Source organism: Cyanobium sp. PCC 7001, from assembly GCF_000155635.1.
Lineage (GTDB): Bacteria > Cyanobacteriota > Cyanobacteriia > PCC-6307 > Cyanobiaceae > NIES-981.
This window is the reverse complement of sequence record NZ_DS990556.1, coordinates 374518-429809: the sequence shown is the minus strand read 5'-3', so window position 1 is coordinate 429809 and position 55292 is coordinate 374518. Positions and strand designations below refer to the sequence as shown.

Annotated in this window: 56 protein-coding genes, 1 tRNA gene and 1 other RNA gene (1 of these 58 running past the window's edge); 33 read left to right on the top strand and 25 right to left on the bottom strand. The window is 68.8% G+C overall.

Translation table 11 applies throughout. The features are described from left to right. The 3 genes from pstC to pstB form a co-directional block, all read left to right on the top strand. Window positions 1-207 carry the final stretch of a phosphate ABC transporter permease subunit PstC gene (gene pstC, locus CPCC7001_RS02120; protein ID WP_006910347.1) on the top strand. The gene continues 783 nt to the left of window position 1, outside the view, so 207 of the gene's 990 nt are visible here — the last part of the coding sequence; its start codon lies off the left edge, out of view; it ends in the stop codon at window positions 205-207. A gap of 25 nt (window positions 208-232) precedes the next feature. Then, the gene (pstA, locus tag CPCC7001_RS02115; protein ID WP_006909801.1) at window positions 233-1159 is read left to right on the top strand and encodes a phosphate ABC transporter permease PstA; all 927 of its coding nucleotides are present in this window, start codon (window positions 233-235) and stop codon (window positions 1157-1159) included. 110 nt (window positions 1160-1269) lie between these two features. After that, complete coding sequence (gene pstB / locus CPCC7001_RS02110) at window positions 1270-2037, top strand: phosphate ABC transporter ATP-binding protein PstB (protein ID WP_369699355.1); 768 nt, start codon at window positions 1270-1272, stop codon at window positions 2035-2037. A 131-nt stretch (window positions 2038-2168) separates the two neighbouring features. On the opposite strand, the gene CPCC7001_RS02105 is transcribed toward pstB, so the two are convergent. Then, a tRNA-Ser gene (locus CPCC7001_RS02105) sits at window positions 2169-2255 on the bottom strand. A gap of 38 nt (window positions 2256-2293) precedes the next feature. On the opposite strand from CPCC7001_RS02105, the gene CPCC7001_RS02100 reads away from it, so the two are divergent. The 13 genes from CPCC7001_RS02100 to CPCC7001_RS02040 all read left to right on the top strand — a co-directional run bounded on the left by CPCC7001_RS02100 (window position 2294) and on the right by CPCC7001_RS02040 (window position 12822). Further along, window positions 2294-2662 carry a 2Fe-2S iron-sulfur cluster-binding protein gene (locus tag CPCC7001_RS02100; protein ID WP_043368493.1) on the top strand — a complete coding sequence of 123 codons (369 nt, stop codon included), beginning with the start codon at window positions 2294-2296 and terminating at the stop codon, window positions 2660-2662. Next, on the top strand, window positions 2659-3570 hold the full coding sequence (locus tag CPCC7001_RS02095) for an inositol monophosphatase family protein (RefSeq protein ID WP_006909767.1): 912 nt from the start codon (window positions 2659-2661) through the stop codon (window positions 3568-3570). Before CPCC7001_RS02100 ends, CPCC7001_RS02095 begins: the two co-directional genes overlap by 4 nt. A 33-nt stretch (window positions 3571-3603) precedes the next feature. Beyond that, window positions 3604-4779 (top strand): ATP phosphoribosyltransferase regulatory subunit, encoded by a 1176-nt coding sequence (locus tag CPCC7001_RS02090; RefSeq protein ID WP_006911117.1) that lies wholly within the window; start codon window positions 3604-3606, stop codon window positions 4777-4779. A gap of 27 nt (window positions 4780-4806) precedes the next feature. Then, on the top strand, window positions 4807-5031 hold the full coding sequence (locus CPCC7001_RS02085; RefSeq protein WP_006909385.1) for a ferredoxin family protein: 225 nt from the start codon (window positions 4807-4809) through the stop codon (window positions 5029-5031). Window positions 5032-5293: 262 nt separating this feature from the next. Then, a complete protein-coding gene (locus CPCC7001_RS14925; RefSeq protein ID WP_006910919.1) occupies window positions 5294-6568 on the top strand; it encodes a hypothetical protein in 1275 nt (424 codons plus the stop codon). A gap of 200 nt (window positions 6569-6768) precedes the next feature. After that, window positions 6769-6978 (top strand): hypothetical protein, encoded by a 210-nt coding sequence (locus CPCC7001_RS02075; protein WP_006909095.1) that lies wholly within the window; start codon window positions 6769-6771, stop codon window positions 6976-6978. A gap of 128 nt (window positions 6979-7106) precedes the next feature. Next, on the top strand, window positions 7107-7565 hold the full coding sequence (locus CPCC7001_RS02070; protein WP_043368491.1) for a hypothetical protein: 459 nt from the start codon (window positions 7107-7109) through the stop codon (window positions 7563-7565). Then, entirely contained in the window at window positions 7558-8730 is a 1173-nt protein-coding gene (locus tag CPCC7001_RS02065) for a lipase (protein ID WP_006911796.1), read from the top strand. The genes CPCC7001_RS02070 and CPCC7001_RS02065 overlap by 8 nt, the downstream gene beginning before the upstream one ends. Before the next feature lie 120 nt (window positions 8731-8850). Further along, window positions 8851-9567 carry a hypothetical protein gene (locus CPCC7001_RS02060; protein ID WP_156796648.1) on the top strand — a complete coding sequence of 239 codons (717 nt, stop codon included), beginning with the start codon at window positions 8851-8853 and terminating at the stop codon, window positions 9565-9567. Between the two features lie 93 nt (window positions 9568-9660). Next, the gene (locus tag CPCC7001_RS02055; RefSeq protein WP_006909728.1) at window positions 9661-9876 is read left to right on the top strand and encodes a hypothetical protein; all 216 of its coding nucleotides are present in this window, start codon (window positions 9661-9663) and stop codon (window positions 9874-9876) included. 104 nt (window positions 9877-9980) lie between these two features. After that, window positions 9981-11897 (top strand): molecular chaperone HtpG, encoded by a 1917-nt coding sequence (gene htpG / locus CPCC7001_RS02050; RefSeq protein ID WP_043368490.1) that lies wholly within the window; start codon window positions 9981-9983, stop codon window positions 11895-11897. Between the two features lie 74 nt (window positions 11898-11971). Then, window positions 11972-12208 carry a 50S ribosomal protein L28 gene (rpmB, locus tag CPCC7001_RS02045; protein ID WP_006909349.1) on the top strand — a complete coding sequence of 79 codons (237 nt, stop codon included), beginning with the start codon at window positions 11972-11974 and terminating at the stop codon, window positions 12206-12208. A 47-nt stretch (window positions 12209-12255) separates the two neighbouring features. Next, entirely contained in the window at window positions 12256-12822 is a 567-nt protein-coding gene (locus CPCC7001_RS02040) for a peroxiredoxin (RefSeq protein ID WP_006909091.1), read from the top strand. Window positions 12823-12826: 4 nt separating this feature from the next. On the opposite strand, the gene CPCC7001_RS02035 is transcribed toward CPCC7001_RS02040, so the two are convergent. From CPCC7001_RS02035 to CPCC7001_RS02000, 8 genes are all read right to left on the bottom strand, one after another. Then, entirely contained in the window at window positions 12827-13855 is a 1029-nt protein-coding gene (locus CPCC7001_RS02035; RefSeq protein ID WP_006910421.1) for a zinc-binding alcohol dehydrogenase family protein, read from the bottom strand. A 156-nt stretch (window positions 13856-14011) separates the two neighbouring features. Next, complete coding sequence (locus CPCC7001_RS02030; RefSeq protein WP_006910181.1) at window positions 14012-14218, bottom strand: YqaE/Pmp3 family membrane protein; 207 nt, start codon at window positions 14216-14218, stop codon at window positions 14012-14014. A gap of 218 nt (window positions 14219-14436) precedes the next feature. After that, the gene (locus CPCC7001_RS02025; RefSeq protein ID WP_156796647.1) at window positions 14437-15180 is read right to left on the bottom strand and encodes a hypothetical protein; all 744 of its coding nucleotides are present in this window, start codon (window positions 15178-15180) and stop codon (window positions 14437-14439) included. 289 nt (window positions 15181-15469) lie between these two features. After that, window positions 15470-15772 carry a hypothetical protein gene (locus CPCC7001_RS02020; RefSeq protein WP_225867146.1) on the bottom strand — a complete coding sequence of 101 codons (303 nt, stop codon included), beginning with the start codon at window positions 15770-15772 and terminating at the stop codon, window positions 15470-15472. A gap of 127 nt (window positions 15773-15899) precedes the next feature. Continuing rightward, window positions 15900-16466, bottom strand: a complete 567-nt coding sequence (locus CPCC7001_RS02015) for a methyltransferase domain-containing protein (protein ID WP_006910356.1) — start codon at window positions 16464-16466, stop codon at window positions 15900-15902. 28 nt (window positions 16467-16494) lie between these two features. After that, the gene (locus tag CPCC7001_RS02010) at window positions 16495-17427 is read right to left on the bottom strand and encodes a hypothetical protein (RefSeq protein WP_006910434.1); all 933 of its coding nucleotides are present in this window, start codon (window positions 17425-17427) and stop codon (window positions 16495-16497) included. A gap of 35 nt (window positions 17428-17462) precedes the next feature. Continuing rightward, window positions 17463-18311, bottom strand: coding sequence for a methyltransferase domain-containing protein (locus tag CPCC7001_RS02005; RefSeq protein WP_006910689.1), 849 nt, complete (start codon window positions 18309-18311; stop codon window positions 17463-17465). Between the two features lie 38 nt (window positions 18312-18349). Next, window positions 18350-21673 (bottom strand): tetratricopeptide repeat protein, encoded by a 3324-nt coding sequence (locus CPCC7001_RS02000; RefSeq protein ID WP_006909640.1) that lies wholly within the window; start codon window positions 21671-21673, stop codon window positions 18350-18352. 627 nt (window positions 21674-22300) lie between these two features. Here CPCC7001_RS02000 and CPCC7001_RS01995 point away from each other — a divergent pair. The 3 genes from CPCC7001_RS01995 to CPCC7001_RS01985 all read left to right on the top strand — a co-directional run bounded on the left by CPCC7001_RS01995 (window position 22301) and on the right by CPCC7001_RS01985 (window position 28403). Next, window positions 22301-24283, top strand: a complete 1983-nt coding sequence (locus CPCC7001_RS01995) for a hypothetical protein (RefSeq protein ID WP_198006443.1) — start codon at window positions 22301-22303, stop codon at window positions 24281-24283. Then, complete coding sequence (locus tag CPCC7001_RS15690; RefSeq protein ID WP_369699354.1) at window positions 24183-28025, top strand: YadA-like family protein; 3843 nt, start codon at window positions 24183-24185, stop codon at window positions 28023-28025. Before CPCC7001_RS01995 ends, CPCC7001_RS15690 begins: the two co-directional genes overlap by 101 nt. A 66-nt stretch (window positions 28026-28091) precedes the next feature. Beyond that, entirely contained in the window at window positions 28092-28403 is a 312-nt protein-coding gene (locus tag CPCC7001_RS01985) for a hypothetical protein (protein ID WP_043368487.1), read from the top strand. Here the strand turns inward: CPCC7001_RS01985 and csaB are convergent, their stop codons facing one another. Both csaB and CPCC7001_RS01975 read right to left on the bottom strand, forming a co-directional pair. Next, window positions 28404-29468, bottom strand: coding sequence for a polysaccharide pyruvyl transferase CsaB (csaB, locus tag CPCC7001_RS01980; RefSeq protein WP_050757033.1), 1065 nt, complete (start codon window positions 29466-29468; stop codon window positions 28404-28406). Window positions 29469-29470: 2 nt separating this feature from the next. Continuing rightward, the gene (locus tag CPCC7001_RS01975) at window positions 29471-30040 is read right to left on the bottom strand and encodes a rhomboid family intramembrane serine protease (protein ID WP_006911303.1); all 570 of its coding nucleotides are present in this window, start codon (window positions 30038-30040) and stop codon (window positions 29471-29473) included. A gap of 48 nt (window positions 30041-30088) precedes the next feature. Between CPCC7001_RS01975 and CPCC7001_RS01970 the strand changes: the two genes are divergently transcribed. From CPCC7001_RS01970 to psaK, 3 genes are all read left to right on the top strand, one after another. Continuing rightward, window positions 30089-30403, top strand: coding sequence for a DUF2499 domain-containing protein (locus CPCC7001_RS01970; protein WP_006909606.1), 315 nt, complete (start codon window positions 30089-30091; stop codon window positions 30401-30403). Further along, window positions 30400-30747 (top strand): DUF3593 domain-containing protein, encoded by a 348-nt coding sequence (locus tag CPCC7001_RS01965; protein WP_050757032.1) that lies wholly within the window; start codon window positions 30400-30402, stop codon window positions 30745-30747. Before CPCC7001_RS01970 ends, CPCC7001_RS01965 begins: the two co-directional genes overlap by 4 nt. 66 nt (window positions 30748-30813) lie before the next feature. Beyond that, window positions 30814-31071 carry a photosystem I reaction center subunit PsaK gene (psaK, locus tag CPCC7001_RS01960; protein ID WP_043368485.1) on the top strand — a complete coding sequence of 86 codons (258 nt, stop codon included), beginning with the start codon at window positions 30814-30816 and terminating at the stop codon, window positions 31069-31071. 17 nt (window positions 31072-31088) lie between these two features. Here psaK and CPCC7001_RS01955 read toward each other — a convergent pair whose 3' ends face one another. Then, window positions 31089-32258 carry an NAD(P)/FAD-dependent oxidoreductase gene (locus CPCC7001_RS01955; protein WP_043368483.1) on the bottom strand — a complete coding sequence of 390 codons (1170 nt, stop codon included), beginning with the start codon at window positions 32256-32258 and terminating at the stop codon, window positions 31089-31091. Window positions 32259-32323: 65 nt separating this feature from the next. Beyond that, window positions 32324-34249, bottom strand: coding sequence for a 1-deoxy-D-xylulose-5-phosphate synthase (gene dxs, locus CPCC7001_RS01950; protein ID WP_006911683.1), 1926 nt, complete (start codon window positions 34247-34249; stop codon window positions 32324-32326). 71 nt (window positions 34250-34320) lie between these two features. On the opposite strand from dxs, the gene ilvA reads away from it, so the two are divergent. Next, a complete protein-coding gene (gene ilvA, locus CPCC7001_RS01945; RefSeq protein ID WP_083782545.1) occupies window positions 34321-35961 on the top strand; it encodes a threonine ammonia-lyase, biosynthetic in 1641 nt (546 codons plus the stop codon). 13 nt (window positions 35962-35974) lie between these two features. On the opposite strand, the gene CPCC7001_RS01940 is transcribed toward ilvA, so the two are convergent. After that, complete coding sequence (locus CPCC7001_RS01940; RefSeq protein WP_006910777.1) at window positions 35975-37666, bottom strand: FAD-dependent monooxygenase; 1692 nt, start codon at window positions 37664-37666, stop codon at window positions 35975-35977. 110 nt (window positions 37667-37776) lie between these two features. On the opposite strand from CPCC7001_RS01940, the gene scpB reads away from it, so the two are divergent. Together scpB and CPCC7001_RS01930 are read left to right on the top strand one after the other, a co-directional pair. Continuing rightward, window positions 37777-38322: an SMC-Scp complex subunit ScpB gene (gene scpB, locus CPCC7001_RS01935; protein WP_006911175.1), complete on the top strand. Its 546-nt coding sequence runs from the start codon at window positions 37777-37779 to the stop codon at window positions 38320-38322. Window positions 38323-38346: 24 nt separating this feature from the next. After that, on the top strand, window positions 38347-38634 hold the full coding sequence (locus CPCC7001_RS01930; RefSeq protein WP_006911009.1) for a YggT family protein: 288 nt from the start codon (window positions 38347-38349) through the stop codon (window positions 38632-38634). A 42-nt stretch (window positions 38635-38676) separates the two neighbouring features. Here CPCC7001_RS01930 and CPCC7001_RS01925 read toward each other — a convergent pair whose 3' ends face one another. Beyond that, window positions 38677-39150, bottom strand: coding sequence for a hypothetical protein (locus tag CPCC7001_RS01925; RefSeq protein ID WP_043368481.1), 474 nt, complete (start codon window positions 39148-39150; stop codon window positions 38677-38679). Next, window positions 39147-39476 (bottom strand): nucleoside triphosphate pyrophosphohydrolase family protein, encoded by a 330-nt coding sequence (locus CPCC7001_RS01920; protein WP_006909560.1) that lies wholly within the window; start codon window positions 39474-39476, stop codon window positions 39147-39149. Before CPCC7001_RS01920 ends, CPCC7001_RS01925 begins: the two co-directional genes overlap by 4 nt. Before the next feature lie 58 nt (window positions 39477-39534). Here CPCC7001_RS01920 and pyk point away from each other — a divergent pair, with 58 nt between their 5' ends. The 4 genes from pyk to ftsH all read left to right on the top strand — a co-directional run bounded on the left by pyk (window position 39535) and on the right by ftsH (window position 45072). Further along, window positions 39535-41319: a pyruvate kinase gene (gene pyk, locus CPCC7001_RS01915; RefSeq protein ID WP_006910362.1), complete on the top strand. Its 1785-nt coding sequence runs from the start codon at window positions 39535-39537 to the stop codon at window positions 41317-41319. Window positions 41320-41336: 17 nt separating this feature from the next. After that, on the top strand, window positions 41337-42566 hold the full coding sequence (locus CPCC7001_RS01910) for an ABC transporter permease (RefSeq protein ID WP_006910335.1): 1230 nt from the start codon (window positions 41337-41339) through the stop codon (window positions 42564-42566). Window positions 42567-42699: 133 nt separating this feature from the next. Next, on the top strand, window positions 42700-43071 hold the full coding sequence (locus tag CPCC7001_RS14725; RefSeq protein ID WP_225867145.1) for a DUF1830 domain-containing protein: 372 nt from the start codon (window positions 42700-42702) through the stop codon (window positions 43069-43071). Between the two features lie 66 nt (window positions 43072-43137). Beyond that, a complete protein-coding gene (gene ftsH, locus CPCC7001_RS01900; RefSeq protein WP_006911435.1) occupies window positions 43138-45072 on the top strand; it encodes an ATP-dependent zinc metalloprotease FtsH in 1935 nt (644 codons plus the stop codon). A 176-nt stretch (window positions 45073-45248) separates the two neighbouring features. Here ftsH and clpP read toward each other — a convergent pair whose 3' ends face one another. Then, window positions 45249-45839, bottom strand: a complete 591-nt coding sequence (gene clpP / locus CPCC7001_RS01895) for an ATP-dependent Clp endopeptidase proteolytic subunit ClpP (protein WP_006911090.1) — start codon at window positions 45837-45839, stop codon at window positions 45249-45251. Between the two features lie 76 nt (window positions 45840-45915). Between clpP and psb29 the strand changes: the two genes are divergently transcribed. Further along, window positions 45916-46704, top strand: a complete 789-nt coding sequence (gene psb29, locus CPCC7001_RS14255; protein ID WP_156796646.1) for a photosystem II biogenesis protein Psp29 — start codon at window positions 45916-45918, stop codon at window positions 46702-46704. 1362 nt (window positions 46705-48066) lie between these two features. Here psb29 and CPCC7001_RS01880 read toward each other — a convergent pair. From CPCC7001_RS01880 to petN, 3 genes are all read right to left on the bottom strand, one after another. Further along, on the bottom strand, window positions 48067-49191 hold the full coding sequence (locus tag CPCC7001_RS01880) for a CofH family radical SAM protein (protein ID WP_369699353.1): 1125 nt from the start codon (window positions 49189-49191) through the stop codon (window positions 48067-48069). Between the two features lie 137 nt (window positions 49192-49328). After that, window positions 49329-49607 carry a hypothetical protein gene (locus CPCC7001_RS01875; RefSeq protein WP_006911157.1) on the bottom strand — a complete coding sequence of 93 codons (279 nt, stop codon included), beginning with the start codon at window positions 49605-49607 and terminating at the stop codon, window positions 49329-49331. A 29-nt stretch (window positions 49608-49636) separates the two neighbouring features. Beyond that, complete coding sequence (gene petN / locus CPCC7001_RS14250; RefSeq protein WP_071778245.1) at window positions 49637-49738, bottom strand: cytochrome b6-f complex subunit PetN; 102 nt, start codon at window positions 49736-49738, stop codon at window positions 49637-49639. Window positions 49739-49800: 62 nt separating this feature from the next. Here petN and clpS point away from each other — a divergent pair, with 62 nt between their 5' ends. Further along, window positions 49801-50091 (top strand): ATP-dependent Clp protease adapter ClpS, encoded by a 291-nt coding sequence (gene clpS, locus CPCC7001_RS01870; RefSeq protein WP_043368478.1) that lies wholly within the window; start codon window positions 49801-49803, stop codon window positions 50089-50091. Further along, a complete protein-coding gene (locus CPCC7001_RS01865) occupies window positions 50091-50369 on the top strand; it encodes a DUF2103 domain-containing protein (protein ID WP_043368476.1) in 279 nt (92 codons plus the stop codon). Before clpS ends, CPCC7001_RS01865 begins: the two co-directional genes overlap by 1 nt. On the opposite strand, the gene CPCC7001_RS01860 is transcribed toward CPCC7001_RS01865, so the two are convergent. The 5 genes from CPCC7001_RS01860 to CPCC7001_RS01845 all read right to left on the bottom strand — a co-directional run bounded on the left by CPCC7001_RS01860 (window position 50351) and on the right by CPCC7001_RS01845 (window position 54989). Continuing rightward, a complete protein-coding gene (locus CPCC7001_RS01860) occupies window positions 50351-50821 on the bottom strand; it encodes a hypothetical protein (protein ID WP_156796645.1) in 471 nt (156 codons plus the stop codon). The two genes, CPCC7001_RS01865 and CPCC7001_RS01860, sit on opposite strands and share 19 nt — an antisense overlap. 89 nt (window positions 50822-50910) lie before the next feature. Further along, window positions 50911-51094, bottom strand: a non-coding RNA gene (ssrS, locus tag CPCC7001_RS14245) — 6S RNA. A 69-nt stretch (window positions 51095-51163) separates the two neighbouring features. Continuing rightward, entirely contained in the window at window positions 51164-52492 is a 1329-nt protein-coding gene (locus CPCC7001_RS01855; RefSeq protein ID WP_156796644.1) for a 5-(carboxyamino)imidazole ribonucleotide synthase, read from the bottom strand. A gap of 41 nt (window positions 52493-52533) precedes the next feature. Then, window positions 52534-54012: a J domain-containing protein gene (locus CPCC7001_RS01850; protein ID WP_006909797.1), complete on the bottom strand. Its 1479-nt coding sequence runs from the start codon at window positions 54010-54012 to the stop codon at window positions 52534-52536. Between the two features lie 65 nt (window positions 54013-54077). Beyond that, window positions 54078-54989: a carbohydrate ABC transporter permease gene (locus CPCC7001_RS01845; protein ID WP_006911674.1), complete on the bottom strand. Its 912-nt coding sequence runs from the start codon at window positions 54987-54989 to the stop codon at window positions 54078-54080. Window positions 54990-55052: 63 nt separating this feature from the next. On the opposite strand from CPCC7001_RS01845, the gene CPCC7001_RS15685 reads away from it, so the two are divergent. Further along, a partial coding sequence (locus CPCC7001_RS15685; RefSeq protein WP_225867264.1) for a DEAD/DEAH box helicase occupies window positions 55053-55292 on the top strand: 240 nt, incomplete at its 3' end.

The window sequence follows — 55292 nt, the reverse complement described above, 5'->3', positions numbered from 1 at the left end:
ATGATCATCGGCAATTCCCTCAACTTCAGCTTCTCCCTGCTGGCACCGGGCAACACGATTGCCGCCATGCTCGCCAACCAGTTCGGTGAGGCCAGCGGCATTCAGGTGTCGGCCCTGATGTACGCGGCTCTGGTGCTGATGGTGCTCACCTTCCTGGTGAATGTGCTGGCCCAGTGGCTGGTGCGTCGCCTCAGCCTCCGTTACTGAGACCCTCCGTCTGAGACCCTCCGTCATGGCAACGTCCTCTCCCCTGCCCCTGGACGGACCTCAGCAAGCCGACAGCCTGTTCGTGCGTCGGCCGCTGCGCTTCGACCCCAGCCTCAAGCGCAACCGCATCAATCGCCTCTGCACCTCCGTGGTGGCCCTGTTCGCCACCGTGGCCGTGCTGCCCCTGGTGCTGGTGCTGCTGTTCGTGCTGATTCAGGGAGGCCGGCTGATCAGCCTGCGACTCTTCACCGAGCTGCCGCCGCCACCCGGTCTGGAGGGAGGAGGCATCGGCAACGCGGTGCTGGGCACCCTGGTGGTGACACTGATCGCCTCGCTGATCGCCGTGCCCATCGGCGTCGGCGGAGGGATCTACCTCACCGAATACTCCCAGCGCGGCTGGTTCGCCCGCTTCGTGAGCTTCGGCAATGACGTGCTGGCCGGAGTGCCCTCGATCATCTGCGGCGTGTTCGTGTACGGGGTGGTGGTGGCCACCCGGATCTTCTTCAACCAGAGCTACAGCGCCGTGGCCGGCGGCATCGCCCTGGCCACCCTGATGCTGCCCACGGTGATCAAGACCACCGACGAGGGGCTCAAGCTGGTGCCCCAGGAGCTGCGCTGGGGGGCCTACGGCGTGGGAGCCTCGAAGTTCGTCACGGTGATGCGCATCACCCTGCCGGCCGCCTTCACGCCGATCGCCACCGGCATCGTGCTGGGAATCGCCCGGGCTGCGGGGGAAACGGCTCCGCTGATCTTCACGGCCCTGTTCTCACCCTTCTGGCCGGATGGCGTGTTCAACCCGATCGCCACCATGTCGGTGCTGATCTTCAACTTCGCGATCATGCCCTACGAGGCCCAGAACGAACTGGCCTGGGCCGCTTCGTTCGTGCTCGTGATGATGATTCTCGTGGCCAATCTGCTGGCCCGCTGGCTCAGCAGCCTGGCCCGCACCTGAACTGCATCAACGATCATCGACGGCCACGACGACGTTCTTCCATCTCATTCATGACATCCGCACCGATCGCCAGCCAGCGCTCCGCCGAAGCCGCCAAGCCCGACATCTGCATGTCGCTGGAGGGGGTGACCATCTCCTACGGAAGCTTCGAGGCGGTGAAGAACGTGTACATGGAGATTCCCCGAGGCAAGGTGACGGCCTTCATCGGCCCATCGGGCTGCGGAAAGTCCACCGTGCTGCGGTCACTCAACCGCATGAACGATCTCATCCCCGGCTGCCACCTCAAGGGACGCGTGGTGTTTGACGGGCATGACATCTACGACAAGCGGGTGGATCCGGTGGAGGTGCGGCGCCGCATCGGCATGGTGTTCCAGAAGCCGAATCCCTTTCCCAAGACCATCTACGAAAACATCGCCTTCGGCGCCCGGATCAACGGCTACAAGGGCGACATGGACGAGCTGGTGGAGCGCTCCCTGCGCAAGGCCGCCGTGTGGGATGAGTGCAAGGACAAGCTCAAGGAAAGCGGTCTGGCCCTCTCGGGCGGCCAGCAGCAGCGTCTCTGCATCGCCAGGGCCATCGCCACCGAACCGGAGGTGATCCTGATGGATGAGCCCTGCTCGGCGCTCGATCCGATCTCCACGCTGAAGATCGAGGAAACGATGCACGAGCTCAAGCGCAGCTACACGATCGTGATCGTGACCCACAACATGCAGCAGGCCGTGCGGGTGGCCGACCTCACCGCCTTCTACAACGCCGAAGCGGTGAGTGGGGGCTCGGGCAAGGTGGGCTACCTGGTGGAATTCAACGACACGGAAACCATCTTCAACTCCCCCAGCCAGCAGACCACACAGGATTACGTCACGGGCCGTTTCGGTTGACAACAACCTGCTGGGAGCCTGGTGGGAGCCTGCAGAGGGAGAACACACAGCAGGAGCCGAACCCTGCCCAAGATTGATGATTGGGCTGCGCGGACATAAAAAAACCGGCCATCAGGCCGGTGATTGGGAAGCGGAGAGGGAGGGATTCGAACCCTCGATAGAGTTGCCCCTATACAGCATTTCCAGTGCTGCGCCTTCGACCACTCGGCCACCTCTCCAGCGGCAAAATGGGGCACTCGAGTGGCAATGTAGCAGCATGACCACCACCTACCCGATCACCGTCCACTGGCGCCAGACCGGCCGCACCATCCGGCATGACGTGCCCGAGGGCGAGTACATCCTGCGCAGTTTCGAGCAGCAGGGCGACCCGCTTCCCTTCAGCTGCCGCAACGGCTGCTGCACCGCCTGCGCCGTGCGGGTGCTGGAAGGCAGCATCGACCATCGCGAAGCCCTCGGCCTCTCGCGGGAGCTGCGCCAGCAGGGCTACGGCCTGCTCTGTGTGGCCCGGGCCACCGGACCGCTGGAGGTGGAGACCCAGGATGAGGATGAGGTCTACGACCTGCAGTTCGGCCGCTACTTCGGCCGTGGCAAGGTGCGCACCGGTCTGCCCCTGGATGAGGAATGAGCGGCTGGCGCCCCGGCTCCGATCAGGCCTTCGCGCAGTCGGGCCTCACCGCATCCGAGCGGGATGCGCTGCTGGATGTGGCCCTCAAGGCCGCCGAAGCGGGGGGCGCGGTGCTGCGCAGCCACTTCGGCCAGGTGCGTCAGATCCGCGAGAAGGGCCGCTGCGGTGACCTGGTGACCGAGGCCGACCTGGCGGCCGAGACCACCGTGCTCGATCTGCTCCGCCGGGAGACGCCGGACCTGGGGGTGCTGGCCGAGGAAAGCGGCCGGCGCAGCGGCACCAGCGCGCTGGAGTGGTGTGTGGACCCGCTGGATGGCACCACCAACTTCGCCCACGGCTATCCGTTCTTCGGCTGCTCCGTGGGCCTGTGCTGGCAGGGTGTGCCGCTGCTGGGGGTGCTGGCGGTGCCGGCCCTGCAGGAGCTCTACTGGGCGGGGCCGGGACGCGGCAGCTGGTGCCGCAGCCAGGAGAGCGGGAGCGAGCAGCGCCTGCAGGTGAGCGACTGCAGCCGCCTGCAGGACGCGCTGCTGGTGACCGGCTTCGCTTACGACCGCTTTACCCGCCTCGACAACAACTACGCCGAATTCGCCTACTTCACCCATCGCACCCATGGCGTGCGCCGGGGCGGCGCCGCCGCGGTGGATCTGGCCTTCGTGGCGGCCGGACGGCTCGATGGCTACTGGGAACGGGGGCTGTCCGCCTGGGATCTCGCGGCCGGAGTGGTGCTGGTGGAGCAGGCCGGCGGCCGGGTGAGCGCCTACGACGGCAGTCCGCTGGTGCTGAACGAGGGCCGCCTGATCGCCTGCGCTCCGCAGCTCCACGCAGCGCTGGTGGAGGGCCTGGCCACATGCCGGCCGCTGAGCGGCGCCAGTTTCGGCGCCCCGGAGCTCGATCAGGCCGCTCCATAGGATCGGCCTCCGTAAGCCCTCCCGCCCGCGCCCATGGCCCTGCAACCCGCCGCCGGCGCCAGGGATCTCAACCCGCGCGAGGTGGAGCGCAACCGCCGCATCTGCGCCGACCTGGCGGCGGTGTACCGACGCTGGGGCTACCAGGAAGTGGCACCACCGGGCTTCGAGCGGCTCGACACCCTCGCGGCCGGCGGTGGCATCGACAGCCGTGAGCTGGTACGGCTGGCCGCCGATGAACCCCTGGGGCTGCGCCCCGAGCTCACCGCCTCGATCGCCCGGGCCGCCAGCACCCGCCTGGCCGGCCTGCCGCGCCCGCTGCGCCTCTGGGCCGAAGGGTCCACCTTCCGCAGCAGCGTGGCCGACACCGGGATGCAGCGCATCCATGAACAGCTGCAGAGCGGCGTGGAGCTGCTGGGCGAGCCCAGCGCGGCCGCCGATGCCGAACTCACCCGGCTGCTGCTGGCGGCCGCGGGCAACCTGGGTCTGCGGGCCGAGCACCGGCCGCGGCTGCTGGTGGGCCACCACGGCGTGCTCAAGGCCCTGCTGCAACAGGTGCCGAGCACTCAGCAGGCGGCGGCGCGGGCTGCGCTCACCAGCTTCGATCCGATCGCCCTGGATCGGTTGAATCTGAACGGCAGCGATCGCCAGCGGCTCACGGCCCTGATGCGCCTGCGGGGCACCCCCTCCCAGGTGCTCTATCAGCTGGAGCAGTGGCTCGGCCCGGTGCAACTGCTGAAGGATCTCGGCCACACCCTGGCGATGCTGATGCCGGCGGCCGAGCGGCAGGGCGTGACCGTGCAGCTGGATCCCACCTTCCAGCCCCACTTCGATCTCTATGACGGTCTGGTGCTCAAGCTGGTGTGCCAGGGCCACCAGGCGCCGGTGCCGATCGCCGGTGGGGGCCGCTACGACGCGCTGGTGGGGCGCTTCTGCGACAGCAGCACGAGCGCGGCAGGCGTGGGCTTCGCCTTCGACGTGGAAGCCGTGCGCGAACTGGTGCACGCCGGGCCGGCATCTGCCTGTGACGCTCCCGAGCTGGTGGCCTATGCCGAAGCCAGCCAGCTGGCCATGGCGCTGGACACCCTGGAGGCCCTGCACCGCGTAGGCACCCAGGCCGAACTGCTGCCGGGCCCCCTGCCCAGCCGCGCCCAGGCGGAAGCCGTCGCCGCCGAGCGGGGCTGCCCCAGGGTGCACTGGCTCGCTTCCTAGGATCTCCCCCAGCCCGAGCCCCCCACCATGGCCCACACGATCGTCACCAACGTCTGCGAAGGGGTGGCCGATTGTGTGGATGCCTGCCCGGTGGCCTGCATCCATCCCGGTCAGGGGGCCAACAGCAAGGGAACCGGCTTCTACTGGATCGATTTCGACACCTGCATCGACTGCGGCATCTGCCTGCAGGTGTGCCCGGTGGAAGGGGCGATCCTGCCGGAGGAGAAGCCGGAGCTGCAGAAGGCTGGTTGAATCCCATTCAGATGATCTGAATGGGCATACGCTGACGTGGAGTCGGCAGGCCAGGGAGCGAAAAGTTGTCGATTTCCGTTCAGCAGAAGAGTGGGAGTGAGAAGACAGAATCCTGCAAAACCTGATGGCAGCTCTCCGCGAACAGCTCCCGGATGGTGATGGATACGGCACACCATGACCGGGAGCGTCACACTCAGCAACCCGTTGCGCCATTGTGAGGTTGTGCGGCTACTGTTGAGCCACTAGAAGTCAACCGCACACCGTGGCAGATCTTTTCACGTTTCCGTTCACGAACAAAAAAGACGTCGCCGAGTCCCTCGACGGCTGGACCTTGGCAGCAGGATTCACTGCCAATGCGAAGCGCGGCAACGACAGAATCCGCGGCGTGTCCTCAACATCCCCGGGGATCGACATCCTTGGCTCGCTCATCACCGGCCCGGGCAAGGATCGCGTGGAAGGAGCAAGCAGCGGCGGCAGCGGCGATGGCATTGAGCTTGATGACGGCGGCAGACTGAATCTCGGAGCAGCCAACGACAGGGTGGCTGGCACGGGCACCAGTGATGGCATCCGGCTGAATGACGGGTCTGAGATCAACACTGGCTCCGGCAAAGACACGGTTACAGGCAGCGGAAACACAAGCAACGGAGTAGAGCTAGACGATGGCTCGAAAATCAAGACAGGGGCTGGCAATGACCGGATCAATGGCACTGGCTTATTCGATGGCATCGAATTAGACGATGGGTCTGAAATCAACACCGCATCGGGGAATGACCGCGTCGAGGGCTCAGGATCCGGTCGGGGTATTGACAATGATGGTGCGTCCCGAATCCTGACGGGTTCGGGCCGAGACAAAGTGCAGGGGATGGCAATAAGCACGAGTTCTAGCGCCATCGGCATCGACAACGATGTGGCGAGTGTGATTGCAACCGGCGCAGGCAACGACCGGGTTGAGGGCACAGCAAACAGCACCTCCTCGTTTGCCGAAGGAATCTTCAACAACGGGGGTGCTGACATCAATACCGGCTCCGGGAATGATCGCATCCAGGGCTCCGCAACGGCTGCCAGCTCAAGTACAGCCATCGGAATTGAGAATGACCCCGGCGCTGAACTGAAAACCGGAAACGGCAACGACCGCATCATCGGTGGTGCCACCAACAGCGGTTCTGGCAATGCCTTCGGCATCGAGAACGACGGCATCATCGACACGGGCAAGGGGCGCGATCAGGTGAATGCACTGCAAGGCGGCTTCAATGGCTCCGGCTTCACCCGCATGGGCAAAGGCAATGACGTGCTGTCGGGCTTCGGCAGTGGAACGTTTGATGGCGGAGCCGGGAAGAAGGATCGAATCAGGCTGGGCAGCGGCACCTACGCGATTGTTCGTGATGATACTGATCGGACTCGGGCCACCATTTCCAGTGGTCTCGTCACCATGGACATCCAGCGCTTTGAGCGGATTGGTGGGTTCCGAGGTCGCTCCTTTGCACTGCAGAGCGGCACGTTGGTGGTGAATGCGTTCGGATCCGCCACCTTCATTTGAAGTCAGAGATCGTTCTCTGATTCCGGGGCACAACCTCTTGATCCCAATGCACAAGAGCACTGCTGCACTCCAGCGTTGGGTCTTTCCACTGCAGGGTTAACCTCACCTCCTGCCCTCTCAACGCCAGGGGGTGGGAATCCCACCTTGGAACCGGCTGCGGTTTGACTTAGAGAAGGGATGCCAGCAAGAGGGAGGACACCATGTTCCTGAAGACCCGCGAGGACGGTTCCCTGATGGAAGTGCTGAATCTCCATCAGCTGTTCGATCCCTTTGTCACCAAGGTGGAAGGCCGACTGCACGCCGGCGAGGAAATGCAGGACCGTGCGGCCTTCGCCAAGACCGGCCTGCAGTTCCCCTCCGGTGAGGGCCTCCCCCGTTGCTGGGTCGATCCGGCCTATCGCCAGCACTGATCCCAACGCCGCCGGGATCGGGACAGGAACGGCCCCGGCGCAGAACACCCCGGCAATGATCGGCCCGAAGGCTGACCCAACCGGACGGCAGACCTAGCCTCTTCGTGAGTGGGTGGGCTTGTCAGATCATGCGCCTCCCGGCCCCAGAGCACGAGGCCGACGACACCCTCGGCAGCACCCTGCTGCGGCGCTACGAGGTCGGCCAGCAGCTGGTGGTGGACTATGCCCTGGCTCAGGCGATCCTGGGACTGTTTCACACCTGGCTGACGCCGGTGCTGGTGATCGCCGTGCTGCTGCTGGCCAAGATGGTGTGGAACCTGGCCCGGCGCTGGTCATTCCGGGTGCCGCGCAATCCGATCGCGATCCTGGGCCAGCTGGCGAACCTGGTGGGCGCCGGGGCCATCGCCCTGCTGGCCTGGCTGAGCTGTGTGGTTCTCGGTGCCGTGCTGCCGGTGGGAGACAACTACGCCCTCTCCGCGGCCCTGATGAGCGGCACGTGGACGTTGGGCGCCTCCACCAACCAGTTCCTGATGAATGGGTTTCTGCACCAGCGGAAGCTGCGACGGGGTGGGCCGATCGATGCCTGACTGGAGCCGGCGGCAGGTGCTGCTGGCCGGGCTAGGCCTGGGCAGCGCCGTTTCGGGCGTGGACGCCCTGCTGCGGCACCGCAGCCTTGTGAGCCTCCAGGCGCAGTTCATCGAGGAGTTTCTGCAGAACCCCCGGGCTGTGAACCAGGCCGTGGACAACGCCATCAACGGCGATGGAGAAGCCACCGCAGCCGTGCAGCGGATCCAGGCGGATCTGCGGCTGCGTCCCCCCTCGGTTCCCTACGACCGTGACCTCTCCAAGACCCTGATCCTGGCCAGCCGCGTGGCCACCGAGCAGTACCTCACGGGCAAGTACAACCTGCGCTTCCGGGGCGCGATCCAGGGCCTGCCGAGCTTCAGCGAGCGCCTCGCCGGCTACACCCAGGTGAGCGCCATCAAGGGCCCGGAGATGGTGACGGCCGAGAAGCGCCTGCAGCTGGAGGACAATCCGGCGTCCGATCCCCTGGCGCCGGTCGCCGCCCTGTGGCGGCAGCGGATTCAGGGGCTGGCCGGCTCGGCCCTGGTGGTGCAGTGGAGCTACCCGGTGTACTGGGGCTTCGTGCTCACCGGTCCAGAACAGCACTTGCTGGTGCTGCGCGGCACCCAGCGCGGCCACGAGTGGATCCAGACGATCAACGCCCGGCAGGTGGTGTCCCGGCAGATGCCGCAGTTCGACTTTCCCGGCGCCATCCACCGCGGCTTCGCCACCATCTATGCCCGCCTCAGCCCGGCCGTGATCACAGCCGTTCGGAAGCTGGATCCCAGCAAGCCCCTGGTGCTGGGCGGCCACAGCCTCGGTGCCCCACTGGCCAGCCTGGCGGCCCTCGACATCGCCCAGCGGCTGCCGGCCTTCGCGGGCAGGCTCAGGCTCTACACCTATGCAGGCCCGCGGCTGGGCAATCCCGCCTTCGCCACGGCCTTCAGCCAGCGCATTCCGGACCACTACCGGGTCGTGAACCAGGCGGATGTGGTGCCCGAGCTGCCCCCCACCAAGACCCAGCAGATCGTGTACGTGCACGGGGGCAAGCCCTGGGGCTTCACCGCCTCCCGCGGCGACATCGGGCCGAATCACTTCATCAGCGCCTACCGCGACGCCATCGACGCGGAGCAGGAACAGCCCCTGCCCTGGTCTGCGGGGAAGCCCGGCGCCGCACCGGCACCCTGAGCGTCCTCCTTACGATCCAAGTCCACGTCAACGTCCAGTTCCGGTTCCACTTCCCATTTCTCAGCTCGGCGTTCGTCCCCTTCCTGCCCAGATCCACCACCTCCCCGGATGGCACCGGCCATGACCAGGCTTCATGTCCCCGTGTTCGTGCTGGCGCCCCACGGCCAGCTGCCGAGCGGCAATCTCGACTGGCCGGCCCTGGTGGCGGCCCAGGCCGCGGGTGTCCGCCAGGCCAGAAGGCTGCGGATCTTCACCAGTCCTGAGGACGACGGCAACGCCCCAGGCCTGGAGGCATTGATCGACCAGCTGGAGAACGACAGCAGGCCCTTCTGCAATGCGCTGGTGCCTGAACTGGAGATCGGCGCCCTCAGCCTCGGCGTCTATGAGCTGCAGGGTTCTGGAGAGCAGGGTGAGAGACGCGACCAGCCCGTGGGCCATCCGGCAGACTCCCTTCAGCTGGAGGCGCTGCGCTGCCTGGACGAGGTTCCTCTGGCGGAAGTGGCCAACGAGGCCTGCTGGTTCTACCCCACCGACGCCGGCACCTATCTGGCCTGCAGCACCGCGGCAGACGTGCAACAGCTGCCGGGCCATCAGCCGGAACGGGCCGACGAAGCTCAACCTCTCGCCTACCGCCGGGATGAGCTGCGCCTGCTCTGGTCGCTCCTCGGCGGCGACGACACCCTCACCTGTGTTGGGCTCACCTACGGCGGTCAGCGCATCGACTGGCCCCTGGTCTCGGAACGGCCGGATCAGGCCAGCACCTGGACGCGCTTCGCCGTGGACCCCTCCTCCGAACACGCGTACCGGGAGCTCGAGCAGCGGGTGCTTCCGACCTGACCCCTGCATGAACCGCCCGTAGAGACCGGGCCACAGGGCCTTGACGCCATAGGAATCAGGCCTTAGTACGGGTGTACTGAGTACAAATGCACCATGGCGATCGCCTCTCCCTACGCCGTGTTCCGGGCCGTGGATGTCGGCTGGCTGCCACCGGCGCTCACCCTTCCACCGCCCCCATCGGTGCAACCCGCCCAGCGGCCACGCCCCAGACCCAGGAAGCGGGCTCAGGGGCCGCTCTCGGTGGGGATGGGCCATGGCCCGAGCTGGCAGCGGGTGGTGCAGGGGGAGCTGTTCCAAGCGCAGGGCTGACCCGGCCTCACCCCGCCCTGGGACGGTTTCCTGCCCATCCGCCCCCCTTGGCGGCAAGCCCCGCCACCGGAGATTCTGGAGGCCTCGTTGATGACAGTGGAACGGTGCTGCAAGCCGAACAGGGCCAGATCCAGATCCATACCGAGAACATCTTCCCGATCATCAAGAAGGCCGTGTACAGCGGCCATGAGGTGTTCCTGCGGGAGCTGGTGAGCAACGGCGTGGATGCCATCAGCAAGCGGCGTATGGCGGCCATGGCCGGCGACTGCAGCGAGGGCGGCGAAGGCCGCATCCAGATCCGCATCGACCGCGAGGCCAAGACCCTCACCATCTCCGACAACGGCATCGGCATGAGCGCCGATGAGGTGAAGCGCTACATCAACCAGGTGGCCTTCTCCAGCGCCGAAGACTTCCTCGAGAAGTACAAGAGCGAGAGCGACGCGATCATCGGCCACTTCGGCCTGGGCTTCTACTCCAGCTTCATGGTGGCCAGCCAGGTGGAGCTGGTGAGCCTCAGCGCCCGCGAGGGATCGGAAGCCGTGCGCTGGAGCTGCGACGGCTCCCCCAACTTCAGCCTGGAGGCGGCCGAGCGCAGCGAGCCTGGCACCGACGTGATCCTCCACCTGATGGAGGAGGAGCTGGAGTACATCGAGCCGGCCCGCATCCGCTCCCTGATCACCACCTACTGCGACTTCATGCCGGTGGAGGTGCAGCTGGAGGGGGAAACCGTGAACAAGCGGGAGGCGCCCTGGCGCAAGAGCGCCCGGGACCTCAGCGACGACGACTACATCCAGCTCTACCGCTACCTCTATCCCTTCCAGGGCGATCCGCTGCTCTGGGTGCATCTCAACACCGACTACCCCTACACCCTGCAGGGCATCCTCTACTTCCCGAAATCCACCGGTCGGGCCGACTGGGAAAAGGGCGAGATCAAGCTCTACTGCAACCAGGTGTTCGTGAGCGACTCGATCAAGGAGGTGGTGCCCCGCTATCTGCTGCCCCTGCGCGGCGTGATCGATTCGCCCGACATCCCCCTGAACGTGAGTCGCTCAGCCCTACAGACCGACCGGCGCGTGCGCTCGATCGGTGGCTTCGTGGCCAAGAAGGTGGGCGATCGGCTCAAGGAGCTGCACCGCGATGACCCCAAGCGCTACGCCGAGATCTGGGAATCCCTGGCCCCGTTCATCAAGATCGGTGCCATGGAGGATGAGAAGTTCGCCGACCAGGTGGCCGACCTGGTGCTGTTCGGCACCACCGCCTCGCCCCTGGAAGGAGAGCCCTCCGAGGGGCAGGCCCTCGATCCCATCCCTGCGGCAGACGGCAGGGCTTACACCACCCTCTCCGGCCACCGCTCCCGGCTGAGCGCCGACAACGACAAGCGGGTGCTGTACTGCACCGATGAGGCCGGCCAGGCTGGAGCCCTGGCCCTCTGGAAGAGCCAGGACGCCGAAGTGCTGCTCGCCGACACCTTCATCGACACCCAGTTCATCCCCTGGCTGGAGTATCGCCACGAGGAACTCAAGTTCCAGCGGGTGGATGCCGAACTCGACGACTCCCTGCAGGAGAAGGAGAGCGAGCTGGCCGATGCCGACGGCAAGGATGCCTCCGAGAAGCTGCGGGAGCTGTTCAAGGCCGCCCTGGCCGACGACAAGGTGACCCTTCAGATCCAGGCGCTCAAGGGAGAGAACGCCCCCGCCGCCCTGATCCTGCTGCCGGAGCAGATGCGCCGCATCAACGACATGGGCGCCCTGATGGAGCAGCGCCTGCCCGGCCTGCCGGATCACCATGTGCTACTGATCAACCGGCGCCACAAACTGGTGGAAGGCCTGCTGAAGCTGAGCGCCGGCTCGGTGATCACCGGCAGCGGCAGCTCCCCCAGCCAGGAACTCGCCAACGCCCTCAGCCGCCACATCTACGAGATGGCGCGCCTGGCGGTGGGGGGCCTGGAGCCGAACCAGCTGGCGGGTTTCCAGCAGCGCAGCTGCGATCTGATGGGGCAGCTGATGGAGCGGGGCTTCTGAAGCGGGGCCCATTCCATTTGATAAAGTCTTCGCTTGGGCTGATGCCCAGAGGTTGTTCTGAACGGTTGTAGGTCATGTCCCGGGTCTGCCAGCTCACCGGCAAGCGCGCCAACAACGGCATGGCCGTCTCCCACTCCCATGTGCGCACCAAGAAGCTCCAGCAGGTGAACCTGCAGGAGCGGCGCCTGTGGTGGGCCGAGGGCAACCGCTTCGTGAGGCTGCGGGTGTCCACCCGCGCTCTGCGCACCATCCAGAAGAAGGGTCTGGGGGCCTACGCCAAGGAACTGGGCGTGAACCTGGCCAAGCTCTGAACGCACCGGGTTCCTTACCGGCCGAACCCTGCGGGCTGGATCACCCGATGCTGAGGCGCCACCTGCTCCGCCTGGCCATCACCGGCGCGGGGTTCCTTGCAACCGGCCTGCTGCGACCAGCTGCGGCCAGGGCCCTCGGCGGCACCCTGCCAGCGCTCGATCAGCCCGCGCCTGCCTTCAGGCTGGCGGGAGTCGTGCCGGCTGACGGTGGCAAGGCCGAAGCGGCCGAGCTGGGCCTGGAGGACTTCAGGGGCCAGTGGCTGGTGCTCTACTTCTATCCGCGCGACTTCACCAGTGGTTGCACCCTGGAGGCCCGGGGTTTCCAGAGGGATCTGGCCCGCTTCCGCGCCGCCGGGGCCGCCGTGGTCGGCGTCAGCGCCGACGATGCCGAGTCCCACAGCGAGTTCTGCGGCAGCGAGGGGCTGGCCTTCCCGCTGCTCTCCGACCCGGGCGGCCGTGTCAGCGCCCGTTACGGCAGCTGGATCGCTCCCTTCTCCCAGCGCCACACCTTCCTGATCGATCCGCAGGGTGTGCTGCGGCAGCGCTGGGTGGCAGTGCGGCCCAGCCTCCACAGCGCCGAGGTGCTGACGGCCCTCGAGGCTCTGCAGGTCTGAGCCCTCAGGCGCTGAACCCCTCCAGCACCAGCTTGCCGATCATCCGGTGGGAGGCGAGGCGGCGGTGCGACCGGTGGAGGTTCGCGGCCGTGATCGCAGCCGGCGGCTCCCGCAGGGTGCTGACCAGCACGCCCCGATCCACCAGCTCGGCCACCCGTTGGAGGATCTGGCCCTGCTCGGCCAGATCCGGCGTGGCGTAGAGCGAGCGGGTGAACATCAGCTCCCAGTGGAGCGCCAGGCTCTTGCGCTTGAGGGCCAGCACGTTGATGGCGGCGGGGTCGGGGTCGTCGATCAGGGCCAGGGCTCCCTGGGGGGCGAGCAGGTTCACCAGGGCCTCGAAGTGCCGGTCGGTGTGGGTGAGGCTCGCCACCCACTGCACCGCCGGGATCCCCAGGGCCTCCAGCTGGGGTCGCAGCGGCCGGTGGTGGTCCACCACGTGATGGGCGCCCATGCGCAGGGCCCAGGCGCGGCTCTCGGGCCGTGAGGCCGTGCCCACCAGCGTCAGCCCGGTGAGGGCGCGGGCCAGCTGCAGCAGCATCGAGCCCACCCCACCGGCGGCACCGACGACCAGGAGGCACTGTCCCCGGGAGGCTTCGGGATCCTGGGGCAGGCGCAGGCGTTCGAACAGCAGCTCCCAGGCCGTGATGCTGGTGAGGGGCATTGCGGCGGCCTCCGCGGGTCCCAGCCGCTCCGGGGCCCGGGCCACCAGCCGGTGGTCCACGCAGTGCAGTTCCGCATTGCAGCCCTGACGCTGCAGGGCGCCGGCGTACCAGACCCGCTCACCGGGCCGGAAGCCCTCCACGCCCGGGCCCAGGGCCCTGATGCACCCCACGGCATCCCAGCCAAGGATGCGCCAGCCGCCGCTCGGGGGAAGCTCGCGGGCCCGCACCTTGCCATCCACCGGGTTCACCCCCACCGCTTCGATCGCCACCAGCAGGTCGCGCTCGGCGGGATGGGGTTCCGGGAGGTCCAGATCCTGCAGGTAGAGCGGATCGTCCAACGAAGCCGGGGCCTGATAGCCGATGGCACGCATGGGCCGGATGTGACTCAGCCCAGCCTGGCAAGCAGTGGAGCCGAGCGGTCACAGGGGCAAGGTGCACACCGCCCCCAATGAGCTGCAACAGCAGCACGCGTGAGCCTCGCCTGGATGCAGCGGCTGCCGGGTGCAGCGGCTGCCGGGTGCAGTGGCTTATTTCCGGGTCACGATGATGTAGATGGCATGCGCGATGGCCACCGGCCACATGATGCCCATCAGCGGAAGGCCCAGCGCGCCAAAGCTGAGCAGCCAGAACAGCAAGTTCAACCAGAAGGCGCCTGTGACGCCCACCTGAGTGGCAACGGCCAAGGGCGGCAGGATGAAGGCAAGAATGATGCGAAAGATGTCGCCGACTGTCATCTGGCCAGCCCAGTGTTGTGCCTTTTCAGTTTCATCGGTGATTCACGCGGCAGCAAGCACGGTTCACAGTTCTCCAGCTGGAGAGGCCGTGCATTCGGCGTTCTGTCGATGGGCCTGGCTGTGGACAGTCGCGCACAGGACAGAGGTGTTCCTGGTGGGGCGAGACCCAACAGAAACACCTCAGGCTGTGAGCGGTGTTTCAGACCCGCTTCGGATCGTCAGCGGCAGCGCTGGGCTTCGGTGTAGGTGATCGACTGATAGCGGCCATCGGTGGTGCGCACAGCCACGCAGTTGTTGGTTCTGGGCTGCTGCCAGTAGGTGAAGGCACTGTCTCCCAGTTGATCGCCGCCGCGATAGCTGTAGCTTCTGCGGGTGAGTTCCGCTTCGGCGCTGGAACCGCGTGCCCCCAGCAGCGACTGCAACTCGCTCACCGGCGCACCGACCCGGGCCGGCTCAGGAGCAGCCTGGCTGTTCTGCCCAGCGATGATCGCGCCGAGCAGGGCCACGGCAGCGGCACCTCCGGCGATGGCGGCCACATTGGCCTTGCTGGAGTCGTCGTCGAACCTGGCATTCGGGTTCTGCACGTGATCGAGCTTCACCGAAAGGCGGCGCTTTTCACCGTCCTGCCACACGAACACGTCGTGATCATTCTTGGTGTTGTGCTTGACGTTGACGATGCCGCGGTAGGTCTGAACCGACAGCGCCTGGGGACTGGGCCCGCGGAAGATAAAGTCTGTTCCATCATCGAGCTTCACCACGAAGGCATCGGTGTTGCCAGCCTGCTTGTGCTTGAAGGTGCAATGGCCGTTGAAGGCCTCATAACCACCGCTCACAAGCTTGCAGCGACCCTGCGCCTTCACCAGCACTTCGGCGAGAGCGGCGGAGGGCACGGCGGACACCGCACTGAACAACAACAGGGCGGAGCCGGCCACAGAGCCGAGTGAGCGGAGAGGGGACGTCAAGGGTCAGGACGTTGAGGTAGAGGAAAGCAGCAGGCCGACGCTTCCAGCGAGAGCGTCATCAGACCCTACCCTTCTCAGGGTATGGAAAGGGTATGAATCGGGTCAAGGAAATCAGGAACGACAGACGCGACCAGGTTCGACAGACGCGACCCGAGCCTGTGCCCAGGCCGGCGGCGGGCCTGCCCTGAACTCGTTATTCACAGGGCGGTAGGCCACTGCCGGGAGCTCGGCGAGCACGGCCACTAGCCAGAAAGCAGTGAAAAGGCTTGGCCCCGCCTGTGTCCTGGCGTCACTCAGCGACGTCCAGAGGAGCGGTACACAATCTGGAGACGGCGATGCTGCCTGCAGGCTGGTAGCCCCAGGCCGGATCTTGCATGAAGCTGTACACCTCCTTCCCACTGCGCTCGATCGTGAACAGGGTCCAGGTCTGGCGCTCACAGCTCAGGCCGATCACCGCGCGACCATCAGCGAGGGGAAGCTCCACATGCCGGATGCCGTCATAGATCCACAGCAGCCTGCCGGCGCCCTGCTCGAGCAGGGAGAGGATGGGGCTGCCCTGCACCTGGGGCTGGGCCTGTACCGAAGGGGCCAAAGCGGCCATGAGCAGTGGGGCAAGAGGCAGTGCCCGATGCAAGGTCTGCAACAGAGAGGGACAGGGATTCGACAACGAGGTCAGGAAGTGCCGTAACCAACTTATTGGCCAGTCAGTTCAAGGCCAGTCAGTTCACGAGATTGATCGCCTTGATGGCCCGCAGTTTCCAGATCAGGTGGCTGCCGTCCCAACCCTGATGGAGCAGCTCGAACTCACCGAGGAACCCATAGCGGCGCCCAAGTGCAGGCCCCCAGGGATCCACAGGCGTACCATCGGCGGAACGGCGTCGGGCGAAATAGCTCACCGTGGTATCGGTGATGATGTTCACGTGGGTAGGGTCCTGGAACGCTTCGGGATGGGGATAGGCAGGCGTGCGCGCCAGCAGGATTCCACCTGGTTTGAGAATCCTCCAGATCTCGTTCATCGTCTCGATGAACGGATTGGTCAGACGATCGTTTGTCCAGATGGCGCGGGGGAGGTGCTCGAGGAAATCGAACGCGGTGACGGCATCGGCACAGTTGTCGGCGAGCGGGAGGGATTCAAAGCCGATCCAGCAACGCAGCACCCCATCACGGCACACCTGACTGTCAATGCCGATCACCTCGTCGGCGCCGAAGGGGTTGGCTGGATCAGGCCCACTGCCGAGATCCACGGAAAGGGTCGGGCTGTCCATCATTGAGCGCAGCTCCTCCATGCTGGCTGAGCCAAGCAGACTCACCGGTTCAAACTGACACCGCGTCCTCCAGCTGCCGCCAGAGCGCCTCGTCCACCGCGAAGCCCATCGCCCGCATCAGCCGCAACCGCACCAGCAGTTCTTCCTCCTTGCTGAGCAGGCCGTTGGAGAAGCGGGTTTCCAGGGAGCCGAAGCGACGCACATGGCTCATGGGCGTGAGATCCACCGCGCCAAAGCGCCAGGCCCCGAGGTGGGCGGCGCAAAGGGGCAGGGCGAAGCGATCCAGCCCGTAGCCGCTGCGGATGGCAGCCGCAAACGGCAGGGCGAGATCGAGCAGGTCGCGACGCAGGAAGGGCGCCATGATCTCCACGATCGGCACACGGTGCAGGAGCAGGCCGGGCCGCTGGCGCAGCCAGCCGTACTCCGCTGAGAGGCTGCTGCTGAAGCTCACTGCCGGCTGGGCCGCGAGCAGGCCGTGGATGCGGGCCACCGCCAGCAGCTGCTGGATGGCGCTGGTGCTGAGCAGCACGTCGTCGTCGATGAAGCCCATGTAGTGGCCCTCCGGCGGCAGAGTGAGTCGCCGCCAGGCCTCCTCCATCAGATGGCCCTTGCACTCGGTGGCCACACTCAGCACCTCCCAGCCCTGGGGATTGGTGCCTGGCTCGAGGCCCTCACCCGTCCAGTCGAACAGCACCACGCGGCAGGGCAGAGGCCCGTCCGCCACCAGGCAATGGCGGCCGCGGCGGCAGGCCACCACCACCAGATCGTCCGGCCAGGCACCGGGGTTGGGCACCGGTTCGCCGAAGTGCAGCGGATCCACAGCGTCGAGCTCCGCCGCCGCCGCCGCCATCTCGGGGATGAACTGATCGCTGTGGCTGCCGAGCACCCAGCGGGCCCAGCGCTGCCGCTCCGCTTCGGGCCGGTCGCAGAGCAGAACGGGCCGCTGATCCCCGCTGTGCCTGGACGCAGGGTTGGCTGGCACGGAAACCCGGCGACTGGGCGGGATTCTCGCCTGGATCAGGCCTGCAGACCCCGCCGTTGGCGGGCCACGTGGCGGTTCACCAGCAGCATGTAGTCGCAGATGTCGCGCTGGCGCATCAGCTCGGCGGCCTGGGCATCGAGCGGGTCCATCGCCTCCCCGTTGAAGGCGGGAATGATCTCCAGCAGCGGAGGATCAAGCGGATCGAGCTCGGCCGGCTGGTAGGGCAGCTCGGCCGGCGAGGCCTCGGCGGGATGGAGAAGCATCACGTTCTTGGGGGTCCACCAATTGCCGTGGGGCTGGGGGCAGCCGAGGAGAAGCCCGTTGCGGAAGGCCACCGTGCTGGGCACATCCACCACATAGCCCAGCTCGCGGAAGAGCGCGATCCAGTAGCCGGGGCCCTGCTCGTTGATGTGGGTGGGGTTGCGGTCGAGGTCCTGCATCCAGGTGGCGGCGCCGAACAGCACCAGCCCCGGCCGGTGCGTCACCAGGCAGCGCAGCAGCCCCGGGGCCGCCTGCATGGGCAGATGCTCGGCGACCTCCAGGCAGCTGACCAGCTCGGTGGGCGGCAGCACGGCGGCCGTGGCGGCGGCGTCACGCAGATCCACCAAACGGTAGGAATCCCGCTGCTCCGGCGGCCACAGCGCCTCGGCCGCCTGGCTCCCTTCCAGGCCCCAGCTCTCGGCCAGGCCGACGGCTCGCAGGGCCTCCACCAGCAGGCCATGGCCACAGCCCACATCGACCGCGCGGCAACGGTCGGGCGCGATCAGCAGGCCCCGCAGCACGGCGGCCACGTGGGCGAAGAACCCTGCATTGGGCAGATGGTCGGCGTAGAAGGCCGCGTCGTAGGCATCGAGGTCGTGGCCGATCGGCAGACGCTGGCTCATGGGAGGCTCGGAGGCAGGTGGAGCGAGCGAGGGTGGGCTCAGGCCGCATCGGCGGCATGGGGCAGAGGCGGTGCAGGCGAGGCGGAGGCGTTCGCGATCGCGGCAGGAAGGGTGTCGCCGGGCGGCGTCGCCACTACGGCGGCTCGCTGGCCGGGGGCAGGGGCCTGGCCAGCGCCCGGGGGCTTACGGCCCAGCTCCTCCACAGCCGCCTGGAAGGCCTCAACCACGCGGCGGTCGTTGAACAGGCGGCTCTTGCGCTCACGTACCAGGCCTTTCACATGGGCGTGGAAGCCTGGATCCTGCAGCAGCCGCAGGCTGGTGGCCACATAGGCCTCGCGGCTTTCGGCGATCAGCTCGGGGATCTTCATCTCCTGCAGCATCGCCACGGTGTGGCGGCCGCGCATGAAGGCGGTGGGGCAGGTGAGCACCGGGCAGTCGCGGCTGAACGACTGGAAGGAACTGTTACCGCCGTTCCAGTCGATCGTATCGAGGGTGTGGTGGGCGATGTCGAATAGTCCCATGAAGTCGCCGTACTCCAGGCGGGGCAGGATGCGCAGGTGATCGTCCATGGCCACACCGCGCCGCTCGAAGTGGGGCTTCAGCCGCTCGGCCAGCCGCTGAGCCATGGCGGGATGGCCCAGCGGGCCCACCAGAAGGATCAGGGCCTCGGGATGGCGGGCGGCGATCTCGGCGTAGGTCCAGTCGTTGCGGGGCACATATTTGAAGGTGCTCTGCAGTGACACCAGCAGCGGTCGGCCGCGGGGCAGGTCGAACTTCTCGAACAGCAGCTGGCCGTCGTGCACGGCGGCGGGCGTGGCGTAGTGGAGGCCGGTGCCCGGCAGGCGGATCAGCTCTTCGCTGTAGTGGGCCTCGTTGCCGGGCGGCTCCATGCCGGCCGCCCCGAAGAAATAGTGCATCGTGCGCGAGCCGCTGGTGATCGGATGGCCCCAGCCCTGAGCCTGAACCGGCGCCAGTTGCAGCACCGAGGTGACCTTGCTGGCCGGGTGCATGCCGATGTCGGTGAAGATCAGCAGATCGAGCTGGTCGTCGAGGATCCGCTGCAGCATCGGCTCGGGATCCTCGCTGCGCAGCGGCAGGTGGCGGTAGGTGCCGAGGGAGGCGAAACGTTGCGTGCCGGAATCCTCGTCTTCGGCAAGGTTGTAGGAGAAGATCTCGAAGCCGGGCTTGGCGGCGATGCCCTCCAGCCAGCCCAAGGCCCAGATGGAGCCGTTGTGGTTGATCAGGTGGGGGGAGATCACCCCCACCCTCAGTGGTGAGGGATCGTGAGGGTCGCGCTGCTGCAGTGGTGCCATGAAACGGCCGAGGCGGGGCCGCAGGATCCGGTCCAGCACGCCGGCGTAGAGCTCCTGCAGGGGCCTGTCGTCCTCCATCTGGTAGGCCAGATAGAAGTTGGTGATCGCCCAGGCGTGGGCGTGCAGGGCGGGCCAGGCCGGGTCCTCGGCGGTGAGGCCCTCAAGGGCGTCGTACAGGGCCTGGAGATCGGCGGCCCAGCGGGTGCGGGTCTCGGCCAGCTGGGCATCGGAGCGGTAAAGCACCGGCAGCACATGCAACCGGGTGATCAGGCGGACCCGTGGGTCGGGCTGGGCATCGGCTTCGGCCAGCGCCTGCTCGATGCGGTCGAGCTCGCACAGGCAGCCCAGGCGCCCCTGCAGACCCACCACCTGCTGGTTCACGTCCAGATCCAGGGCCAGGAAACGGCCGAATTCCTCCAGGGCCTCCTCGTGGCGACGCTGCCGCACCAGCGACTGGGCCAGGTTCTGGCGGGAGGGCCGGAAGCCGGCATCGATGCTGAGGGCCTGGCGGTAGTAGGCGATCGCCTCGTCCCGCTGGCCGAGGGCCTCCTGGGCCAGGCCGAGGTTGTTCCAGGCGTCCGGAAAGGCGGGGGCGAACTGCAGGCAGAGGCGGAAGGCCTCCACCGCCTCCGCTTCGCGCCGCTGACTGCGCAGCAGGTTGGCGAGCTGGAAGGCGGCCTGGTGCCAGGAAGGCTGATCCCGCAGCAGCAGCCGCAGGGTGGCCTCCGCCTCCTCGGGCCGGCCGGCTTCGATCAGCCCGAGGGCGAGGTTGTGGCGGCACTCGGGGAAGTCCGGCAGCAGCGCCAGGGCCTCGCGATAGAGCCGCAGGCCCTCGCCGGTGTCGCCGCGGGAGCGGCAGGCGTTGCCGGCGTTGAACAGCAGGTAAGGGGTGAGGAATCCGGCGGCCTGGGCCGCCTCGAAACGGCGGATCGCCTCGTCGTGCCGGCCCTGCATGTGGGCGGCCACCCCAGCCAGGTAGTGGAGTTCACCGGCGTGGGGATGGTGGGCGGCCAGGCCATCGGCCTGATCGATCACCTCGGTGAAGCGGTTCTCGGCCAGCGCCTGATAGAGATGGCCGAGCCCGGCTTCGGGGGCGTTGTGGGGCGGCCAGCGGCAGGGTTGGATCGTCGTGGCCGGAAGGGGTGGCCGCTCCAGGGCCGCGCGGGCTTCGGCCAGCTGCTGCTGGGCGGCAGCCAGCTCGATCTGGAGCGCGGCGATCTGGCGGTTGCGGTCGCGCAGCTGGCCGAGGGGATCCACCAGGGCGTCGCTGTCGGCCGCGGCCAGGGGACGCACCCGGGCGGCGGCGCGCTCCGGCAGGGAATAGCCGAACGCCGCCAGGTCGTCGCCATAGCGCCGCGCCACGATCGCCAGCCCGTCGGCGGAGAAGGCCTCCTGCCAGCGCCGGCCGAGCCTTTGGCGGTGAAGACGGCCATGGCGGCTGAGCTCCTGCTTGAGGGCGGCGCGGCAGCGGGGTGGCAGGCGTTGCTCCAGCAGGGCTGGCAGGCGCTCCGCCAGCTGCTCCCGGTCAAGGCGGGGCTGCCAGGCGATGGCCCCGGGTTCCAGCAGGGTGAACTGGGGGGTGAGGTGGCCGTCGCCGCGCAGCTCGTCCCAGTGGGCATCGAGAAAGGCGAGAAAGGCGGGGAAGCGGCAGGGCCGCTCGGGCGGCTCGCCGGCGCTCTGCTGGATCGAAGCGTTGAGGGGGGCGTAGGCCGGTTCGGCCAGATGGAGCTTGTCGTGCCAGAAGGAGAGCAGCCGTTCGGCAGGGTGGCGGGTCACCGCCAGGCGGAGCCAGTCGGGCCCGTGCAGGGCCTGCTGGAGGGCGGCGGGGTCGAGGTCCGCCAGCCTGGTGAGGCCATGCAGCGCGGGGTGGTGCACCGCCAGGGCAGGACGGGTTTCGCCGAAGGCGGCCTGCTCCGGGGGCCTGCGGCCCTCCGCGATCACGGCCAGGCGCTTGAGCAGGGTGGAGGACGCCTTGGGCACCGGGCGCAGCAACCAGCGGCCCTCCGGCACCACCAGCACGGTCTGGCTCAGGGCAGCGGAGGGGAACATGGCGCCTGGCTTGGAACGTGCGTAATCCCCGAAGCTAGGGGAGGGCTTCAGGGGTGCCGCGCCGCCAGCGGAAGTGTGAGCGTCACCCGAGCACCTCCGAGGCGTTTGGAGCGGCCCAGCTCAAGGCGGCCACCTCAACCCGGGGCTCGATGGCGAGAGGCAGGCGCCTCACCTCGTCCACCAGAAAATCCAAGAGGATGGGATCATCCTCTACCACCATCACGTCAAGCAGAGATCCGTAACGCTCTGGCTGGAGACGACTGAATTAAGGCCGCCAGCGGAGAGGTTTCCGCTGCTCACGGGCCCAACGATCCCGTTCAGGTCTGCTGCAGGGCGATGGGAAAACCTACACAGCAATTTACCTTAACTACGCATGGATGGGTAAGGTCACAGCAAAATTACGGGTCTTGATTAGGCCCACACCTGCGGATGCACACCTGGCTGCTCTCCCTTGTGCTCAAATCCGCGGGGTTTCGCAGGGGGGCAGCCGGCCGCCGGTCTGGGCGAAGTCGGCGCTGGAGCCGCTCGGCACAGACGCTGTTCGGGGCATGGGCCGTGCTCGGCCAGCTGGCACCAATGGTGGGGTTGCTGGGCATTTCCATGGGGGCAGAGCCCGCTTCCGCTCAGGTGAGAAGAATCACGACGGGCGGCGCCACCGCCGGCGGGGTGAATGCCATTGGAGAAGCCGATGTCGCAGGGTTCACTGGTGGCCCCAACAACCCTGACGCCACAGGCAGCGGCGCCCTGTCCATCGGCCGGGCCGCCGTGGCCAACGGTGTGCTCGCCACGGCCCTGGGCACCCTGAGCAACGCCCAGGGGAATGGCACCCTGGCCGTGGGGCCAAGCAGCACCGCCAGCGGCACCAATGCCGCGGCGATCGGTTCAGGCGCCAACGCCAGTGGCGTGGGCGCAGCGGCTCTGGGTTCCGGAGCCAGGGCACTGGCCAACAGCTCGGTGGCCATCGGTAACGGCTCCCTGGCGAACGGCACCTCGGCCATCACCATCGGCGATCAGTCCCAGGCAGTGGCCGATCTGTCCACGGCCATTGGCACCAGTGCCCGTGCGGCAGGGCTGGCTTCGATTGCGATCGGAACCGGCGCGCAGTCGCAGGGCCAGCAGGCGGTCGCCATCGGCAGCGGAGCGAGCGCCAGCGGCAATGCCTCCGTCGCCATCGGCTCCCAGGCCCAGGCCAACTTCGCCAACTCCACCGCCATTGGCACCGGTGCCGCCACAACCCGTGCCAACCAGATCGTGCTCGGGCGCACCGGTGACGAGGTCACCATCCCCAACCTCAATGGCACAGGCGACGGCCTGATCTTCGCCAATGGCGACGGCACCCTGAAGCGCTCCGGGATCAGCGCCTCCACCTTCAACTGTGTGGGCAACGGCGCCAACGCCGTCTGCTACGGGCCCAACGCCAACGCCAACGGCGACTTCTCCACGGCCATTGGGGCGAATGCCAAGGCCAACGGCACAGACGCCACCGGCAGCAGCGGCACCGCACTGGGTGCTTTCGCCAACGCCAATGGGCCAGGCGCTACCGCACTTGGGACCAACGTCACAGCCAACGGCCGCGGCACCACCGCGGTGGGTACCTTCGTCACAGCCAGCGGCCCAGGCGCCACCGCACTGGGTGACACCTCCAGCGCCAACGGAGAAGGCGCCACCGCACTGGGTCGCAGCGCCAATGCCGCTGGAAACTTCTCCACGGCTGTGGGTTCCACTGCCGATGCCAACGGCATTGGTGCGACGGCTCTGGGTTACGGCGCCACAGCTTTCAGCCGTGGGGCAATGGCCCTTGGGGAATCCTCCCTAGCCATTGACAACGACGCAACAGCCCTGGGCTCTTTCTCTAGGGCAAATTTCCCCAACTCCACCGCTATTGGCACCGGAGCTGTCACCACTCGCGAGAACCAGGTGGTGCTCGGGCGGGCCGGTGACACCGTCACGATCCCCAACCTGGGCAACACCTCCGGCCAGAGCGCCCTCGTGCTCGCCAACGGCGACGGCACCCTCTCCCGATCTGCCGTCAATCCCAACGCCATCGCCGCGCTGAATTGCACCGGCACCGGCGCCAACGCCGTCTGCTACGGACCCAACGCCAACGCCACCGGCGATTTCACCACCGCCATCGGCTCCGATTCCCTCGCCAACCAAACCGGTGCCACAGCGCTGGGGGCCAATGCCAGCGCTGATGGCGTCGGGGCCACGGCACTTGGCCGCAGTGCCTTGGCCAACGGCATCGCCACCTCGGCCTTCGGGCTCCAGGCCAATGCCTCCGGCCCCGGAGCCACCGCACTGGGTGACAGTGCCAACGCCATCGGCCAACGCGCCACTGCGGTAGGCACCAATGCCCGCGCCATCGGCAGCGGCGCCATCGCCGTGGGCAGTGTCGCCACGGCCGATGGCGACGCTGCCATGTCCCTGGGTGTCGGCGCCAACGCGCAGGGTGTTGGCGCCATTGCCGTGGGGTGGGGTGGCCAGGGCCACCGGGACCAATGCCACGTCTCTGGGGTACGCAGCCAATGCAGGCTTCGCCAACACCACCGCCATTGGTACCGGTGCCGTCACCACCCGCGAGAACCAGGTGGTACTCGGGCGGGCCGGTGACACCGTCACGATCCCCAACCTGGCGAACACCTCCGGCCAGAGCGCCCTCGTGCTCGCCAACGGCGACGGCACCCTCTCCCGCTCTGCCGTCAATCCCAACGCCATCGCCGCGCTGAATTGCACCGGCACCGGCGCCAACGCCGTCTGCTACGGACCCAACGCCAACGCCACCGGCGACTTCACCACCGCCATCGGCTCCGATTCCCTCGCCAGCCAGACCGGTGCCACCGCCCTCGGGGCCAATGCCTGGGCCAATGGCATCAGCGCCATGGCCCTGGGCCCCAACGCCACTGCCAACGGTGTCGGGGTGTTGGCCGTGGGTGAGTTCGCCAACGCCAACGGCACTGCCGCCACCGCGATTGGGGTGAGCGCCAGGGCCAATCAGGTCGGCGCGGTCGCCATCGGCCTGAACGCCAACGCCAATGGCTTCACAGCCGTGGCAGTCGGAGGCAATGCGATCGCCGAGGGCGTCAGCGCCACCGCCCTGGGCGAGGGAGCAACGGCCAATGCTGAGAGCGCCACGGCGCTTGGCCGCAAGTCCATCGCCTCAGGGTTCGGGGCCACAGCCGTCGGGGTGGAAGCCAATGCCGGCTTTGACAACTCCACCGCCATCGGCATCGGCACTGCCACTACCCGCGCCAACCAGATCGTGCTCGGCCGTGCGACCGACACCGTCACCATCCCCAACCTTTCCGGCGCCGGCAGCGCCCTGATCCTCGCCAACGACGACGGCACCCTCGCCCGCTCCGCCGTCTCCGCTGCCGCCGTCAATAGCCTCAACTGCACCGGCAGCGGCGCCAACGCCGTCTGCTACGGACCCAACGCCAACGCGACCGGCGACTTCACCACCGCCATCGGCTCCGATTCCCTCGCCAACCAGACCGACGCCACCGCCCTCGGGGCCAATGCCAGCGCCAACGGCTTCGGCGCGACGGCCCTCGGCGCCAGGGCCAATGCCTCAGGCCCTGGAGCGACGGCATTGGGGCTGAGTTCACGCGCCGAATTCACCGGATCGACAGCAGTCGGCGAATTTGCCAACGCCTCCGGCCTCAATGCCTCCGCATTCGGACGCTCCGCGGCGGCCCGTGCTGAGAATGCCTCGGCCTTCGGTGCCGGCGCCCAAGCCAACTTCGCGAACTCCACAGCGATCGGAACCGGTGCTGCCACCACCCGCACCAACCAGGTGGTGCTGGGCCGTACAGGCGATGAAGTCACCATCCCCAACCTCGCCAACGCCACAGGCCAGAGCGCGCTGGTGCTGGCCAACGGCGACGGCACCCTCTCCCGCTCCGCCGTCAACCCCAACAGCATCGCCGCGCTCAACTGCGTCGGCACCGGTGCCAACGCCGTCTGCTACGGGCCCAATGCCGTGGCCAACGGCGACTTCACCACGGCCATCGGCTCCGATTCCCTCTCCGGCCAGACCGGAGCCACAGCCTTGGGTGCCGGTGCCCAGGCCAACTTCGCTGGCTCCACCGCTCTCGGCACCGGCGCCGTCACCACCCGCGCCAACCAGCTCGTGCTGGGCCGCGCCGGCGATGAGGTCACCATCCCCAACCTCGCCGATGCCTCCGGCCAGAGCGCCCTGGTGCTGACCAACGGCGATGGCACGCTCTCCCGTTCCGTGGTCAACCCGAATGTGATCACAGCCCTCAATTGCGTGGGCACCGGCGCTGACGCCGTCTGCTATGGCCCCAATGCCGTGGCCAACGGGGATCGCACCACCAGCCTTGGAGCGGACAGCCAGGCCGGCGCCGTGAATGCGACGGCAGTGGGCGCCGGTGCCACGGCCAACTTCGCCGATTCGGCCGCCATCGGCGCCGGCGCCCAGGCCACGGCACCCAACCGGATCACGATCGGCACCGCCGCCACCGAGATCCAACTGCCCTCGCTCACAGGCAGCGGCTCCACCGCTGCCGTCGACATCCTCAGCCCCGATGCCAACGGCGTGCTGAGGGTCACCACCCTGCCCACCAACATCAGCTCCTTCTGCAGCCGCACCGGCACCGACTCCACCTGCTTCGGTCCCAACGCCGAAGCTCTGGGCACCGCGGATACGGCGATCGGAGCCAACGCCAGAGCGGATGGGGCCAAGGGTGGCACCGCCCTCGGGGCCTTCAGCACGGCCAATGGCAATGGCGCCACGGCGTTGGGGTCCCGGAGCAGCGCCGATGGTGACAACACCCTGGCGGTGGGCAGCCGCAGCAGCGCCCGTGGCGAAGGTTCGACCGCGCTGGGCACGGCGGCCTCCGCCAATGGGTTCAACGCCATCGCCTTCGGCAGCGGTGCCGCGGCCAACGGCCGCAACGTGGTGGCCATCGGCACAAACGCCAGGGCCGAAGGGTTCAACACCAACGGCGTCGCCATCGGCACCGATTCCTTCGCCTCCGGCACCGATGTCACCGCCCTCGGCGCCGGCGCCCGGGCCACCGGGGTGGGCTCCACCGCCATCGGAGCGGGAGCGGTCACCACCCGGAACAACCAGATCGTTCTGGGCAGGCGTGGCGACACCGTCACCGTGCCCAACCTGGCCGGTCGCGGCACCGAGCTGGTGAGCGCCAACCAGGACGGCACCCTGGTGCGCTCCGTGGGCGTCAGCGCCAACAATGGCAACCTCAGGGTCCAGAACGGCCTCACCGTTGGCGGGCGCACGGTGCTCCGGGGTGGCGCGGCGGTCTCCAATGGCCTCACGGTCCAGGGCGGCGCCCGGATCGACAACCTCACGGTCACCGGTCCGGCCCGGATCGGCGGGCCGCTCACGGTCGATGGTCCCTCCACGTTCAACAACGACGTGTCGGTCAACGGGGCCCTCACCACGACTGGCCCGGTGAGGCTCCGGGGGCTCGCCGACAACGGCAACTTCGCCGTCGACCGTTACCAGTCGGGCCAGCGACGGATGCTCACCATCGACGGCCGCGGCAACACGGGCACCTCCACCGTCACCGTGCCCCAGGTGGAAACCGCCATCACCACCACCGTGCCCCGGCTGGAGAATTCGGTGTACCAGCTGGGCAAGGCGGTGGAGACCACCGGCGCCATGGCTGCAGCCTTCTCCGCCGTGCCCGAGGTCTCGCTTCAGCGCGACGAGCCCGTACGCTGCGGCGTCGGGGCTGGCGGGTTCGGATCCCAGTACGCCCTGGCAGCCGGTTGCGCAGTGCGGGTCTCCGACCGGATGTACCTCAACGGCGCTCTTTCCTATGCCCCGTCGGTGGACTACGGCTATGGATCCACCCCCTCGGTGGGTGGCCGCCTGGGCTTCTCCTTCCCCCTCGGACGAACAAACCCGGTGCAGGAATCCACCCCGGCCGAGGAGGCCACGGACTCCGAGACCTCCCGTGAGATCCAGAACGATCTCCTGGCGATGCGAACCGAGCTTTCGGAACGCGACAAGGAGATCGAGCAGCTGCGAGACCAGCTGGCCCTGCTGGCCTCCCAGACCGGTGAAGGAAGCAATGCCGAACTGGTCGCCCTGCTGCAGAAGCGCATCGAGGAACTGGAAGCCGAGAAGCGCCGCAGCGACCAGGAAGACAACCGTCAGAACGGTCTCATCGAGGCCCTGCAACGCCAGCTGGCCACTCAGCAGGAGCGGTTCAACCAGATGCTGATCCAGATCCGTTCCCTCACTCCGGCCGGCGCCCCCATCACTCCCGTCGTGAATCCGTTGATCAAGCCGGATGTGAGTCCGCAGGCCAGGCCGGCAACCGACGAGAACACCAGCGTCTCCCGCCGGCCCTCCCGCTAGGAGGCGGGCCCGTCAGGGCCTGTGACCAACCCACCACCCGATCTCCGGTCCGCCTTGCCCCTTCCCATGAAACCCACCGTTCTCGTCGCCCTGCTCCTGCTGGCCGGCCCGGCGCTGGCCCAGTCCCGTCCCAGCGATGCCCAGTTGCGGGAGCAGTTCCGCGCCGACTTTCTGCGGGGCTGCCAGTCGGGCCGCACGCCCGGGGTGCGGAACCAGCGCAACTACTGCAGCTGCTACGCCAACTCCTACCTGGCCCGCTACAACGGCCAGACCCTGGCGGCGATCAGTGCCCAGGCCAACCAGCTTGGCGCTGGCGGCCCGGCCCTGGTGGATCTGATGATGGCGCCGGAACGCCAGGCCTGCGCAGCGCGCAGCTGATCAGCCCAGCCTGGCGAGCACCTGGCGATGGACCTCGGTGGAGGCCCGCAAGCGGCGCACCACCGGCTGAGGCAGGGGGGTGTCCAGACAGGCCTGCCAGCGGGCCGTGAGATCGCTGGGAGGCGGCCCGTCGAGCCGAGCGCAGGGGCAGCCCAGGTCGGTGGCCGCCGCCTGCACCTTGGGGTCATAGCTGAGGGCCGCCACGGGAGCTCCGGCGGCGGCGGCCAGGATCAGGCCGTGCAGGCGCATGGCCAGCACGAGGCCACTGCGGGCGCACACACGCATCGCCTCGCGCGGCCGCTCGGCCCTGAGTTCTCGGCTGCGGGCGGCCAGGGCGGGGCTGAGCAGGCCCTGGGCGCGCAGGTTCGCCAGCAGTCCCCTGTCCTGATGGGCGTGGAACGGGAGCCAGAGCAGTTCCCGCTCCGGTGCCAGCCGCTCCAGGGTCTGCAGCCAGGGCATCCAGGCCTCCCCCTGCAGCTGGGGCGTGGGCCGGAAACAGAGCACGACGGGGCCGCCCTCCCCGCGCCAGAGCTCCGGCGCCACGCTCCACACCGGGTCGGCCCCGACACCCCCCCCGTCGGCGCTCCCCAGGGAACGGGCCAAGGCCGCCGAGCCGGGATCCCGCCAGCTCACGGCCGTCACCAGGGGGAGCACGCCCCGCACGAGCCAGCGGCTGCGGCGGCGGCGCAGAGGCCCCAGACCCTGGCCCCAGAGCAGCACGGGCTTGCCCTGGCTGCGGGCGAGCACCACCAGGGCCGCGTAGTACACCAGGCTGAGGAAGCTGGTGCTGTCCTGCAGCAGGCTGCCGCCCCCGAACACCACGGCATCGCAGCGTCCCACCGCCCCCATCACGGCAGCCAGACTGGTGCGGTCCACCGTGTCCACCCCGTAGCGCCGCTGCACCTGGGCCTGGTCCCGGGCTGTGACCAGGGGTCTGCAACCGACCGGCAGGCCCGCCAGCAGCACCTCCAGCAGGGCGTCGTCGCCCAGGTTGTGCTCGCCGTAGTAGCCCACCAGCAGCGGGCGTTGGCGCAGGGGCACGGGTCGGGCCGCGGCAGGGGTCATGCCTACCACCGGGCCGCTCCCGCATCCCGGTGCTCCTCCGGCAGGGGCGCGCCGAGCCAGGCCGCCAGCAAGCCGGCCACGAATCCGGAGGCATGGCCGATCCAGCTCACACCCGCCGGACTGAAGACAGGAATCAGCGACGGCAGCAGGCCGCCATAGAGGCTGAGACACCCCAACGACAGCACGATCGGCCAGGGGCGCCGCTCCACCAGCCCCGCCGCCAGCAGGTACCCCAGCAGGCCGTACACCACACCTGAGAGGCCGTGGCTGGCGTTGTGCCACAGCAGCCACACCGGCAGTGAGCACACCAGCACGGCGGCCCACACCCGCAGATAGGGCCGCAGGCCCCGGGTGAGCACCAGCCAGGAGAGGGGCAGAAACCAGAGGGAGTTGCTGAGCAGGTGCCCGAAGCCGGCATGGCTGAAGGGGGCGGTGAGGATCCCCCACACGGGGCCCCCGGGCACCAGCGGCAGGTTCCAGTGGCCGCCGAAGAACAGTTGATCCACCAGCTCCTGCCCCCAGGGCACCGCCAGGATCAGCAGCGGCAGCAGCAGACGGGAGCGCAGTCCCATGGGTGCGAGTCCCTCGCGAAGGACACAACTCAGTGGCAGAGTCTGCCCATGCACGCGCTCTCCCTGCCGACCTGGTGGATCCACATCGCCTCGGTGCTGGAGTGGATCGCGGCCATCACGGCCGTGCAGGCCTACGGCCAGCGGCGCGGCGAGGCCGGCTGGCGCTGGCTGGCCCTGGCCATGCTGCCGGCCCTGGTGAGCGCCATGGCCGCCTGCACCTGGCACCTGTTCGACAACACCCCGGCCCTGCAGGGGCTGGTGGTGCTGCAGGCCGGCTGCACCGTGCTGGGCAACATGGCCCTGGCGGCGGCGGCGCTGCATCTGCTGCGTCAGCAGCAGGCCGTGCGGCCGCCGGCACCATGAGCGGGGCTGGAGCACTCGTGCAGACCCTGCTCGATCGGCTGTCGGCAGTGGATCCGGGGCCCCTGTTCGTGCTCTCGCTGCTGCCCTACCTCGCCTTTCTCTGGTGGGCCCGCCAGGTTCAGGCCTTCCCGCGGCTGGCCCTGCGCGGGTTCCAGCTCACCCTGCTGTTCGTGGCGATCACGATCGGGGCGGCCGTGATCGCCGAACAGGCCTACGGCAGGCAGCTGGCGGACGTGGATCCCCTCCACGGCGGGGCCGAGGCCTTCCTCACCCTGGCCAACCTGGTGGTGGTGCTCGGCTTTCTCAAGGCGCCGGCCCCGGAGGATGGGGGCTCCGGCGGATGAACAAGTCTTAAGGGGACACGACCGCCGCCGTCCTCCCCCGGAAGATGGGGCGTCGGCTTGTGATCCATGCTCGCTCCGCTTCTGGCTGTGGCCCCCGCCACCATCACCTGGTCGCCGAAGGTGGCGCTGGTGATGATCGTCTGCAACGTGATCGCCATCGCGATCGGCAAGGCCACCATCAAGCAGCCCAATGTGGGCCTGCAACTGCCCAACGCCGCCATGTTCGGCGGCATGAGCCACGGCGCCATGCTGGGCACCCTCAGCCTCGGCCACATCCTGGGCATGGGCACCATCCTGGGCCTGGCTTCCCGCGGCGTGGTCTGAGCCCCAGCGGCCTGCACTCAGCGGCCTGCCAGATAGGGCAACACCCGCAGGCCGTAGCGCTCGAAGCGGTAGTCGAAGAGCAGGGCCGACAGATCCTCGGCTCTGCTCGTTTTCAGTGAGGCCAGCAGGCGTTCCAGCCGCCGATCCCCCCTGGCCTCCACCAGGCCAAGCCAGGTGCGGCGAGCCAGGCGTCCGCTCAGGGCCCAGCGCCAGCCCAGCGCCCGTTGGAGACACCGGGCGTAGCGGCGACTCAGGCGGACGGAATCGCTGCCTTCGAGCAGCAGGGGAGCCAGCACGTCCGCGCTGGCCATGGCATGGCGAATGCCCTCGCCGCCGAGGAGGTTGGCGGTGCTCACGGCATCCCCCAGGCCGATCAGATGACCGTGGCCATGGGCCTCGCTGCGGGTGATGCTGCTGCGGATCCGACCTCCATGGCGATCCAGCACGCGGGCCCGATCCAGATCCAGGTGCCGCAGCAGGCGCTGCAACGCGCCACCGAGGGACACCTGCAGCGAGGGTGGCTCGGGTTCCAGACGGCACACGCCCACCTTGAGCCGGCCGGGCCCCATCGGAAACACCCAGCCGTAGCCCCTCGGTACCCAGGTGCTGCCGAGGAAGAAACCGAGCCGCTCCGCCCAGGGCTGCCATTGGCTCTGGCCCACCTCCAGCAGCCATTCGATGCCAAGGCCCGCCACCAGCGGGGCATGGCGCGGATCGGGATCTCCCAGCAGAGCCCTGGCCTCTCCAGTGGCATCCACCACCCAGCGACTGGCCACCGCCGCGAGACAACGCTCACCGCCGTGACGCAGCCAGGTGCGCATGCCATTCCCCGAGGCCGCCGAGGCCACTGCCCGCCAACCCAGGGCCACATGGGCGCCTCGCGCAGCCGCGTCAGTGGCCAGCCACTGGCGCAGGGCGGCGAAATCGAGCACCGCGCCGAGCGGCTCCGACGCGCACCACTCCCTCGCCGACCCATTGGGGCCCACCAGATGCCAGGCCCGCCAGCGGGCGGCGATCACCTCCGAAGGGAGTCCTAACCGGTCCACGGCCGACTGGGGCAGGGCGGCACTGCTGAAGGCCGCCCGGGAGAGGTCGGGAAGACGATCCACCAGCAGCACCCGCAGGCCTGCGGAGGCCAGCTGGCCGGCCAGCCGGCCACCCGCCGGGCCAGCCCCCACGACAAGCACATCGACGCTGTGGGGAGGAAGGGGGCCCGGTGCGCACGCAGGGCCCCAGGGGCTTGCGGACGTGCTCAGACCGTGAGCGGGGGTTGGGCCGCCACGGGAAGGCGCAGCACCGAGCCGAAGCGCTCGAGGATGCGCTCCGCCATCTGGGGTGGGGTGAGGCCCAGGGTCTCCTTGCTCTGGGCGGGGGAGGCATGGTCCACGAGCGTGTCGGGGATGCCGATGCGGAACACGGGCACCAGCACGTCGTGATCCACCAGGCTCTCGGTGACCGCAGCACCGAAACCGCCCGGCAGGCAGCCCTCCTCCATCGTCACCACCCTGCCGATGCGTCGGGCCATGGGAAGGATCAGGGCCTCATCCAGGGGACGCAGAAAGCGGGCATTGATCACAGCTGCACGCACACCCTGCTCCTGCAGCAGTCCGGCCGTGGCCATGGCCGGATGCACCATGGCGCCGTAGGCCACGATCAGCAGGTCGTCACCGTCGGCCAGCAGTTCGCCGCGGCCGATCTCCAGGGGTTCGAAGCCTTCCTCGGCCAGGGGCACGCCCTCGCCCTCGCCGCGGGGGATGCGCAGGGCACAGGGGCCGTTGTGCTGGATGGCGGTGATCAGCATCCGCTGCAGCTCCGCCTCATCCCTTGGAGCCATCACCGTGAAGTTGGGCACGCAGCGCAGATAGCTGATGTCGTACTGGCCCTGGTGGGTGGGGCCGTCGGCCCCCACGATGCCGGCCCGGTCCATCACGAACGTGACCGGCAGCTTCTGAATGCCCACGTCGTGGATGAGCTGGTCGTAGGCGCGCTGCAGGAAGGTGCTGTAGATGGCGCACACCGGCCGCAGACCCTCGCAGGCCATGCCGGCCGCCATGGTCACGGCGTGTTGTTCGGCGATGCCCACATCGAAGTACTGGGCGGGCAGGGCCTTCTCCAGCAGGTCCAGGCCGGTGCCGGTGGCCATGGCCGCGGTGATGCCCACCACCCGCGGATCCTGATCACAGATCTTCACCAGGGTCTGGCCGAACACCTTGCTGTAGCTGGGGGGTTTCGGCTTGCTGGAGGGGAAGGCCTTGCCGGTGGCCAGGTCGAAGGAGCTCTGGGCGTGGTAGCCCACCTGGTCTTCCTCGGCATAGGCGTAGCCCTTGCCCTTGGTGGTGGCCACGTGCACCAGCACCGGCCCCTCCGTGTGGTGGGCCTGCTCGAAGGTGCGCACCATCTCGGCGATGTTGTGACCGTCGATGGGGCCCATGTAGGTGAAGCCCAGCTCCTCGAACACGGCGCCCACCTTGGGCACCGCCAGCCGCCGCATCGACTCCTTGAGGTTCTTCAGCTCGGGCGGCAGCTCCCCGTGCATGAAGGGGAGGTGCTTGATCGCCTCCTCGGCGTTGTCGGCGATGAACTGCACCGGCTTGCTGTGGCGCATCCGGTTGAGGTGGGTGGAGAGCGCGCCCACCGGCGGGCTGATCGACATGTCGTTGTCGTTCAGCACCACCAGCAGGTTGGTGCGGGGCAGGTGGCCGGCGTGGTTGATCGCCTCCAGCGCCATGCCGCCGGTGAGAGCCCCATCGCCGATCACCGCCACGCACTTGAACGTTTCACCGCGCCGGTCGCGGGCCAGGGCCATGCCCAGGGCCGCCGAGATGGAGGTGCTGGCATGGCCGGCACCGAAGTGGTCGAAGCGGCTCTCGCTGCGCTTGAGGTAGCCGGCCACGCCTCCTTTCTGGCGCAGCGTGTGGAAGTCCTTGTAACGGCCGGTGATCAGTTTGTGGGGGTAGGCCTGGTGCCCCACGTCCCACACCACCTTGTCCCGGTCAAGATCGAGGGTCTGGTAGAGGGCGAGGGTGAGTTCCACCACGCCCAGACCGGGTCCGAGGTGGCCACCACTGGTACTCACCACCTCCAGATGCCGTTCGCGGATCTGACGCCCGATCGCCTCCAGCTCGGCGACGCTCAGACCATGCAACTGGTTGGGGTGGGTCAGCTCACTGAGATGCATCACGACCCTTGCGTTGGATGCAATCTAGGGGGTTCACCCGGGGATCCCGTGCGGATTGCGACACTGGAGCCATGAGCGAGTCGCACTGCAACCCAACCGCCTCGGCCGTATCCGCTCCGGCCGACTGCGCTGCTCACGTCGACGCCGATTCCGGCACCGACTCCGGCCCCGATACCGACCGGTATCTGCGGCGCATCCTGCGCGCCCGCGTCTACGACGTGGCGATCGAGTCGCCCCTGGATGCGGCACCCAACCTCTCGGCGCGGCTGGCCAACCGGGTGCTGCTGAAGCGGGAGGACCTGCAGCCGGTGTTCAGCTTCAAGCTGCGCGGCGCCTACAACAAGATGGCCAGCCTCAGCCCGGCGGAGCTGGAACGGGGCGTGATCGCCGCCAGCGCCGGCAACCACGCCCAGGGGGTGGCTCTGGGGGCCCAGCGGCTGGGCTGCCGCGCCGTGATCGTGATGCCGGTCACCACCCCGGAGATGAAGGTGCGGGCGGTGGCGGCCCGGGGCGCCGAGGTGGTGCTGCACGGCGACAACTACGACGCCGCATGTGCCCACGCCCAGCAGCTGGCCGAGCGGGGCGGGCTCAGCTTCATCCACCCCTTCGACGATCCGGAGGTGATCGCTGGCCAGGGCACCATCGGCCTGGAGATCCTGCGCCAGTGCTCCCAGCCCCCCGATGCCATCTACGTGGCGGTGGGAGGCGGCGGACTGATCGCCGGCATCGCCGCCTACGTGAAGGCCCTCTGGCCCCGGGTGCAGATCGTGGGCGTGGAGCCGATCGACGCCGATGCCATGGCCCGGTCGCTGGCGGCGGGGGAGCGGGTGCGGCTGGAGCAGGTGGGGCTCTTCGCCGACGGCGTGGCCGTGCGGCAGGTGGGGGCCCACACCTTCGCCCTGGCCCAGCGCCACGTGGACCGCATGGTGACCGTGAGCACCGACGAGATCTGCGCCGCCATCAAGGACGTGTTCGAGGACACCCGCTCCATCCTCGAGCCCGCCGGCGCCCTTGCCGTGGCCGGCATGAAGCTGGACGTGGAACAGCGGGGCCTGCGGGAGCAGACCCTGGTGGCGGTGGCCTGCGGCGCCAACATGAATTTCGACCGGCTGCGCTTCGTGGCGGAGCGGGCCGAGCTGGGCGAAGAGCGGGAGGCCATGCTGGCCGTGGAGATCCCGGAGCGACCCGGCAGCCTGCGGCGCTTCTGCCAGGTGCTGGGGGAGCGCAGCCTCACGGAGTTCAGCTACCGGCTGGCCGACCCCCGCGTGGCCCACATCTTCGTGGGCGTGCAGATCCGGGGCCATGCCAACACCCTGCAGCTGCTGGAGGAACTCAGGGCGGCCGGCTTCCCCTGCCTGGATCTGAGCCGCAACGAGCTGGCCAAGCTGCACCTGCGCCACATGGTGGGCGGACGGCTGCCGGCCAGTGCCAGCACGGCCCTCGACCAGGGCGAGGAGCTGCTCTACCGCTTCGAGTTCCCGGAGAAGCCGGGAGCCCTGATGGCCTTCGTGAACGCCCTGCAGGCCAGCTGGAACATCAGCATCTTCCACTACCGCAACCACGGCGCCGACGTGGGCCGGATCGTGGTGGGGGTGCAGGTGCCGCCGGCCGAGCGCCAGGCCTGGCAGCGCTTCCTCGACGGTCTCGGCTACGCCCACTGGGACGAGAGCGGGAACCCGGCCTACCGGCTCTTCCTCGGCTCCAAGGACTGAATCAAGAGCTGAATCAAGGGCTGAAGGTGAGCCCCAGCACCTCCCGCAGCGCCTCAGGAACGTCCGGATGCTCGAGCAGGCCCAGCTGACGCCAGGCGATGTGGCCGTCGGGTCGAACCAGCAGGGCCTGCGGCTCCGAGCCGTAGGACGCGGCGAACTGCCCGGCGGCGTCGGCGATCACGGCCAGCTCGTGGCACTCCGGCGGCGGCGGCCCCAGGGCGATCAGATGGCTCTGGAGCAGTGCGGCTGGAAGCTGCTGCCGCAGCCGGGCGGCCAGGGCCCGGGCCGGGGCGGGATCGGCGCCGGCCGGCAGGGAGATCAGCAGGGCATGGCGGGGGGCCCGCAGCAGCTCTGAGAGCCGCAGCGGCATGGCCACATGACGCCGGCGCAGACCCTCGGCATCGGGGGCGCGGTCGCCGGCCCGCAGATCCTCCGGGGCAGGCACCGGCTCCCCATCCCGCACCCAGGCGCTGCCGCGGTAGGTCTCCAGCAGCTGGGTGTTCACCAGGGGATCGGGCGGGGCCTGCTCACGCCCGAAGTTGAGGCTGGCCTCCAGGGTGCGGCGGATCACGGCGGCCCCCACCGGCCGTCGCTCGGCGGCGTAGCTGTCGAGCAGGCTCAGGGGCGCCAGACCGCGCTGCACCAGGGCCAGCTTCCAGGCGAGGTTGTGGGCGTCCTGGATGCCGGTGTTCATGCCCTGGCCGCCCGTGGGCGGATGGATGTGGGCCGCATCTCCCGCCAGGAACACACCGCCGCGCTGGTAGTCCGCCGCCAGCCGCATGCTGATCCGGTAGGTGGACGACCAGCGCAGATCGCGCAGGCGCGGCACCGGCGGCACCAGCAACGCGTCCGCCACCTGCTGCAGAACCTCCAGATCGGGGCCGTCCCCGCCAGCGGCCAGGCCATGGGCCACCCCATCCCCCCGGGTGGGACCCGCAGCATCCAGGTCGGCGGGCGCCAGCATCGACACCCGGTAGCGGCCGGGTTCGGGCAGGGGAATCGCCACGAAGAACTCCGGTGGGCCCGGCTCGCTGGGCAGGCGCAGCGCCCGCAGCGGCACCCCCCGCGGCAGGTCCCAGTCGATCGCCACATCGCCGAGCATGAAGGCGGCCTCCATCGCCTCGCCCTCGAAGGGAATGGCCAGGGCATGGCGCACGCTGCTGTGGGCGCCATCGCAGCCCACCACCACCTGCACCGTCTGCTGTTCGCGACGTCCGTCGCCGTGGAGCAGGGTCACGGTCACCCCGGGGCTGGGGCCACCGGCAGCGGCAGGGGGAAGCGGCTGCAGCGCGTCCAGGCGCACGTTGCGCTCCAGGTCCACCCCCCCGCTCTGCACCAGCCGGGAGAGCTGACGCTCCAGCTCCGGCTGGGGAACCCCCAGATCGCCGTAGGGAACCGGGCCGCAGCGCCCAAGACTGGGCGGCGGCTCCGCCACGGAGCCTGCCTCTGGAGGGGCTGGAAGCCAGCGCTGATCCATCACCGTGGCCATCGGCTCCAGCCACACGCCTGCATCGATGAGCGGCTGCGCCAGGCCAAGGGCCGCGAAGATCTCCAGGCTGCGGGGCGTGATGCCGATGGCGCGGCAGTAGGGCAGCGGTTCGCTCAGCTGGTCGATCAGCCGGCAGTGGCCTCCCTGGCGGGCCAGCTCAGCCGCGAGGGTGAGGCCCACCGGGCCCGCTCCCACCACCAGCACTGAGAGCACCATCGCCGCACCAGTCCGACTGGAACCATTCAGACAGCCGCTGTTCCGCCGGCAAGGGGCAGACAAGCGGCTCAGCCTCCCTTACCTTGCCTCCATGTCCTGGGCTGAGCGCCATGGGCGTGGATCCTGAAGCCCCCACCCCCCAGCCCCCCGCAGCGGCCGTTCCGAACCTGTCGCTGCCGGCCCACCTGGAGGCGATCCTCTACCTCAAGGGCCGCCCCCTCAGCCTGCAGGAACTGGCGGCGATCGCCGGGGTGGAGGCGGCCACGGCCGAGCTGGGCCTGATCACCCTGATGGCCGACTACGCCCATCGCGACACGGCCCTGGAGATCCGCCAGGACGGGCAGCACTACGGACTGCAGCTGCGGGAGAGCCTGGCCGACCTCGTGCAGAACCTGGTGCCGGTGGATCTGTCCACGGCGGCCCTGCGCACCCTGGCCACCATCGCCCTCAAGAAACGCATCCTGCAGTCGGAATTGGTGGATCTGCGGGGGTCGGGCGCCTACGACCACATCAAGGAGCTGCTCAGCCAGAACTTCATCGAGCGGCGGCGCCAGAGCGACGGACGCTCCTACTGGCTGAGCCTCAGCGAGAAATTCCACCGCACCTTCGCGGTGAAGGCCGAGGAACTGCAGCCCCAACCGCGGCGGGCTGCATAGAGTCGGGATTCATCCCGTGGTCCCATGGACGTCGTCGCCCAGGTGCTGAGTGTGCTCAGCCGCACACTGGAGATCTATTCCCTGATCCTGCTGGTGCGGGTGCTGCTGAGCTGGTTCCCGAATCTGGACTGGAGCAATCCGGTGCTCTCCAGCGTCAGCTCGATCACCGACCCCTACCTGAATGTGTTCCGCGGCCTGATCCCGCCGATCGGTGGACTCGATCTCTCGGCGATCCTGGCGTTCCTGGCCCTCAGCCTGGGACAGCAGCTGCTGGGCAGTGCCAGCGTCAGCATGATGGCCTCGATGTACTGAGCGGAACGCTGTACTGAGCGGGCTGTACTGAGTGAGCCGATCTCAGCCGGCCAGATCCTGCTCCAGCGGCAGCAGTTCATCCTCGACGCCGGCCCTGGTCCGGACAGGCGCGTTGAAACCGCGGGCCTTGAGGATGCGGAAGCTGATGGGCCTGGGGGTGCCCGCCGGCACTGCCAGCCGCAGGGCAAAGCTGGAGCTGCCGGGAGGCACATCGCCGATGGAGCCCACCCGGGTGCGGTTCTGCAGCACCGGCTCGCCGCTGGAATCGACGATCAGGGCGAACACGTCGGTGTCCACCACCGGCTTGCGGCGGTCGTTCACCACGGTGCCGCGCATGGCGTAGCAACTGGCCCCGGCGGGCCGCCGCAGCTCCGGCTGGGCGGCCACATCGTCAGCCGGGCAGGGCTCCAGGGTCACCTCCTGCACCTGCAGATCGATGGCCCAGGCGGCCGGTGCGAGCAGCAGCAGCCCCGCGATCAGCCCCAGGGCCGGCAACAGTCGCTTCAGGGCCTTCATCGCTGGTCGCCATCGCCTCCGATCACGTTACGGGCGGCGCGACTGGCCAGCTTCTCGAGATTGGCGCTGGCCACGCTGTCGAGATCCAGCCCCAGTTCCGTGGCCAGCTGGGCCACGTACCAGAGCACATCGCCCAGTTCCAGCTGCAACGCCGCACGCACCTCGTCACTGAACACACCGCCGCGATCGCGCAGCACCTTCTTCACCTTGTCGGCCACCTCACCCGACTCACCGCAGAGGCCCAGGGTGGGGTAGATGGGGTTCTGGCCGACGCCCGGGTAGAGGGCCGTACGGCGGGACCGTTCCTGGTAGGTCTGAAAGTCCATTCGTGCCAGCCCTGAGACAGGGCCCGATGGTAGTTTCGGCCTTAACTTCGCCATCGCGATGCCCCAGCCCGATCTCATGCGTCGCACCAAGATCGTCGCCACGATCGGGCCCGCCACCGAATCTCCCGAACGTCTCAAGGCACTCATCGAGGCCGGCGCCACCACCTTCCGGCTCAACTTCTCCCACGGCGACCACAGCGACCACGCCGCCCGCATCGCCACAATCCGCCAGGTTTCGGTGGAGATGGGCGTGCATGTGGGGATTCTTCAGGATCTCCAGGGTCCGAAGATCCGCCTGGGTCGATTCGCCGATGGCCCGATCACCCTGGCCCGGGGTGCCAGCTTCAGCCTCACCTCCCGGGACGTGGCCTGCAACCAGGAGATCGCCACCGTCACCTACGCCAAGCTGGCCGATGAGGTGACCCCGGGCAGCCGCATCCTGTTGGATGACGGCCGCGTGGAGATGTGCGTGGAATCGGTGAACACGGCCGATCACACCCTCCATTGCAGCGTCAGCGTGGGTGGGGTGTTGAGCAACAACAAAGGGGTGAACTTCCCCGATGTTCAGCTCTCGATCCGCGCCCTCACCGACAAGGATCGGGCCGATCTCACCTTCGGACTGCAGCACGGCGTGGACTGGGTGGCCCTCAGCTTCGTCCGCAACCCCTCCGACCTCCAGGAGATCAAGGATCTGATCGCCAGCCAGGGCCATACCACGCCCGTGGTGGCCAAGATCGAGAAATTCGAGGCCATCGATCAGATCGACGACATCCTGATGTTGTGCGATGGCGTGATGGTGGCCCGCGGCGATCTCGGGGTGGAGATGCCGGCTGAGGAAGTGCCGCTGCTGCAGAAGGAACTGATCCGCAAGGCCAACAGCCTGGGGATTCCGGTCATCACCGCCACCCAGATGCTGGATTCGATGGTGAGCTGCCCGCGGCCCACCCGCGCCGAGGTGAGTGATGTGGCCAACGCCATCCTCGATGGCACGGACGCCGTGATGCTCTCCAACGAGAGTGCCGTGGGCGACTACCCGGTGGAGGCGGTGGCCACCATGGCCACGATCGCCCGTCGCATCGAGCGCGACTACCCCAAGCGGCTGATCGACAGCCGCATGGCCACCACCATTCCCAACGCCATCTGCCAGGCGGTGAGCAACATCGCCCGCAACCTCAACGCGGCGGCGATCCTGCCCCTCACCAAGAGCGGTGCCACCGCCCGCAACGTGAGCAAGTTCAGGCCCAGCACCCCGATCCTGGCGGTGACCAGCGAGCCCCAGGTAGCCCGCCAGCTGCAGCTGATCTGGGGGGTGAATCCGCTGCTCGTGCCCGAGCAGACCTCCACCACCAGCACCTTCAGCCTGGCGATGGGCCTGGCCCGCGACGGCGGTTTCCTTCAGGACGGCGACCTGGTGGTGCAGACCGCGGGCACCCTGGCCGGTGTGAGCGGGTCCACCGACTTCATCAAGGTGGGCATCGTGACTGCGGTGCTGCCCCGCGGCCTGGGCATCGGCACCGGCTCGGTGAGCGGGCGGGTGCGGGTCGTGACCCGGGCCGAGGATGCCGCCGCCATCCAGACCGGCGAGATCCTGGTGGTGCGGGAGACCAGCGCCGCCTTCGTGGAGGCCTTCCGCCGGGCCAAGGCCGTGATCGCCGAGACGGGCGGTGCCGAAAGCCACGCTGCCGTGATCGCCCAGCGCACCGGCATCCCGGCGATCGTGGGCGTCACCAACGCCCTCGAGAGCCTGCGCGACGGGGAGATCGTGACCCTGGACCTGCACCACGGCCTGGTGCACCGCGGCGCCCGCAGCCACAACGCCGACCCGATCGGCGCCATCGTCTAGGGCCCTGCTCCGATCCCATGGCCTCGAAGCTCTCCCTGGGCGAAACGGTGGGCATGGCCCTGGCCACGCTGCGCGCCAACCGCCTGCGCAGCCTGCTCACGATGCTGGGCATCGTGATCGGCAATGCCTCCGTGATCACCCTGGTGGGAGTGGGCCGCGGCGCCCAGAACCTGGCCGAAGGGCAGCTGAGCAACCTCGGGGCCAATGTGCTCTTCGTGGTGCCGGGAAACAACGACACCCGTCGCCAGGGCATCGACTTCCCCAAGACCCTGGTGCTGGAGGACGCCCAGGCGATCGGCGAGCAGGTGCCCTCCGTGAAGCGGGTGGCCCCCCAGATCACCCTCAGCGAGGTGGTGCAGGCCGGCGGCCTCAGCAGCTCCACCTCGGTGAACGGCATCACGCCTGACTTCCTGCCGGTGCGTCAGTTCGAGATGGCGCGCGGCCGCTTCATCTCGGCCAGCGATCTGGAGGCCGCCCGCAGCGTGACGGTGATCGGGCCCGATCTGGCCGAGAAGATGTTTCCCGGGGGCACCGCCGTGGGCCGCACCCTCCGCATCCGCACCCAGCCCTTCGAGGTGATCGGCGTGCTGGAGGCGAAGGGAGCGGTGTTCGGCCAGAACCAGGACGAGAACGCCTACGTGCCGCTCACCACCATGGTGAGCAAGCTCTCGGGCCGTGATCCCACCTACGGGGTGAGTCTCAATTTCATCAGCGTGGAGGCCCGCGACGGCCAGAGCATCAACGCCGCCGCCTTCCAGATCACCAACCTGTTGCGCCAGCGGCACAACATCCTGCGGGAGGACGACTTCGCCGTCCGCTCCCAGCAGGATGCCCTCACCATCGTGAGCACCATCACGGGCGGCCTCACCCTGATGCTGGCGGCGATCGGCGCCGTGTCCCTGCTGGTGGGGGGCATCGGCATCATGAACATCATGCTGGTGTCGGTGAGTGAGCGCACGGCGGAGATCGGGCTGCGCAAGGCGCTCGGTGCCCGCAGCGGCGACGTGCTGCTCCAGTTCCTGGTGGAGTCGCTGGTGCTGGCCAGCCTCGGAGGTGCGATCGGCACCGCCGTGGGGGTGGGCACCGTGAGCCTGGTGGCTCTGGTCACGCCCCTGCCGGCCACGATCGGCACGGGCACGATCCTGCTCACGGTGGGGCTGTCGGGCTCGATCGGCCTGTTCTTCGGAGTCCTGCCGGCCCGGCGGGCCTCCCAGCTCGACCCGATCGTGGCGCTGCGCAGCCTCTGAGACTCAAGGCAGAGCTGCCATGGCGTTGGCGAGATCCCGAAAAAAGTCTTAAGCCAGGCCGGCAGATGCTGAAACCGTGGCGAAGGTCACCAAACCCCCGGGGCATTCAATGGCTTGATAGGTCTCATTGCATGTGGTAATCACCTTGACCTGGCTGGAATGCGGATACCGGAACAGCAGCGATCGCATGGTGATCGCCCGCTGCGTCGGGCCCGAACAGTTCTTCCTCGAACGGGTGGTGTTCCCCTTTGAGCTGCTCAGCTTCTCCTGCCCTCCCGCGTCGGAACTGAAGATCTGGACCCATGGGCTCGGCGGGCCTGAGCTGATCGAGACCCTGGCGGTGGCCGATCTCGAGATCGAAGCGGGCGCCGATGAACCTCCTCCACCGGAGCGTGCTGCAGCAGAATCGCCCAAATCGGGGGGCGCAGGCAGCCAGAGACCACGCGGGTTGAGCTTCAGCAAAGGCAACGGTGACCTGGTGGAGGCCTGGGTCTCGGCGGTCTGAGCGGAAGGGCCCGCGAGGCCAGCGGCCTGATCCCGCCGTTACACTTGTTAAGAAAGTGTCTCAGCTATGAACCAGCGCTGGCGTCTGATCGTTCTCTGGCTCCTGCCGCTGGCAGTGGTGGCCTTCCTCGGCTGGCAGATCCTCAGCAGCGGCGGGATCGGCAACCTCAGCCCGAAGGGCCCCACCACTGCACCTCGCAATGCCGCCGTGGCCCGCATGAGCTACGGCCGTTTCCTCGACTATGTGGATGCAGGCCGGGTGACGGCCGTCGACATCTTCGATGGAGGCCGCAGCGCCGTGATCGAGGCAGTGGATCCCGAGCTGGACAACCGGGTGCAGCGTCTGCGGGTGGACCTGCCCGGCGTGGCCCCCGAGCTGGTGAACAAGCTCAAGGATCAGGGCATCAGCTTCGACGTCCATCCCCCGCGGCAGGCGCCACCCGTGCTGGGCATCCTTGGCAACCTGCTGTTCCCCCTGCTGCTGATCGGTTCGCTGATCTTCCTGGCCCGCCGTTCCAGCGGCATGCCCGGTGGTCCGGGCCAGGCCATGCAGTTCGGCAAGACCAAGGCGCGTTTCGCCATGGAAGCCGAAACCGGCGTGAAGTTCGATGACGTGGCTGGCGTGGAGGAAGCCAAGCAGGACCTCGAGGAGGTGGTGACCTTCCTGAAGACCCCTGAACGCTTCACCTCCGTGGGCGCCCGCATCCCCAAGGGGGTGCTGCTGGTGGGCCCCCCCGGCACCGGCAAGACGCTGCTGGCCAAGGCCATCGCCGGCGAAGCCGGGGTGCCGTTCTTCTCCCTCTCCGGCTCGGAGTTCGTGGAGATGTTCGTGGGCGTGGGCGCCAGCCGCGTGCGCGACCTGTTCAAGCGCGCCAAGGAGAACAGCCCCTGCCTGATCTTCATCGACGAGATCGATGCGGTGGGCCGCCAGCGGGGCGCCGGCGTGGGCGGCGGCAACGATGAGCGGGAGCAGACCCTCAACCAGCTGCTCACCGAGATGGATGGCTTCGAGGGCAACAGCGGCATCATCATCATTGCGGCCACCAACCGGGCCGATGTGCTCGATTCAGCGCTGCTGCGGCCCGGCCGCTTCGATCGTCAGGTGCAGGTGGATGTGCCCGACATCAAGGGCCGCCTCTCCATCCTGAAGGTGCATTCCCGCAACAAGAAGCTGGCCGAGGACGTGAGTCTCGAGACCATCGCCCGCCGCACCCCGGGCTTCTCTGGGGCCGACCTGGCCAACCTCCTCAACGAGGCGGCCATCCTCACGGCCCGTCGCCGCAAGGAGGCCACCACCCTGGCGGAGATCGACGATGCCGTGGACCGGGTGATCGCCGGCATGGAGGGCAAGCCCCTCACCGATGGTCGCAGCAAGCGTCTGATCGCCTACCACGAGGTGGGCCACGCCCTGGTGGGCACCCTGGTCAAGGCCCACGACCCGGTGCAGAAGGTCACCCTGATTCCGCGGGGCCAGGCCCAGGGCCTCACCTGGTTCTCACCGGACGAGGAGCAGATGCTGGTGAGCAAGGCCCAGCTCCGGGCCCGGATCATGGGCGCCCTGGGCGGTCGCGCCGCCGAGGAGGTGGTCTTCGGCCATGCCGAGGTGACCACCGGCGCCGGTGGTGACATCCAGCAGGTGGCCTCGATCGCCCGCCAGATGGTCACCCGCTTCGGCATGAGCGACCTCGGTCAGTTCTCCCTGGAGGCGGGCAATCAGGAGGTGTTCCTCGGGCGCGATCTGATGACCCGCAGTGACGGCTCCGACCGGATGGCCAGCCGCATCGACGATGCCGTGCGCCAGATCGTGCAGACCTGCTACGAGGACACGGTGCGTCTGGTGGCCGAGCACCGCACCTGCATGGACCGGGTGGTGGAGCTCCTGATCGAGAAGGAAAGCCTCGATGGAGATGAGTTCCGCGCCCTGGTGTCGGAATTCACCACCATTCCCGAGAAGGAGCGGTTCTCGCCGTTGCTCACCGAAGCGGCCTTCCCGGCCGCCTGAGCGGAGCCGCCGCGACAACCTCCACGACCCCAACCTCCAGGAACCTTGGGGAACACAAAAGGGCTCACCAGAGGATCCTGGTGAGCCCTTTTCTCTGTGTCCCTCTCCGAATCCGGGGTCCGGCAGAGTCCGGACCGCAGACACCAGGACCGTGCTGTCAGAGCGGGCGCCCCGCGTCAGACCGGGCGCACCGCGCGCTTCTCGATCACCTTGTCGATCAGGCCGTAGGCCATGGCCTCGGCCGGTGACATGAAGAAGTCGCGGTCAGTGTCCTCCTCGATGCGGGTCATGGGCTGACCGGTGCGGTCGGCCAGCTCCTGATTCAGCTTCTGCTTGAGGTAGAGGATCTCGTCGGCCTGGATGCGGATGTCGCTGGCCTGGCCGCGGGCACCACCGAGGGGCTGGTGAATCATGATCCGCGAGTGGGTGAGGCTGCTGCGCTTTCCCTTGGTGCCCGCGCAGAGCAGGAAGGCGCCCATGGACGCCGCCAGACCGACGCACACCGTCTGCACATCGGGCTTGATGTGCTGCATGGTGTCGAAGATGCCGAGACCGTCGTAGACGGAACCGCCTGGGGAGTTGATGTACAGGAAGATGTCCTTCTCCGGGTCTTCCGCTTCGAGGAACAGCAACTGGGCAACGATCCGGTTGGCGGACTCGGCCGTCACCGGCTCCCCGAGAAACACGATCCGTTCCCGCAGCAGCCGGGAATAGATGTCGAACGCGCGTTCTCCCCGGCCCGACTCCTCAATCACGATCGGGATCATGGGGATGGTGAATGAACTGGCGCGATCCTACTGAGCCTGGGCGGCTAGGGTCGCCTCACCCCTGATGCCGAGCAGAGTGAGCGCCGCCCTGACCGTCTCCGACAGCAAGCGGGCTTTTCACCGCGCCTTCCCCTACGTGATTGCGCCCCTGTACCGGCGCATGGTGGACGAGCTGCTGGTGGAGCTGCACCTCCTGAGCCGGCAGCGCGGTTTCGAGGCCAACCCGCTGTTCGCCTGCGGCCTGATCCAGGTGTTCGACGGCTTTGCCAAGGGGTACCGGCCCAGCGAGCACAAGCCCGTCCTGCTGGCCGCCCTCTGCTCGGCCACCGGCTTCGACGCCGAGGCCCTGCGCCGTGAAGCGGAAGCGAGCCGCGCGGCCATGGGCAACCACAGCGTGGAGGAAGTGAAAGGCTGGATCGAGCGGCAGGGGGACGGTGCACCCGAGCCCCTGGCCTCGGCCCTGGCCAGCATCCGCCGTCCCGATTTCCACTACTCGCGTCTGATGGCCGTGGGACTGCTCAGCCTGCTGGAGGAGGCCCAGGGGGCGGACGCGATGGATCCAGGCACCCTGCGCTCCTTCGCGCAGGAACTCGCCGGTGCGATCGGGCTGTTGCGGGAGCGGGTCGACAAGGACCTCAGCCTCTACGCAACCAATCTGGAGAAACTCGCCCAGGCGGTGGCGCTGATGGAGGAAACCGTGGCGGCCGAGCGCCGCAAGCGGGAACGGCAACAGGCCGCCCTCAGGGACGCGGCTGCGGGGTCCCTGACGGAGGTGGCTGCGGAGACGGCGATGGAGAGCGCGCCGGAGGCGGAGGCGGCTCCCGCTGCGCCGTCGGCACCTGCAGACGCCCCCACAGCGCACTGATCGGTCTGCGTTCGTCCGCCGGTCTCTCGGCCACCACGGTGAACCGCTCGGCGTTGATCAGGGTGACCGGCAGGCTGGGGGGCATCAGCCCCAGGCCGGCCAGCCCCTTCGGCTGAAGGTCCAGGCGAAGCAGGGGGGCCTCGGCACCCGTGGCCACCGGAACCGACGCGGCAGGCGTGGGGTCAGGCCCCAGAAAGAGCAGCAGTTCCGGCGCGGCGCCCGGCCGGCTGATCCAGCGCCATCCGCCCACCACAACCCCGTCCTCCCGGCGCCAGACGCTGGCGGGCAGCGTGGTGGAGCCCACGGGCTCACCGGCAGGGCGCACGGCAGGAGCTGCCGCGTCGCTGAGGCCCTCCTGCTCGAGGCGCTCGCGCAACTGGTTGAGCAGCTCGGCCCACACCCGCCGGTCGGCGCCGGGGGCGAGCTGGAGCAGTAGACCGGCCTGAAAGGGGCCGGATGGCAACGGGCGCAGGGACAGACGGAACGGACTGCGCCGCAGCAGCGCCAGCTCGGCAGGGCCGACCCCGTAGCGGGTGGCGAGGGGGTCGCGGATCAGCTGGCGGCCGAGCAGGCCCTGGAGCAGCACGTCCAGGCTGCGCCCCTCCAGCACCAGCAGGCTGCCGCCCTCCAGCGGCTGCCCACGCCGCACGGAGCTGACCTGGGCCTCGCTCACGGCGGGGGGCTCGGGGGCGAGGAGAGCGGCGACCCCAGCCGCTTCTCCCCGGGCCGCCAGATCGCCACCGCTGAGCTCCAGGCTCACACACCCCTCCTGGAAGCTCTGCAGCAGCGGTGCCACCGGGCCGGCCATCACCCCGAAGGCGCCGGAGGTCCAGAAGGCCGCCTGCTCCCGCTCCAGCCGCGCCAGGCAGCGTTGCTCGAGGCCGCGGCGCTGGCGGGGCAACCGCCTGAGCTCATCGGTGAGCAGGCGATGGGAGAGGGGATCGGCGGCCACCACCAGCAGGTCGTCCACCACGACGCTGTGGGCGGGGCGGGCCAGGGCGCCGGTGAGCATGGGCCGGGGCATGGGCAGCACCAGATAGGCGGGGCCGTCCCCCTGGCGGCCCCAGAACTGCCACCACAGACGGCGCTGCTGGGACCAGAGCCGGGTGGCGGTGGCTGCACCGAGGCGCTCCTGCCAGAGCCGCGGCACCGGCCGGCTGGGAGCCGCCGGAAAGCTCTGCAGCAGGGCCGCCTGGGCCAGCAGGCGAGCCAGCCCCTCGGCCCGCGGCCGCGGCAGCTGCCACAGCGCCACGGCCGGCCCCAGCAGCAGCAGCAGCGTGGTGGCGGCCGTGATCCGCAGGGGAAGCCGCGGCCCATGCAGCTTCAGCCCGCTTGCGGCGGGCCAGTTGAGGCTTCGCCAGGTCATGGCACCGGCGTGTAGAGGGTGGTGCGCTGCCGTGCCGGCCGTCCCAGCTGCCGGGCGGCCTCACGGAGGGCTGCAGGGCTCTGGGCGGTGCCACCACGGGCCCCCGCCATGGTGGTGATGTGCTCCTCCATGAGGGTGCCGCCCAGGTCGTTGCACCCCCAGCGCAGGGCCTCCCGGGCGCCGGCCAGGGTGAGCTTCACCCAGCTGGGCTGATGGTTGGGGATCCAGGGCCCCAGGATCAGCCGGGCCTGGGCCGTGAGCAGCAGCATCGCCTCCAGGTCGGGTTGGTCGCGGCCCACCCGGCTGCGCAGCGGCGCCGGTGCCGCCGACCCCACGAACGGCAGCAGCACGAACTCGGTGAACCCCTGGAGGCCCTGGGCGCGGGCCTGGGACTGGAGGGTCACCAGGGTGAGCAGGTGGGCGGCGAGGTCGGCCGGGGCTTCGAGGTGGCCGGCCATCAATGTGGATGTGGCCGCCAGGCCCTGGGCCTGCACCTGCAGCATCACCGCCACCCACTGGCGGGCAGTGAGCTTTTCCGGGCACAGCACCCGGCGCACGCGCTCGCTGAGCACCTCGGCGGCGGTGCCGGGGACTGAGCCCAGGCCGGCCCGCCTGAGCCGCTGCAGCACGGTGTCCAGGGGAAGCCCGTCCTGCTCGGCGAAGAACAGGAGCTCCTGGGGCGAGAAGGCGTGCAGGTGGAGTCCCGGCGCCGCCCGCTGCAGCTGGCGCAGCAGCTGCTCGGCGTGGGCCAGCTGGCTGCCATCGAGGCGCGCGGCGGGGTTGAGGCCGCCCTGCAGGCACAGCTCGGTGGCCCCCAGGCTCCTCGCCTGGGCGGCACGCTGGGCCAGCTCCTCGCCACCGAGCCAGTAGGCACCGGGCTCTCCGGGGTCACGGCGAAAGGCACAGAAGGAACAGTGCTTGACGCAGTGGTTCGAGGCATTGAGGTTGCGGTTCACCACGTAGGTGACCGTGTCGCCCGCCAGCCGGCGGCGCAGGGCATCGGCCCGTTGCTGCAGCAGCATCCGATCCGCGCCATCCCAGGGGCGCTCGAGCAGCGCCAGGGCGAGGCCAGGCAGGGGGCTGGAGTTCAGCTGGTCGCGATCCAGGAGGCGGCCTTCCAGGTCCTGGTGGGCCTGCGCCAGTGCATCGAGCACACGGCCGGCGGACCCGGATAGCGGGGGAGCGGCCTGCTCCACCTCAGCCGGTGGCACCAGCAGCGCATCTGCCTTGGTCCACGACCAAGGGGCAAGGGACGGTGTCACGACCGTGGCGACTGTCCCTGGGAGGGAAAGCGGCGGCCCTGGGCGATGCCGGACGACGGCCGAGCGGCTGCCGGCTTGGTCCTGGCCTTCGCGGTGACCTTGGCGCCGGGCTTGACGGTGGGTCTGGCCGGGTTCCCCTTGTCGGTGTCCCGCCGGCGGCGGCGGTCGCGCCACTCCACCACCGACAGGTAGATCACTCCGCCGCTGACGAACAGCAGCAGCGCCGAAGCGAGGCCAGCCAGAAGCTGGGTGCTGCTGAAGGGCAGATCAGCCAAGGGATGGGAGACGGAAAGGAGGGAAAGGATCAGAATTTGATGCTGCCGTCACCGTGGCGACCCCACACCACCATGGCGATGGAGAAGCTGAACAGGGCAGCCAGTGAGGCCCATCCCAGGGTGATCAACATGCCGGATCCGCGTGGCGTGGGGGCACTGTACCTAGGCTCCTGCCACATCGAACAGGCCGCCCATGGTGCGTTCGTCTCCCGTCGCCGTCCGCGAACGGCAGCAGCTGCGTCAGCCGTACCCCAACTACCGGGTGGTGGTGCTGGACGACGCCATCAACACCTTCCAGCACGTGGTGGAGTGCCTGGTGCGGTTCATTCCCGGCATGCAACCTGACCGGGCCTGGGAACTGGCCCACCGCATCGACGCGGAAGGCTCCGCCGTGGTGTGGTGCGGTCCCCAGGAGCAGGCCGAGCTGTACCACCAGCAGCTGGGCGCCGAAGGACTGACCATGGCCCCCCTGGAGCGGGACTGATGGGACGGGTGGTGATCACCCACAGCACCTACCTCGAGGGTCTGATTCCGCTGTTGCAGCGGCTGGCCCGACTCCCGGGAGTGGACACGGTGACCCCGGCGGTGCTCAGCCGGGTGAAGGGGCGCAGCCCGGGCCTGCGGCTGCGGGTGTCCACCCCGATCCGCGGGGGCCACAAGCTGCTGGCCCGACGGGGCACCAGTGCCCAGGAGGTGTTCGTGATCACCACCGCCAACCGGGAGGAGTTGCAGGAGCTGGTGGATCAGTTGTTGGAGGACTGACCGCCCCCCAGGCTCATCCGCAGCTCGCCACCGCCGTGCCGCTCGTAGACGGCCATGGCGCTGAAGGAGGCCCAGGCGCCGCCATTGCGGAACCAGCTCTCGGGTTGGAGGCTGAGGTCGTCGGGCTGGAGATCCCAGCGCTCCCGCAGAAAGGTGAGGTAATCGGCGGGATTGGTCTGGGGAGCCTGCCAGTGCACCACGGCGAACCGGAGGCCCCGCACCCGGTAGAGCCCGTCGCTGCCCTCCTGGATTTCCTCCTGCAGCAGAAAGGTGCGGAAGCGGTTCGCCACCGCCGATGACTCCTGACGCTCCGGGGCCCCCTCGAGCGGATACTTGCGCAGGTAGAGCTGCCGGGCCCGGGGGAACACAGGCCCCGGTGCCAGGGACAGCAAGGTGGTGAAGGCCTGCTGAAAGCTCATGTCCGCAGGCTGACGGGGGGAAGAGGAGGCCATCGCCGCGTCCGCATGCCGCTGATCCCACCATGACCGCCGATGGCGCCCGTGACCAGGCCGGCCACCGGATCGAGGGCTGGAGGGAATTGGGTTGGACCGCCGCGCCGTCTTGCCCCAGTGTTCGACCTGGTGGAACCAGAAGGGGTGTCAGGGGCGGGGCTTCGTTTCCGGCAGCGGGGCCGGTCTACGTCGCTTCCGCTGCAGACTCCCCATGTCGAAAGAGGAGTCAGATCAGAAAACTGTAGAAGGCAGTCACCAACGAGGCAGTCCGCTGGAACTCTAAGGCGGTTGTTGGCAGGGTGTGCACCACTCCTGCCCCAGCGCTGCATCCGTGAGCAGGATTCAGTACACGGGGCGCGGCCAGATGGCCCGGACCTGCGCGAGGCGCTGCTCGGCCTGGCGCTGCCGTTCCTCGGCCGTGGCGCCATCCAGCAACAGGGTGATGTGGCCGAGCTTGCGGCCGAGGGAGGAGCCCTGTTTGCCGTACCAGTGCAGCCGCGCCTGGGGAAGGCTTGCCAGGGCCTGGCGCTGGTCGTCGTAGGCACTCTCGGAGCGCTCGAAACCGAGCAGGTTCACCATCAGGGCGCCGGGGACCTTCAGCTCCACCTCCCCCATCGGCAGGCCCGCCACGATGCGCGCCTGCTGGGCGAACTGGCTGGTATGGGAGGCCTCGATCGTGACATGGCCGGAATTGTGGGTGCGCGGGGCGATCTCGTTGATCTGCAGACCCTCAGGCCCGTAGAAGAGCTCGATGGAGAGCACCCCCACGTAATCGATGGCGGTGAGCAGCGACACGGCGATGTTGCGCGCGAAGGCCTGCACGGCATGGGGCACGGCGGCGGGGGCGAGCACCCAGTCGCAGACGCGGTGGTGCTGGTGGGTCTGCACCAGGGGGTAGCAGCGCACCTGGCCCTGCTGATCGCGGCACACCAGCTGCGAGAGCTCGAGATCGAAGGCCACGAACCGTTCCACGATCCAGTTGGCGGGATCGACACTCTCCAGCAGGGCCTCCAGGTCACGGGGCTCCCGCAGCACCAGGGTGGCCTTGCCGTCGTAGCCGCCCGTGGCCGCCTTGGCCATCACCGGGTAGGTCCAGCCCTGCGGCAGGGTGGGGCCGCCCATCGGCTGGGCCGCCATGGGGTCGCCCGGCTGAAGCGGATGCTCCTGCTGCGGCTGGGGCGACAGCTCCAAGCCCGAGGGCGCGGCCGCAACGAGATCGGCCAGGGGCAACCAGGCGGGGGCCGGCAGGTTGAGACGCTGCAGCAGCTCCCGCTGGCTGCGCTTGTTGACCAGCGGTTCCAGGGCCCTGAGGCTCGGCACGAACCGCACCCCCTCGGCCTCGAGGACAGCCAGGGCCTCGAGATCGACCCACTCGTTCTCGAAGGTGATCGCCTGGCAGCCGCTGGCCAGCCGGCGGGTGGCCTCACCATCCTGCAGATCGGCCTCCACCACCTGCGCCGCCATCCTCACCGCCGGGTCGTGGCGCGAAGGGGTCTGCACGTCCACGGCGATGCCGAGCTCCTTCGCCGCCCCCGCCAGCATCCAGGCCAGCTGGCCGCCGCCCACCACCCCGATCCGCCGGGCCGTGGCCACCTTCCCGGAGCCATCGGCAGCAGCGGCGGCATCTCCGGCGGCGGCGGCACTGAGCACTTCGACGAGGGAATCGACCATCAAGGGCAGCACGGACGGGGGGCGAGCAGGAACCGCTGGCGTCAGGGCTCCCCCTTGAAGGCATACCAGGCTTCGAGCAGCTGGTAGGCCGCCTGGCGCCGGGACCAGAGGTTGGGATCGCCTCCCTGATCGGGGTGCCACTGAAGCAGGTTACGGCGCCAGGCGGCCCGCACCTGCTGCCACGGGCTTCCGGGCACCACCCCGAGCTCGCCGCAGGCGTCCCGGTAGGCGGGATCCTCGGGAGTGCGGCCGGGCGCCGTCGCCGCCGGCATCCCCGCCGCGGGGGGATAGGCGAACACCACCTGCTCCAGGCGGTCCACCAGCTGCAGAGCCTCCTCGCTGCTGCGCCGGGCAGCGGCGTTCCTCTCCCGGGCCTGCTTGAGCTCAGCGTCCACCTGGGCCACCAGCTCGTCCAGACGGCGTTCCTGCTCATCGGCGCGCTGGCGGGTGTCCTGCCGCATCTGGTCGGCCTGGTGCAGCACCTGCCCGAGCTGCTGGGCCGCCGCCTGGCTGGCCTGCTGGGCCTGCTGGATGTCCTGGCTCAACCGTTCCATGCGGGTGGTGGCCGCGTCCGCCAGGTCGGAGGCTTCCTGGCGGGCGGAGCGGGCCGCGGCGAGGGCCTGCTCCACCTCCCGCCGCACGGTGGCGAGATCGCCCTGCTCCACCTGGGCACAGCGCTCCAGCAGCAGCCGGGCCTCGCCCAGCTGCTGCTCCTGCAGTGCCTGCAGCCGCTCCACCTCGCGGCAGGCGCTCTGGGCCGCCTCCAGAGCAAGGGCGGCCTGGCGCCGGCTCTGCACGAGGCTCTCCGGCTGACCGCTGCTGAGGGAAGCAAGCAGCGTGCGGGCCTGCTGGAGCTCGTCCTGCAGGCCCGCCAGCAGGGTTTCCGCCCGGCGTTGGGCCCGTTCGGCGGCCCTGAGAGCCGGGTCGTCGCTGGTGCCGGTCGGGGAGGAGGAGAGGTCCTGCACCTGGCTGAAGGCCTGGTCGCGCTCCCGCTCCGCCTGCAGCAGCCTGGCCTCGAGGACAGCGATCGCCTCGGAGGCACCGGCCGATACCCGTTCCAGCTCCTGCTGGCTCGCCTGGGCCGCGGCCCGGGCGGCCTCCGCTTCCGAGCGGGCCATCTGCACCTGGCGCTGGCTGGACTGCTCCAGATGCTGCAGCTGGGCGGTCGCCGCGGCCGCTTCCGCGCTGGAGCGATCCAGGCCGGAACGGGCTGCGGCGGCGGTGGCGCCGAAACCCAGGCGGGGGCCCGCGGACGACCCAGGACGTTGCCGGGACGGTCGCAGCAGCAGCACGCCAAGGATCGAGAAGGCCACCGGGGACACCAGCACCCAGTAGGTGTCGTTCTGAAGCTCCCGGTTGCCGTCACGGGCGGCCTGCCGGGCCCGCATCACGATCAGTCCACACAGCACCAGCGCCAGCAGGAGGCTCAGCCAGCCGAGCAGCTGTCGCTCCTTGAGGGCCTGGGACGTCCGGGGCTGGGGGCTGCGGGGCTGGGCACTGGGGCCGGGGGATGGGGCCATTGGCGGGAGCGACCCGGTGGCATCACCCTAGGCAGGGCCCAGGGCCAGGTCCACCGCATGAGCGCTCAGGTGAGGCCCCGCTCCCCGGCGAAGGCGAAGCGGATCAGGCTCAGCACCAGCACGATCAGGAACAGGGCCAGCCCAACGGTGCAGGCGTAACTGATCTCGAGTTCGGAGAAGGCCTGGTCGTACACGTAGTACACAAGGGTGCGGGTGGAGTCGGCAGGGCCGCCCTGGGTCATCAGGTACACCTCCTCGAACACCTTGGTGGCCGCGATCGCCGAGATCACCGCCACCAGCGTGAGGTAGGGGCGCAGCAGGGGCAGGGTGATGTCCACGTGCTTGCGCCAGCCCTCGCTGCCATCAAGCGCGGCGGCCTCGTAGAGATCGGCCGAGATGCCCTGCAGGCCCGCCAGGAAGATCACCATGTAGTAGCCCAGTCCCTTCCAGAGGGTGACGAGCATCACCGAGGGCAGGGCCAGCAGCGGCGAGGTGAGGAAGCCGATCGGGCTGAAGGCGTCGCCGAGCAGGGCCGTGAGCCAGCCGTTGATCAGGCCGTTCTCGGCGTAGAGCCAGCGGAAGGCGATCGCCGCCACCACGATCGACACCAGCACCGGCGTGTAGAAGGCGGCCCGGAACCAGTGGATCCCGGGCAGCTGGCGGTTCACCAGCACCGCCAGCGCCAGGGCACCGAGCACGACCGGTGGCACCACACCGATCAGATAGAGGAAGGTGGTGCCCGTGACCCGGAAGAACATCGGATCGGCCAGGAGCCGCCGCACGTTGGCCAGGCCCACGAAGCGCAGGGGCTCGCTCACATCCAGGCCCGCCTGGGTGAAGCTCATCAGCAGCGCCATCGCCGCCGGGATCAGCACCGAGAGGCCGATCAGCACCAGGGCCGGGGCGAGGAAGGCCCAGGCCGCGGCGGTGCTGCGGGAGCTGCTGGGCAAGGTGCTGCTGCGGGAAGACGGGGCCATCGCAGCCACGGGGTTGGAGGCATTCTGGAAGATCCCCCCGCAGCAGCCAGCCCCTTGAGCGCCGTGGTGCCCAGCGAGCCCTCCGCAGACCCCCGGGCCGTGCTGCAGCAGGTGTTCGGCTACCAGGCGTTCCGCGGCCCCCAGGAGGCGATCGTGCGCCATGTGATCGGCGGCGGATCCGGGCTGGTGCTGATGCCCACAGGCGGCGGCAAGTCGCTCTGCTATCAGGTGCCGGCGTTGTGCCGGCCAGGGCTGGCGGTGGTGATCTCACCCCTGATCGCCCTCATGCAGGACCAGGTGGAA

Excerpts from the sequence above, each read along its gene's own strand:
- pstA (WP_006909801.1), top strand. The coding sequence starts at position 233 with ATGGCAACGTCCTCTCCCCTGCCCCTGGACGGACCTCAGCAAGCCGAC.
- pstB (WP_369699355.1), top strand. The coding sequence starts at position 1,270 with ATGTCGCTGGAGGGGGTGACCATCTCCTACGGAAGCTTCGAGGCGGTG.
- CPCC7001_RS02100 (WP_043368493.1), top strand. The coding sequence starts at position 2,294 with ATGACCACCACCTACCCGATCACCGTCCACTGGCGCCAGACCGGCCGC.
- CPCC7001_RS02095 (WP_006909767.1), top strand. The coding sequence starts at position 2,659 with ATGAGCGGCTGGCGCCCCGGCTCCGATCAGGCCTTCGCGCAGTCGGGC.
- CPCC7001_RS02090 (WP_006911117.1), top strand. The coding sequence starts at position 3,604 with ATGGCCCTGCAACCCGCCGCCGGCGCCAGGGATCTCAACCCGCGCGAG.
- CPCC7001_RS02085 (WP_006909385.1), top strand. The coding sequence starts at position 4,807 with ATGGCCCACACGATCGTCACCAACGTCTGCGAAGGGGTGGCCGATTGT.
- CPCC7001_RS02075 (WP_006909095.1), top strand. The coding sequence starts at position 6,769 with ATGTTCCTGAAGACCCGCGAGGACGGTTCCCTGATGGAAGTGCTGAAT.
- CPCC7001_RS02070 (WP_043368491.1), top strand. The coding sequence starts at position 7,107 with ATGCGCCTCCCGGCCCCAGAGCACGAGGCCGACGACACCCTCGGCAGC.
- CPCC7001_RS02065 (WP_006911796.1), top strand. The coding sequence starts at position 7,558 with ATGCCTGACTGGAGCCGGCGGCAGGTGCTGCTGGCCGGGCTAGGCCTG.
- CPCC7001_RS02060 (WP_156796648.1), top strand. The coding sequence starts at position 8,851 with ATGACCAGGCTTCATGTCCCCGTGTTCGTGCTGGCGCCCCACGGCCAG.
- CPCC7001_RS02055 (WP_006909728.1), top strand. The coding sequence starts at position 9,661 with ATGGCGATCGCCTCTCCCTACGCCGTGTTCCGGGCCGTGGATGTCGGC.
- rpmB (WP_006909349.1), top strand. The coding sequence starts at position 11,972 with ATGTCCCGGGTCTGCCAGCTCACCGGCAAGCGCGCCAACAACGGCATG.
- CPCC7001_RS02040 (WP_006909091.1), top strand. The coding sequence starts at position 12,256 with ATGCTGAGGCGCCACCTGCTCCGCCTGGCCATCACCGGCGCGGGGTTC.
- CPCC7001_RS02035 (WP_006910421.1), bottom strand. The coding sequence starts at position 13,855 with ATGCGTGCCATCGGCTATCAGGCCCCGGCTTCGTTGGACGATCCGCTC.
- CPCC7001_RS02030 (WP_006910181.1), bottom strand. The coding sequence starts at position 14,218 with ATGACAGTCGGCGACATCTTTCGCATCATTCTTGCCTTCATCCTGCCG.
- CPCC7001_RS02015 (WP_006910356.1), bottom strand. The coding sequence starts at position 16,466 with ATGGAGGAGCTGCGCTCAATGATGGACAGCCCGACCCTTTCCGTGGAT.
- CPCC7001_RS02005 (WP_006910689.1), bottom strand. The coding sequence starts at position 18,311 with ATGAGCCAGCGTCTGCCGATCGGCCACGACCTCGATGCCTACGACGCG.
- CPCC7001_RS02000 (WP_006909640.1), bottom strand. The coding sequence starts at position 21,673 with ATGTTCCCCTCCGCTGCCCTGAGCCAGACCGTGCTGGTGGTGCCGGAG.
- CPCC7001_RS01985 (WP_043368487.1), top strand. The coding sequence starts at position 28,092 with ATGAAACCCACCGTTCTCGTCGCCCTGCTCCTGCTGGCCGGCCCGGCG.
- csaB (WP_050757033.1), bottom strand. The coding sequence starts at position 29,468 with ATGACCCCTGCCGCGGCCCGACCCGTGCCCCTGCGCCAACGCCCGCTG.
- CPCC7001_RS01975 (WP_006911303.1), bottom strand. The coding sequence starts at position 30,040 with ATGGGACTGCGCTCCCGTCTGCTGCTGCCGCTGCTGATCCTGGCGGTG.
- CPCC7001_RS01970 (WP_006909606.1), top strand. The coding sequence starts at position 30,089 with ATGCACGCGCTCTCCCTGCCGACCTGGTGGATCCACATCGCCTCGGTG.
- CPCC7001_RS01965 (WP_050757032.1), top strand. The coding sequence starts at position 30,400 with ATGAGCGGGGCTGGAGCACTCGTGCAGACCCTGCTCGATCGGCTGTCG.
- psaK (WP_043368485.1), top strand. The coding sequence starts at position 30,814 with ATGCTCGCTCCGCTTCTGGCTGTGGCCCCCGCCACCATCACCTGGTCG.
- dxs (WP_006911683.1), bottom strand. The coding sequence starts at position 34,249 with ATGCATCTCAGTGAGCTGACCCACCCCAACCAGTTGCATGGTCTGAGC.
- ilvA (WP_083782545.1), top strand. The coding sequence starts at position 34,321 with ATGAGCGAGTCGCACTGCAACCCAACCGCCTCGGCCGTATCCGCTCCG.
- CPCC7001_RS01940 (WP_006910777.1), bottom strand. The coding sequence starts at position 37,666 with ATGGTGCTCTCAGTGCTGGTGGTGGGAGCGGGCCCGGTGGGCCTCACC.
- scpB (WP_006911175.1), top strand. The coding sequence starts at position 37,777 with ATGGGCGTGGATCCTGAAGCCCCCACCCCCCAGCCCCCCGCAGCGGCC.
- CPCC7001_RS01930 (WP_006911009.1), top strand. The coding sequence starts at position 38,347 with ATGGACGTCGTCGCCCAGGTGCTGAGTGTGCTCAGCCGCACACTGGAG.
- CPCC7001_RS01925 (WP_043368481.1), bottom strand. The coding sequence starts at position 39,150 with ATGAAGGCCCTGAAGCGACTGTTGCCGGCCCTGGGGCTGATCGCGGGG.
- CPCC7001_RS01920 (WP_006909560.1), bottom strand. The coding sequence starts at position 39,476 with ATGGACTTTCAGACCTACCAGGAACGGTCCCGCCGTACGGCCCTCTAC.
- pyk (WP_006910362.1), top strand. The coding sequence starts at position 39,535 with ATGCCCCAGCCCGATCTCATGCGTCGCACCAAGATCGTCGCCACGATC.
- CPCC7001_RS01910 (WP_006910335.1), top strand. The coding sequence starts at position 41,337 with ATGGCCTCGAAGCTCTCCCTGGGCGAAACGGTGGGCATGGCCCTGGCC.
- ftsH (WP_006911435.1), top strand. The coding sequence starts at position 43,138 with ATGAACCAGCGCTGGCGTCTGATCGTTCTCTGGCTCCTGCCGCTGGCA.
- clpP (WP_006911090.1), bottom strand. The coding sequence starts at position 45,839 with ATGATCCCGATCGTGATTGAGGAGTCGGGCCGGGGAGAACGCGCGTTC.
- petN (WP_071778245.1), bottom strand. The coding sequence starts at position 49,738 with ATGTTGATCACCCTGGGATGGGCCTCACTGGCTGCCCTGTTCAGCTTC.
- clpS (WP_043368478.1), top strand. The coding sequence starts at position 49,801 with ATGGTGCGTTCGTCTCCCGTCGCCGTCCGCGAACGGCAGCAGCTGCGT.
- CPCC7001_RS01865 (WP_043368476.1), top strand. The coding sequence starts at position 50,091 with ATGGGACGGGTGGTGATCACCCACAGCACCTACCTCGAGGGTCTGATT.
- CPCC7001_RS01860 (WP_156796645.1), bottom strand. The coding sequence starts at position 50,821 with ATGGCCTCCTCTTCCCCCCGTCAGCCTGCGGACATGAGCTTTCAGCAG.
- CPCC7001_RS01855 (WP_156796644.1), bottom strand. The coding sequence starts at position 52,492 with ATGGTCGATTCCCTCGTCGAAGTGCTCAGTGCCGCCGCCGCCGGAGAT.
- CPCC7001_RS01850 (WP_006909797.1), bottom strand. The coding sequence starts at position 54,012 with ATGGCCCCATCCCCCGGCCCCAGTGCCCAGCCCCGCAGCCCCCAGCCC.
- CPCC7001_RS01845 (WP_006911674.1), bottom strand. The coding sequence starts at position 54,989 with ATGGCCCCGTCTTCCCGCAGCAGCACCTTGCCCAGCAGCTCCCGCAGC.